The organism is Paenibacillus sp. FSL H8-0261 (assembly GCF_045040645.1).
GTDB lineage: Bacteria > Bacillota > Bacilli > Paenibacillales > Paenibacillaceae > Paenibacillus_AQ.
This window is the reverse complement of the sequence record NZ_CP150297.1, coordinates 807,401-865,071: the sequence shown is the minus strand read 5'-3', so window position 1 is coordinate 865,071 and position 57,671 is coordinate 807,401. Positions and strand designations below refer to the sequence as shown.

The window sequence follows — 57,671 nt, the reverse complement described above, 5'->3', positions numbered from 1 at the left end:
CGTTTCTAAAATTCGGGGATAAATTATATCAATAAGAAAATCAATTCGTTCATACTCCATGTCAGATGCAAAAAAATCAATATCATCAAGCAATAAGTATTTGATTTCAGCTTTTATCTTTTTATAGTTTTTTTTCTTGAAGTTAGCATATGTCTTAGGAAAAACCCCTTCAAATTCTGTGAGAGTTAGCCAATGTTCAGCAAACCTGGAACGTCTATAATAGTCGTCTAATATTAATTCTTCATTTAAATCAATATGTAACAAAAGTACACTCTTAATTAAATCGGGAAATTCAATCATATCACCATAACTAAATGGATAGTCTTCATCATGAAGTCTATTACATAAATACTGAATCTTGCCCTTCATAAACTCTTTCATTCTGCTATTTTTCTCAACCTCAAAGTTAAACATAATATCATTTAGTTTTCTGACAATACAGTCATCTGGCTTTGTATATACAGATGATTTATTCTCAAAGAGATCCTTATCGAAATAAGAATACTTTAAAGTATCAAATTCAGTAATAATCTTATCTGTAAGCATATTTTCCAGCTTAGGTGTTAAATTTATTTTCTCTTGAATAAAGATATCGTCTTCAGAGTCATCTTCAATGCTGCGCTCCGAAACCGTCGCTTTAAACATAAACAGAAGTTGATTTAAAAATGGGCATCCTTGGATCAATATTTGGCCAAAGAACTCTACAGTATCAGATAGATATAAATATAAGAAATCTTTAATCGATGGATTTTGAAATTTAACCAAAATAATTGCTGTACCATTATCCCGATAGGTTTTAATCATTGTTTTCTCTAATTGGGCAATAATACTTTCGAATTCTAAATTTTTAATAGAAGTATTACTTTCATTCATGACATTTAAACAAGAGTAATAAGAATTCTTTAAATCACACAATCTCATAGGTTGCGAAGATAAAAACAAAATAAGCGCAGCTAATTGTGCCCCAGGGGTTTGCTGCATAAAAACACTCTTCCAGAAAGATAACGGCTCATCTAAGTATTGTTTAAAGGCATTATAGAACTCTGTGGGAGAATTATCTTCGATAAGATTCATTCCATGGTTTAGAAAATCATTAATAACTCTTGGTCTATAATTATTATGATTAATAATCTGTTCATAATGATTAGCGATAATCTCGACATAATCCCATTCAAGTTGGGAGAAATAAAGATGGTTAAATAAAATTTTAGCTTTAATTACCTCGGAGTAATCTTCCATTTGAAGCATACATTTTCCGATATCAAATGTTCTATTAAGCTGTTCATCATGATACTCTACTAAGCCTTGCTGAAGTACATATTCACGTGACGTCAATATCAAAATTTTATTCTTTGATCTAGAAACAAGTTCAATAAACTTCATCATGTGCTTTTCTTCGTTATGCGGGAGCTTCTCATCTTTAAATACATTTCCCCAAAAATCATCAAAAAAGAAAACCTGTTTTTCCTTCTCTTTGAACATTTCAAGCGCATTTCTTACCGTGTCCGCATAAATGAATTCACTATACCCCATATGTTGTAAATAATACGCCGCTAGACAACGTGCCAGTGTCGTTTTCCCAATACCAGGCTCTCCAGAAATTAATATATATCTGAACTTTTCTAACATTCTTAGTGCTCGTCCAAAACTAGGATTTTGAACAAAAACCTTCACCGTTTCCTTTATTTGATCAAGTTCAAATTTTGAATTAACTAAGTTAGCTCGATGAACAATTCCTTCAATAACTGAAGTTAGAACACCAGTACTACTAATCCACAATTTATAGTGGGTTTGTTCAACACTGTGATAACGCTCATTTCCAAGTAGGTGATTCAAATCATTTCTGTCGATAATATCATCCCGAGTTTTTATTAAACCTTCAAAAAGATCAATGATTTCACTTCGTTGATCTTTTCCAAGCTCAAATGAGACTACAAGAATGTAACGAGTCGGATTTAAAACCTTGGCCTTTTGCTTTTCTTGATACTTTAAGACACTTCGAAGTTGTTTATAGTTGTTCTGATAGCACTTTACCTGAACAATTATATTTTTTTCTCCTTCACAATAATTGAGATCGATCCCCCCATCTTTTCCTCGACCTGAAATTTTAAAGGCCACCTGCTCTTTTATTTCTAATATGTCTCTAGCCAATTCCTCAAACTCACGTGGAGATAAGCAGTTATGAAAATCATAATTTGGCATGCTTCCAGCCACCTTTATATAAATTAATTAACTCTCCAAAGAAGATCTTTACTTCATAGCGTAGACTACATTCCATAGATATTAAAATATGGAATGTGAATAAACTGAGATCATTAAAGTTAATTCTAAGCTCTGTTTGTCCAATGGATCTCTTTTAAAAATCATAAGCCCTCCTCTTTCACCTGTTCTTATTCCATCCGAACTTTATTCTCTATACTGCAATCTATCCCCTTTAAAAAACTAGAATTTCCCATATAGTTTCGCTAATCAAAAATAAAGGTAACCCTGAAGCTGGTTGTTCAACCATCTCCAAGATTACCCGTAGTACTACTAACTCTATTCATTCTTTTTTTGTATAAACACATACGTACTCTCATCCGACAGCTCATCAGCAAAGCTGAAATCAAACCCGTCGAAGCCTTTGATATCCTCCACACAGGTGATTTGCCGCTCAGCCATGAAGCGTACCATTTCACCTCTGGCCATCTTGACCAGGGTCGCTCTCTCAACGATCTTACCGCCGATTTCCTGCCCGAATACACAGCTAATCATTCGAACGTTTCCGCCAACATACGGGGAGATGCACTTGCTGTATTCCTTAGAGGCCAGATTCAGAATGATGTCACTCTCCGAAAATAGCTGATCTGCAAGCTTCCTGTTCCAGAACTCATAGATAGACTTGAAACCTGGTCCGCTAAGCTTAGCCTGCATCTCCAGCCTGTACGGAACAACGCCGTCAAATGGCCGGACGATTCCATAGAACCCGGACAATATCCGTAAATGCTGCTGAAGATATTCCAGCTCCTCCATTTGAAGTACCCCTGGTGCCATGTACTGGTACTGGATACCCTCATAGGAAAAGATAGCGGGTGTAAGATTCCGGGTTACATCCATATCCCGAATTCGCTCCACATTCAGCGTGGCGATGGCATCATTGCATTTCCATAGCGATTTGGCTTCTTCATAATTCAACTTTTGTAATAAGGCCAGAAGAGTCTGCGACTCGCTTATGAATTGCGGCATCTGGCGGCAATCCATAAAATCCGTATCCATCTTCATCTTCTTGGCAGGCGATATAATGATTCTCATGTTGCTCCCTTTTCTCTTTTCTTACCCCCGCGGGGAATTTAAATGTAATCTTATCCTATCACACTTAATCTTCGTAGGCTTGGGGCAAGTTCATGAAATTTGTTCACTGTCGCCCACTTTGCCCGCTAACTCCTCCATCTGTACCTTGGTTGCCGTTTCTTCTTGTCCCACCATTCATGCCGGGAGAGCTCCCTCCATCTTTACCCCGGCCACCGTTAAAGCCCTGTCCCCCGTTCACCCTTGAACCAGAATCTGTACTTGATATCTTCTGAGCGGTGATGGCGTCACAGGAGACGAGCACCATGGAACAACTAAGCACTACTATGAGCAAAGCGAGATATCGCTTGATCCGCATCTTTGAACCCCCTCTTTCCGAGCAAAAATGGTCAACGTGGAAAATATCTTTTTAACATATACTCATATATATCTTTAAAACCCATGTAGGATAACACGATCAGCAGCGGATATACCGGATAAATATACCGGGACTTAATCTCCCATAGTAGATAGAAACCGATAAAGCCCAGCACCACAAGAATCACAGAGGTTTCCTCATACCTTTTGGCTCTTATTCCACCGATTAAGCGAACGAGTATAAAAACATACATCAGGAAATTCAGAACATACAGCAACCACAGCAGCCCGCTTCGGTAGCTCGAATCCCCCTTAAATAGCTCCGTAGCAGCATTAGTGTAGCTATAACGGTCCATGACAAAGCCCATTCTTCCACCGTTACTGGATGATCCATCATTCCCAAGTCCATATCGTTCCATCTGGTATGTTCCTTCTGTCCAGGTCCAAACGATTTTTTTATAATACATTTTCACTACGTCGCTTAGGCTCGCCTCGGAGAGTTTATGGCTGATTTCCTCTTTAAATAGCTGCGTACTTTCTGCCTTATTATAATTAGCATCCTGCTGATAGATCGTATAGCTCTGCCAGTTATCCCAGAATCCAAACGTCTCCAGATTGATCCCCATATTCAGCCACATATAGACCGGTGCGGAATTTTCGTTAATCGGTTCATCTACGACATTCGTCGCCTGCAGCACAGCATTTTGCGCCCAACCTGGAACATTAAACAATAAAGCCGTAATAAACAAGGCGCTTAGAGCCTTTTTCACCTCGATCGCACGCATGTTGAACAAAAGACTGACTACCACAGCAATCAGAAAAATAACACCGATACTTCGGAAATAGTTGCCGACTGCCAGGAAGATGGCTGCGAAGACAATATCCTTTAAGGACTTTCTTTTGATAAATTTCACGGCAAAATATAAAGCACTTGTCAGAAAGGCAGTCGCGATCACATCGTTATAAATTAAATTACTCATAAACAAAGAAGGAATATAGGTAGCGGCAAACACGAGAATGCCATAATCATGATCCTCAGACTTACCCTTGAGCTCTTTATACAGCAGGTAAATCATTAACGAGGTTAAGAGTGTGAATAGAATATTGAATATTTTGATTACCAGATAATTATCCGGAAATAACTGTAGCAACGTCTTTAAGTACACAACAATCGAGAAATTAAACGGGAACATATGCAGATAACCCGTCGTGTCAAAAGATGAATAATCATTCCTGTACAGCATATCGAGTGCCAGTGAAAGCACCGTCTGCGAATCATCCGTCGGCAAGCGAGGAAATAGAAAAATGATCACGATCTGAATGGCAAAAGAACATAGCAATATGGCTGGAATGACGATTTTCCAACTGTACTGATTAAGCTTCAGGCATATTTTATACAAAATAACGCTTAACGCCAGCACCACCACAATCCCTAGAATGAAAAAGCCGAGCTGTTGCTTCTCCAAAACTGGCGTGTCCCCATATACGAAATAATTATATTTCGCTCGGATAAAAAAGGAGGAAGCGATAAACAGTCCTATGAAGCATGCAAGTATGAGATACAATGTTTTTTGAATTGCCCTTACCATGGAAACCCTCCTTTTCACAGTAGAAGTCTATACAAGCACATCCCCCGATTCATAAAAAGCATTATAAACACCCAAACTGAATATTGAATGAAAGCAGCGAACAAACGTAAATAGACCGCCTCCCTCGCAAAGGGTTGCGGTCTGTATTGTAATTCTTTTTAAGATGAAGTTCATTTAAACCCTTGGAAATCCAAATCTTTCAGGAAGCGATTACTTCCTAGTATGCTCTTTACCCTCTTCGATACATTAGGTCCTTTAGGTGTACTACCTCGTCTATTCAGTAAGATCCATCTTAGACAAGCCCATGCTTCCAACACCTCAAGCTCTTCCTGCTCCATAAAATTCTCCAATAGATAAGCAGAACGGAACATATCAGCGTAACGCTCGGAGATGTGGACTTTCAGCAGAATAAGTGACCATGCAAAATCATATCTAGGGTCTCCCAACTGGCCGTTCGTCCAATCGATGACGGTAAATCGCTGTTGTTCCTCTACTATATTTCCTAAATGAAAATCTCCATGAATGATACGATCTTGTCTCATTGGAGTTTGCTCCACTAGAGAAATCACAGCTTGATTAAGGTCTGTATGCTCTCTCACTTCAGGAAAAAAGTAGTCGATGAAATCGTACTTAGGTAGTTGTATATGTTCCAGCTCAGCGATATCTATTTGATGAATTCTGGCTAAAATGCTCGCGAGCTCCTTCATTGTCTTATTATTCACTTTATGAATTGGCGTTCCGTCAAAGCTTGTTAACAACACCTTATTCCCATCCGGATTGATTCCCCAACCCACTGGTTTAGAGACGGCTACCCCTCGTTCGGACAGGACTTCCAATAAACGGTATTGAAACTGAACATCTGGTTTGGAGCTCTTACTCCATGTTTTCAAGACATAGCTTTCCTGATCTAGATTGATCTTTAGAACCTCAGCTTCAAAGCCATCATCCATCGGATGCGTGGTTAAGCTGGCTTCATGATAGAGTAGCTCATCCATGATTTCATGGTGTTCAAGCCAGTTTACATTAGTTATAGGGGTTCTCAAGAGCAATTCTTCCTTTCGGGTGATTGTATATATCCAATTATTCTTGTGGAATGCCAGCTACGATCTCAATGCCACCATCCCATTCTATAACACCGATTTCCATAAAACCCTCCTACTATTCTAAATTATTCCTTTTCTGATCGTAGACATAGTAACATAGAAGGTAAAATATTGAAATGAAGTATACAATAACAAAAAGCTCTGTAGAAACTCTACAGAGCACTGTCAGCTTGAATCTAACTTTTCTACCTATGTCACTGAATAAAATGCTAATCCGATACTTGAAAAGATAAGCAACAGTATGGTAATAAAAACCGCAGATCCTATATACTTATTCTTTCTAGACTTACCCGTAATTGATATTCCTCTTTTTCCAATAAGAGAATATAAAATGAATCCCAATATGGGAGTGGTCGCAATCATTAAGAATACCCAAATCCAAGGATTTATTCCTCGATACAAACAATCATTGTAGAGCCATAGACATGATAACGTTATAGTCAATAAAGCAAATACAACTACTAATACAACTAATGGAATCATAACGTTCTCCCTCCTTTCCTATTTGATTTAGAATTCACATGTCCCAAAAAAGAAATGGATACAGTTTGCATAACGAAAGCCCGCGCAATGGCGACTCTTTGCTCCCCCCTATTTCACTTTTCTTTTGTACTTTGGAATATTCATGCCCTTGATAACCTACATTGAAATCATAAACCAATATTTTTTTGTTTTTTGGTGCTCGTTGTAATCCGCACAATACTCGTTGTAATCTGCAAACAAGCATAAATGCCTTCGGCGTCCTTGTAAGGACGATAAGCGTTTAAGCGAGAAATATAAGACATAAAGTATGGTGCGAAACTTATACTTTCTTATAGTTGAGCATTTTGCATAATTCATATTTTGATTCAGAGTCATGGTCAGGCCACAGCAAAATCTCAGTATTGTGAAAGCTGAGATATAACTGGGCAGACGGGCAGAATTTCGGTGAACCTGAAATTTTTAAGCGGCGTTTTGGACTCTTTGCTTCGCTATGGCAAGTGCAGAAGCAAGTAACACAATCGCATTCAGATATTGGTGGGCCGTCACTTTTTCAATACCCCAAACATGTAGCTGGTCTGCGGTTAAATAGGTCTTCATTCGAGAATTGTAGCGTTCCACACTCGTTCGTTTATTGTAAAGTTCCTTCCAACCGCGGCTTTCTCGATGTGGTAGCGCATAGCGCCTGAGATCCATTTGACTGTTGATTTTGACCACCATTCCATAATTGGAGGACGAACAAGCGGCCATGCCTAAAGGACAATTCACTTGACCTGTCGCATGTGGACAACGGAATTTCAAGTGTGCCTTCTCCTGTCCCCAATACGTCATCGGAAAGCCCATCGAACCACAGGGCGTGCCTTTGCGGGTGATCCCCGCTGGCGGTTCCTTTTCATTTCTGGGATTCAGCGGAATAATGGCTTGTGCCTTGACGTTCCGGGCCGCCTCGTAGTTTTTCATTTGGTCATAGCCCGCATCCAGCATGAAGAATTTTGCTTTGAATTTCGCAGCGGTAAGCGTCATGAGCGCAGGCCCTTCGTCTCCGTCGTTCACATGGGCAGGCGTTACCTTGAGCGCCATCGGAAGTTCACTCTTCGCATCGACGGCCAGATGCAGCTTATAGCCAAACCACTTGACTTTGTTGCCAAACGTATCGAGTTTGACTCCCCAGTTGGCATTGCCGGTGAGTTCGCTTTTTCGCTTAGGTTCTTTTTTCTCGTAGGCGTGAATGGCTGCGCTGTCGATGGCGACATGAGATCCGTCGATGATTCCAGCTTCTTGGCACTGAGCCACGAGATCCTCAAACAACCGCTGCGCAATGCCTTTATGAGTCAAATCGGCAAACACACGGCTTTAGGTAGCAATCGAGGGCGCCGATCGATCCAGCCGAAGTCCACACTGGTAACGGAAACGGAGGTCAAATTCCAGCCTGCGTTGTAAGCCTGTAAACGTATCGATATTCTCCAAGGGAGCCGCGAGTAACGCACGAAGAATGCCTTGACGACAGTGCCCATCCGCTCCTCGGGGTGAGGGGTTTCTCAATTCTATCGCGTAAGGTCGCAGGTCCAGTGTGCTGAAAAAGATAGGTAGTCGTTCTTTGGATTCGATTTTTTGGAGCTCTTCAAAGGAAAATAGACTTTCTTGGAGAATATACAAAGGGGGCTTCCTCCTCTTGAGTGTTTTGGTGTCGTTACCAAAAAACTTCTCCAAGTTGGGGTGAAGTCCTTTTTTATACCCAAAATTCCTTTGTGTAACAAGGACTTAGATTAATGCAAAATGCTCAGTTAAGTAAGAGAACATAATGCAAACAAAGCCGTTGTTAGTTCATTAAAAAAATTATTAACTAAAGACGATAGGTGAATTGTAATTTATATACATTAATAATTTTTATTTACTAATAATGAGACTTTTTAGATCAAGATGCGTCTAATTTATGATTTTTAATTTACAAAGTATTCCAAGATGGGATTCGTTGCATTGAGGATGGTTACATTTGCAAGGGGTATTGGAGGAATAAAAATATAGTAAAAACCTCTAATATACATAAATAGAGAGAAGAGTTGAGGTGTAAAATCATGAATATCAAAAAACTAACGTTAGTCGCTGTATTGGCTGTATCACAGTCTGCCGCAGCAATACCGGCTTTTGCTGAATCAGTTAATGTCCCCAATAGTAATGCGGAAGCTGTAATAACAGCAAGCACTACTGTTTTGGATATAAATCCCGAGGCGACGGATCCACTGCCACCATTGCAAAGTTCGGTTTCAGGGGGAGTAACATCACCCACACCCACACCTACACCAACTCCTGGTGAGAGTACAAACCCTATTGCATTGCCATCAGCTACACCACTGCCTAGTGCTACGCCTATAGCGACTACACTGCCGACTACAACAGATGTAATTAGTGCGGGAGCTAGCAATCAACTTGTACTTATGATGAACAGTAACAAAATGTACCAGAATGGCGTTCAATATTTGGCTAATCAACCAATGGCCGTGAAGAACGGCGTTTCCTACGTTTCGATCAGAGCTATGGTTGAACGTGTAGGCGTAAATTTCTATTACGATTATAAAACGAAAGAGACCATTGTTACCAAAGGCACCGATGTTATGCGCTTTAAGACGGATAGCAAGATATATTCAGTAAACGGGAAAAATGTGACGATGAAAGGCCCCGCTTATCAATTCAAAGGTACCTTCATGATTCCACTTACGTCAATCACAGGGGCGCTTGGAATTCCTTATAGCGTTGATAATTTGCAAAAACGAGTAATTCTTTCGCTGAATATGAAACCTATAGCTTCATTTTCTGTACCTGATAGTGTGTATGCAGGTGATAAGGTTAATTTTGTGACGTCTAGCGCTTCACCGAATGGTACAGCCATTGTGAAAGATAGGTGGATAGGTAAGCAGGACACTTATGATACACCAGGACAATACGTAGTATCTTACTACGTTCTGGATGCGAATGGACAGTGGAGTGATCCTTACTCTAAAACAATTATGGTTCTTAAACCAAACACACCACCAATTGCTAGTTTCACTACTGACAAGGATTCTTACAAAATGGGTGAACTGATCACTTATATAGATCAGAGTAGTGACCCAGATGGAGATGCAATTGTTGAAACAAATTGGTCGAATAAAGCAGAAGCTTTTTTCACACCTGGTCTAGCGATAGTATCTATTTCAGTAAAAGACTCACACGGTGCAATCAGCAATTATGAGAAAATCATTAATATTACGGATGAAACTTTGTACAGTAAGGAAGATTTCTATAGATTGTTAGCTTCTCCAGGCAGTGCATTTGATATTGACGGAACCAATGTTCCAAACTGGCAGAAGGTAGCTTACACTCTATCTTCCGAGCCATATACCCTAATTCGCGCCAACAGTCCAGAAACCGTAAATACTGAAGGAATCACTTACAAGGAAACATCGTTTGGTGGAACTCGTTTCTTAGTTCACCATAAGAATAATACGAATTTTAAAATGATGGCGTACGTGATAGCTAAGAACAACAATCTATACCCCACGACGATCACAACTGAGTATTTAGGAGTTGGAGGCCCACATACCTTTCCAGAAGCTACAGGGAAATTATCAGTTCAGCGATACTGGGCTTCCATGCAAACCAGACTAAACTATACGACAACTGTTCTGCAAGCTGGGCAAAGTGTAGCGATTCTCACAGAACTGAACAAACAAGCTATGAAACCAGGAGAAATCATGTCACTACAAGCAGATGTATTTAGTGATTATCCTATTGAATATAACGTAATAATGATTGACGCGACCAAAGACCCGCTAACTACACTTCCTACACTACCTATATTAGATCGTGATGGAGTGCATAACCGAGGAACTTATGCTGATTCTACACGTATCATGACCGTCACGGATGAAGTAGGAAGAACACCTGCAAGACTTGTTATAGGTGATAATTCAAGTGATTTAAATTTAATTGGTACGGACCCTATGTCAGGAACTGATGCATCCAATGCAGGCAATTTCGGCGTACTTTACAAAATCAAATTTGAACATGTTGCACCAAATTCACTAATTACATTCAACCCGCGTGGCGGTAATTATATGGGACCTGTAATGGTCAATGGGGAAATCATCCAAATGCCAAGTAACGGAAGTCTTACCAATTCAAACCTGAATAGTGTAGTTTATCGTAGTGGTGAGTTTGGTGGTTCCGTTGAGATTTACTTTACTGCAGCCTCAGGTAGTAACTTGCCAGTTAATTTCCTGATCACACCGCAACCACCTAAGAAATAGTGTTACAAAAAAACCAAACCCAAGAATCATTAGCTGACACTTTATTCATAGCATTAATTCTCAGGCCGTATTTTCATATGAAAATACGGTTTTTTATGCTTATACATTTCTTTAATGAAATCAGACGCAATGATGCGAGATATGTGGAGACAAAGGTGCCTTTAGAATGGATTCGTTAGAAGAAGACCTTGTGTGATGTTTGCTACGGTTTATCATCTGTAAAAAATAGAAGAAATAAAATAGTTGATTGAAATTAGAAGCATATTATTTAACAAGAACCAATCCATTAAGGGTTGGTTTTTTTGCTATTTTTTAGAAAGATCTATGTTTCAGCCCATCTCCAGGCCCATTAATATACAACAATACTCTACCAATTCCCCGTAAACCTCAAAAATTGAACATTGGAATCGGTGTTTAGAGTTTAATGCGGTCTATGAGTTTATAAATCATCAAGTTTTGAAAAATAAGTGGTTAAATTAGTTTCCTGAATAAGATGTACTTAATGAAGAAATCAGAAAAGTTTGAGATTACTTGTGAAGAACTATAATTACGGAACACAACAAACGCTGATTCTTTTCGTCCAGTTCCATACTAGTCTGTCAGACTACAACTTACTTTCTCAGTACTTTATTTTCTTATGACACAATGACAAATCGATTAAATACAAGCTTCCCCGTGTAGACACTCATTTAAATTAAACTCTCAACCCTATTCAAAATATCAAAATAATCCTTTTTTCCAATATTATGATATAAATATATTTACACATTCATCAAAATATAGTATTATTTACTCGTATATACCAAATATAGGGAGGTAATCCAAATGATTAAAGCTAAGAAGTTGCTTATTTCTTCGTTTTCGATGATGACTTTGCTTTTAGCTCCAGTCCAATCAATTTTTGCAGATCAAGCTGTTAGTCCTACCTCGCCAGAAGAAGTTATTAGTACCATTGTTCCAACTGAAGAAGCTGTTAGCAGCAGTTCTCCTTCATTGGAATCCCAGCTATTACTCTATGATTCTGCAGTTCAACGTGGGTCAGTCAGTTACTACATTTCTGGTTACTCGACAGATATATATTTAAATGGGACAGCTAAGGTCGATATTTATCCGACATCTCCTGGCAATTATTCTGTTTCTGTTTTTAACTCGAGCGGAAGTCTTGTAGATTTCCGTGATCACGGTTGGTTAACATCAAATAACCAAACGGGCGCATATTTTTACGGATTATATGGATATCATACATTTCAAGTAAACGGAGCCTCTGGATCATTTACGGTAACATGGCCATAATAGAAAATTGCTGAACTAATGTTTTAATACTTTCAAGCCATTTTTATAGATATTCGCATAACGCCTTTATTCTTACAGAATAATTGTTTATTGTTGTCGCGATAGACGAATGCTCATTTATGTTTATTCATAAGCATATATGAGCATTTCTATTTTTAAGATCAAATCTGATTTTAGTTGCTAATTTAGTATAGGAATCTATTTACCTTAAATGATCTCATAACATTCATAAGTAAGTTAAATATTTTTGAGGTGATATGCCTTCCCAGCCTCGTCCAATAAAATTGATATTAAGGAGATTACATATGAGAGCGTTTACTATTAAGTCATTTACTATTGCAACTATTCTATTAATGACATTTCAAGGAGTTGCCACAGCAAATAATTATGACGCTTCAAAGGAAGTTGCTGTTTCATTAGAAGATGCCGAGAAAGTTGTAGAAACATTTATTCAAACTTACAGTTTTCCAGAATCAATAGCACAAATAACTTCAATAACTCCAATGTATGATATCAACGATGTGCTAATTGCTTATTATTATAAGTTTAATGAGCAATATGTTTTGGTATCAGCGAATAAGGAGTACTCTCCGGTCTTAGCGGCAAGTAAAGGAGGTAGTTTGGAAATTGCAGAACTGAATTCAAGCGGTAAACTATATTATTTAGGCGGCTTATCAGCAGCTCAAGCGTTAGACTCTGAAGAAATTATTAATAGTGATGAAGATGCGAAATTAAAAGCTTCTTCTATTCGCGATGAGGGTCTCGCTAAAAATCCTAATGCAGATGCATCGTGGAATCATTATCTAAATAATTCAGCTGCTAAATTAGAAGTATCATTGACTCAAAAGAAATTGACTATGACCACTTTTAATCAATATGGCGCTGGAGTTACCAACCAACCCTCTGCGTGTGGCCCAACCACCATGGCAGCTATCTCTGAGTATTGGAGGGCTTATAGAGGGTTCAGTTTAATTCCTTCGACGTATGTTTACGGCTCTGCAGCAAATACAATAAACCATTTCTATAATGAACACGGCGGTACTGTTATTGGTATGTGGGTCGATCAAATGAAAGCAGGTTTAGTTTTACACAATGGAGATTTTTACGGTTCAGCATCTGCCTCAACGATAACAAGCTACGCCAGTTACCGAACCGAAATTAATAATAACCGTCCGGTGGCCATGAAATTTGATAAAAAGTTTACTTTCTTTGAACCAGACCAAGACTATGCGTATCCTTATCATTGGACCGTAGGAAAGGGCTATGCCTATAATAGTTTTGATAGCATGGTCATCGTAAATGATAATACAGGCGATTCTGATCACCAAGAACATTTCATTGACTTCCCTACTAATCAACCTATTCTTTCATTAGTAGCGTTTTCTATGTAACAATTTTCTAGGAAAATACTTATACACGCATATATAGGGGGATCAAATGACTAAGAGAAAAATAATTATATTAATTTTGGTCATGTTACTCCTAATCATTTCTATTGTAGTGGTCTATTTCAGTTTTACTGAACAGGCTAGTGAAAGTAGAGCAAAAGAATATGGTATTCAATATATACATGAAGAATATTCTGTTAAGGAGAATTTGAAGGTATTGAGTACTTGCAATCCTTTCTTTGGAAACGGGGGGTATCACCTAGTTCTCCAAGATACACAAGCAAATCGCTATTATATTATTGTAATTCTTGGTTCAGAGAACAATTTAATTTCCGTTGATGATCTTACTCAAAGTGTTTGGCGAGGAGAATCCGAGTTTCCTTGCGAATATTGATATATCCTTCATCACAATTATTTAATTCAGTCATAACAGCACACTCCTGTAGATCAGTAAAGTGCAGAAATTGACTTAATCAATAACGTACATTGTATATGAGCGAAATTCCATTCAACTATGAATGAGATTTCGCTTTTTTTGGACCACTTCACTTTTCCTATCTCATTTGTGTTTCTCACTAATTAAGAAAGTTGAGACATTTATTAAAAGAAAAAAGCACTAAAATCCTTATACTTTTAAGCCGTAAAAAGTAAGCAGGAATGTAAGACAATCATTATTGGAGCAGTTTTAAAAATCTCTGTTTTATTTGTTTCGGATATGTTATTCAATCATTAGTCCGGATGGGTGTCAAAAGAAAATTGTAGTAACGTAAATAGAGAATGGTTAGTTCAATATATGAGCGAATCTCCTCTATTTTTTTGTTTGAGCATTTTGCATAATTCATATTTCGAATCAGAGTCATGGTCAGGCCACAGCAAAATCTCAGTATTGTGAAAGCTGAGATATAACTGGGCAGACGGGAAGAATTTCGGTGAACCTGAAATTTTTAAGCGGCGTTTTGGACTCGTTGCTTCGCTATGGCAAGTGCAGAAGCAAGTAACACAATCGCATTCAGATATTGGTGGGTCGTCACTTTTTTAATACCCCAAACATGTGGCTGGTCTGCGGTTAAATAGGTCTTCATTCGAGAATTGCAGCGTTCCACACTCGTTAGTTTATTGTAAAGTTCCTTCCAACCGCGGCTTTCTCGATGTGGTAGCGCATAGCGCCTGAGATCCGTTTGACTGTTGATTTTGACCACCATTCCATAATTGGAGGACGAACAAGCGGCCATGCCTAAAGGACAATTCACTTGACCTGTCGCATGTGGACAACGGAATTTCAAGTGTGCCTTCTCCTGTCCCCAATACGTCATCGGAAAGCCCATCGAACCACAGGGCGTGCCTTTGCGGGTGATCCCCGCTGGCGGTTCCTTTTCATTTCTGGGATTCAGCGGAATAATGGCTTGTGCCTTGACGTTCCGGGCCGCCTCGTAGTTTTTCATTTGGTCATAGCCCGCATCCAGCATGAAGAATTTTGCTTTGAATTTCGCAGCGGTAAGCGTCATGAGCGCAGGTCCTTCGTCTCCGTCGTTCACATGGGCAGGCGTTACCTTGAGCGCCATCGGAAGTTCACTCTTCGCATCGACGGCCAGATGCAGCTTATAGCCAAACCACTTGACTTTGTTGCCAAACGTATCGAGTTTGACTCCCCAGTTGGCATTGCCGGTGAGTTCGCTTTTTCGCTTAGGTTCTTTTTTCTCGTAGGCGTGAATGGCTGCGCTGTCGATGGCGTCATGAGATCCGTCGATGATTCCAGCTTCTTGGCACTGAGCCACGAGATCCTCAAACAACCGCTGCGCAATGCCTTTATGAGTCAAATCGGTAAACACACGGCTTAAGGTAGCAATCGAGGGCGCCGATCGATCCATCCGAAGTCCACACTGGTAACGGAAACGGAGGTCAAATTCCAGCCTGCGTTGTAAGCCAGTAAACGTATCGATATTCTCCAAGGGAGCCGCGAGTAACGCACGAAGAATGCCTTGACGACAGTGCCCATCCGCTCCGCGGGGTGAGGGGTTTCTCAATTCTATCGCGTAAGGTCGCAGGTCCAGTGTGCTGAAAAAGATAGGTAGTCGTTCTTTAGATTCGATTTTTTGAAGCTCTTCAAAGGAAAATAGACTTTCTCGGAGAATATACAAAGGGGGCTTCCTCCTCTTGAGTGTTTTGGTGTCGTTACCAAAAAACTTCTCCAAGTTGGGGTGAAGTCCTTTTTTATACCCAAAATTCCTTTGTGTAACAAGGACTTTGATTAATGCAAAATGCTCATTTATAAAAAGGCGATTTCTCATTCAATTTTTGAATGGAAAGTCGCCTTTTTGTTGTCTTACGGAATTGGTAGAACTACGATTGAATTAAAATAGCCCTCATCGTACGAAAAGTCTGAGTATCCTTTTAACTTTTTGACTCGTTCATTGATGCTGCTGATTCCAATGCCGTACCTATTTTTCCCTTTTTCAGAAATTAATCGCCCATAGGAGAAATCCACATTCACATGATTCGACGAATTTACAATGATTATGAATAATTTATCCTCACTAAATTTTATTTTGATTTCAATTTCCTTTTTTATTTCTTCTGTTAATCTAAGCACTGCTTCTACTGCATTATCTAAAAGATTCCCTAAAATGGCCGCTAGATCAATGGTATGTTCTATAAATAAGTCGTGAGGAACTTGTAAGTCTAAAGTGCATTCTATATTATACTTCTTGGTTTGTTCTAGTTTACTATTAAGAATGGCATCGATTGGTATACAACCGGTTAATAATCTATATGAGAATACATTGGTTTTCAATAACTCCTGTAATTCCTCTTTTACCTCGTCTGTTTTTTTTCTCTCCAATCCATAGGCTATATTTAATAAAATATTTTTCAGATCATGTTTTAGCTTAGACATTTCCCTTTGGTTCTCTAAGCTCTCTTCGTAATATTTATTTTGTGTTTCCATTATGGAGTACTTATGGATAAGAAAATTCTTCCCTTCTAAACTGTTGTAAATCAGCATGATGCACACATTGACAATTAACAAAAAAATACATGGAACGAATTGATTAATATCTTTATATTGAAAAACCCAATATATACTCAATAAGGATAGACAGGGCACAATGCTTAATAACAAACATTCCTTATTACTTAATCCGATCTCATTATCAGATCTAAAATAGAGTAACAGCTTTGCCGACAACATCACAATTAATAACGATAAAAAGTTCGCACTAAAATATACGACAAGCATAATAAATAACTGGCCTTCAAATTTTTGATCATAATTATATGTAATAATAGACAGAGCCAAGTCTGCAAGTGTAGTGATCAGCGTAAAAAAGATAATGTGGTAGATCTTTCGAGCCATTGATCCGTAGAATGAGTACAATATACAGATACTCAAAAGAACAACAAATAAAAACAACCTGACCATAGGGTTTGTGTCATTAGACAATAATTTTATGATTCCCATAGAGACAAAGGTTATGGAATAAAATTTATACTTTGAAATTCTGAGGTTAAGAAATCCATTGAAATAAATAGAAATAGATGTTACCTGAACTAGTGTATAGAGAATAGCTAGCACCGCAATGCTCATAACCTCAAAATTTCTCAAAAGCCAATCCTCCTTTTTATGAAGTTGTTATAAGCATCTTTAACTACCTTTCTCTGACCTCTACTAATTGCGAAATTTTCTTTATTGGTGAGAATAATCTCGGTTCCCGAAACAATATGTATGTAATTCAAATTTAAAATGGTGCCTTGATTTACTTTTATAAAGGATAATGGATCAAGCATTTCTTCAATCTCTTTTATTGTGCCATAGAATGAAAATTCGTCATCAACGGTTACAACATGTATAATCCTACCTTTCTCAGATGAAATGGATAGAATCGTCTCACTTTTGATTTGATAGTTAAGATTTTGAGTTTTGAAGAATAAGTACTGGTTATTCCTTCTAACCTCATCAATAGCGTGAAGTAACACTTTACTTATTTGCTCTTCTTTTATAGGTTTTAGTATGTATCGAAAAGGTGAAACTTCAAAGCTTTCCATGGTGTAATTATCGTAGCTGGTAACATAAATGATAATCATATTTTTGTCTATTTTTCTAATTTCCCTAGCGACTTCGATTCCATTTAAAAATTCCATTTCAATATCTAAGAATAATATTTGATACTCTTCGTTTCTAGCTTTTAAAGCCTTCAACAATGATTTTCCGGATTCATATATGTCTATATCTAGCTCTATGTTTTGATACAAACCTGCACTATCCATAATAATCTTCTCTAACTTGGAACTATGTAATTGCTCGTCATCACAAATGCAGATTCTAATCATTCCTCTAAACTCCCTTTTTAAATAAACATATTATTTTGAAAATAATACCTTATTAGTAATAATTCAATAAAGAAGATCAGTAGTCCTTGTAAATAAAAAAGACGACCGAAGTCGTCTAGTAAATGCTTATTAATCGATTTCATAGCCAACGGTAAATCTTGAACCGCACAACTCATACCCGATCTGAGTGTATAGCCTAATAGCTTTCTTATTATCACCATGCGTGCCTAATGTAGCGATTGTTTTTCCCTGCTGTTTTAGATAGTCCAGTGCGGTGCAGATGATGTTACGAGCGACACCTTTTTTCTGCCATTCAGGAATGACGAATACATTCTCCGTTGCACTTCTCTCGTCCGTGATTCTCCAGGTTGAGGTGTTGCCGATCAATTGATCGCCATGAAACGCGCAGAAATTAACGATTTCGGGTGATCCCTGCATCCATCCTAAGTGATTTAAGCTCCAAGCCACACCGTCAAAGGAAGCAAGTTCAGCTTGACGATATTGTTCCTGAGCTTCACTATTGTTCAGTGCAGTTGGCTTCACCAGAACACCTTTTGGTAAAGGATTCTCAGGAATCTCTCTACTCAGGTCAAATTTAAACACGACAATCGTATCGCAAATCGTAAATCCGCGTGCTAGACAGAAGCTCAGCTCTTCGAGATTATCTGTGTCGAGATATTGAGCCATGATAATGCGCTTCTCTTGATACCCAGCTTTAATTTCTCTAGATCGTCCGATCAATACTTCGATCAGCGCAGCTTTGATACCTTCATCCTCGGCGTTCTCTGCAAATATAATTTCGTAATTAAGATATCGTTTGAAGTTTGGGTCTTCATCATGCCCAGCTGCATGAAAGGTATCATGCTCCATCAGATGAGCAACGGCCAGAACCTCTCCGTCGCCACTTACTGCACAGAACATATTTCGCTTATCCAGATCTCCATGGTACAGATATAGCATTTTTAGAACAAAGTCCATGCTTTCAATTTGCTCCGCATCTTCATCCTTCGGATTTTGGATTACAAAGTCCCTCATGAATAAACATCGTCTCCAATCTTTTATGGCGCTGCAAATCATTTCTTAGTTAAATAATGGATGAGGCAGGCTATGCTCAGCAAGGGAGAGTTTAGTTATAGTCATTGTTGCATTCAACACCAAGCATGATCTAAATTCTAGACGTCTAACCCGCTTTACCTTATAAAACTCAAAAAATAGAACCGATCAATTTGGTGACACAGCAAAAAAGCTCAAGCATCGGGGGTTAGCCGTGGCTTGAGCTTTTTGTTCAATATTATTAATCCCCAATCATTCTAATCATCGTATCAAAAGGATCTAATTCCAGGGTTTGCTGTCCATATTCCGTATGAATCGTAGTGCTTTGAAGCTGTTCGCTATTGTTAATGACCACGAGTATTTTGCTTTCCGGATAATAAGCACACTCTGTATATAAGTTGTCCGTAATGTACTTGGTCTCCGTGAACTCATTACCCGCAAAACGAATCAAATTCAGCAGCAATCTTGTATTCTCAAAGCTGAAGGTGAAAGAAGGCAGGTAGATCCCCTTTCCTTTACCGAAAGCATGGGTGGACAGTGTTATTAGACCATCCGTTTCATTCACAACCGCTGCTGCTCCATCGGTAAGATAAATGTTATTTTTGGGTGTTATGCTAGCCCCAATAGGCACTAAACCAAGCTCATCCTTCACTTCATATGTCCATTTTCCATGCGCTACTCTGGAGCCTGTATCCTCATCTACACCGAGCACATGTGCCATTTTGAAAAAGCTGTCATACCCTTCAAGCGCTGAAGGCTGATTCACGCCTATAAAAGTACCACCTTCATACACCCACTTTGTCAGTAAGTCCACACACTTGTTGTCCCTCCAGCGTTCTCCACCACTCCATGCTGAACCAGCCGATCCGGCATTGATCACTACATCACAATCTTTTAAAATTCCCTGACGGATATCCTCAAAATCAATGAACTGTACTTCAATCGGCAATCCGGATAAAGCCTCGTTAATATGAATCAAATCATGCATATACGTTTCATGGAAATGCCCGGACAAGGTCCACGATCTCAATTTGCCCCAAGCGTGCAGAATGGCCACCTTCGTCTTGATATGATACGGTTTGCCTTTATGATGCAACTCTTTAATTTCTCTGAATTCACCCGCAATCTTTGCGATATAATCACAAAAATCCGGATAAGGCTCTACAAGATGCAAATATCCGCCCAATCCAATTCGATCTATAGGCTCTCTGAGCAGAGCACGCCGAATATTGATCCAATATTTTTTGGCATCTAGTGTAGGGTTCCCTCCCTCCATAAAGGTAGGCAGTCCACCTAAACCAACCGGAAATAGGTAGGGATGCAGCCGAATCTCATGGGTAGCTACTTTTACACCTGAACACATTCTTGCCTCGAACCCTGAGAACACACATTTAATCATTCCGTCAAAGCCAAACTCCTCGAAACGATCATTGTAAGGCTCCATGCCAACCCAACTATCATCATAGAAGACATATGCCAGCTTGTCGTACCCATGCACAATATCAATTAATTTCTTACTAAATTCGATGACAAAATCATTGATAAATGCCATCCAGTCCAGCTTGCGCTGCTGCGGCGGGATATGACTGACACGATATTTTCCACCATTCACAAAATCCTCGGCCGTGAGCGAATACCCATATTTTTGAGCAAACAGATCAAGCGCTCTTGAGCTTACCGTAAAATCATATGAACCCCAGTCCGAGAACAAATGGCGATTGCGCTCATTGCTGCCCCAGATCCAGGCGAAATTATAAAATAGGGACGTAAACCGAACCACCGTTGTTTCCTTATGCTTACGGCACCAATCTTCAAGGAAGTGGAGCAAATACTTTTGCGTTTCAACATAGATGGGATCAATCTGCATTAGATGTTCTTTTTCCCAGTGATTCGTGGTGTGATTGTACATGGAGATCTCTTCCCAAATCCGGTAGACCATGAAGCTGACCGTATATTTATGCCAAGGCGCAATTCCAGTAATGACTACATTTCCTGATTCCCGTTCATAATTCCACTGTTCTTTTGGAACCTCTTCACCAGTAGTTCGGTCAAAAACCTGCCAGTACTTAAACGCCTCTTTGGAATCATTCACTCGGAATTGTTCAGCGAAAAAGTCCTCCATCAAATAAATGGATAAATAATCTTCGACCGCTACCTTCGGATTAGTAATTAAAAAGCTCTGCTGTAGCTTATCAGGGTTTTGAGATGCCCATTCGTTATGATCTCTGATGATACAGATTGTAGAATAAATGCCGTATCCTGCGTTGATAATCTCATCGGACAACTGTGTACCGTCACTGTCACGGATGACATCGGCACCCCACCGTTCAGCTAACTCTAAGGTCAGTGCCTCATAACCGGATTCGCCCGGTAGTGTAAAGGCCCCCGTTGTTTGCTTGGACAACTTGGATCCCTCCTATTTGAGCATATCGGACAGAAAAGAGAGTGCTAAGCCTTGACCCCATCCTTGAATCCAGTCTTTTGGAATATTGCGATAGCCTTCCCGGTCCTTCATAACCGCTGTTCCGCCCGATACTCCCAGTACACGTCCATCCTCGCTGATATTGCTTAGGATACCCTTCAGCGCCTTTTGCACATATTTGGTATGCAACGGATTGCCGTTATTGATCATTGCAGCCGCTATCCCGCAAGAGGCAGATACTTCTTCATAAGATTCTTCGTCATCAAGCACTGTCCGCCACAGGCCGTTCTCCGTTTGCACAAGCTTGAGTGCCGCCAATTGATCGCGCAGCGAACACTCCACGTCCATACACGCCGGATACAAATACCATTCTTTCAAAAGCTTTTTGACTTGCGACATGGTATATGCGCCCCAAGCATTTGCTCTGCCCCAATATAGTCCGGACATATGATCCTGCTTCACATTATTGTAGCCATGGTACCAGAGGCCGCTGCTAGGGTCTTGCAGGTATTTGATATGCCAGTAATATTGATTCAGGGCATCCTGGATCATTTCCTGATCGTTTAATTTACTTCCTACGCGTAGCAGAAAAAACGCCGCCATAAACAATGTATCTGCCCATGCCTGCTCTGGAAAATCATTCGAAATAGAAACGGTATGCTGCAGCACATGATCTCCGAATCTGAGCGCATGGTTCTGCAGATAATCCACCTTGCTCATTACAATATCCCAATACTTCTGGTTGCCTGTTTCTTCATATAATGTGATCAGCATATGGCCCATAGCACAGGTGTTTACCGTCCAGTCCGGCAGGCCCAGCTCGATATATTCATCTGCCCACTGGACAAGCATATCCAAATACTCTGTATTACCTGTCGTTTTATAAGCTCTGGATACCCCATAATAAGCCACACCACAAGGCCAGTCCCATGTTAAATCCATCGTCATTGTTTTTCTAACGACTTTGTCGATGACGCTTAGAATCTCTTCTCTGTCATAAGTTAATTGAAGCATCTTGATTCTCCTCTCTTTCGCACACACCCCCATTGGCGCTGAGAGCTGTCCGTCATATGTAAACGCTTTACTAACTCTATTGTAAGGAGTAAAATGGTCTGATTCTAAGCATATTCATAACTAAACTGTGCAATTTCAACCATTAACTAGTGGTTCTTATATTTCGGGATTGGCCGTGACTACAGAGAATGTTTGGACTTCCGGCCGCTGTTGTCTGCAGATTTCTTGATTTTATACCGCTCTTCGCGGTGGAAATCTGCAGACAAAGGCGGACGCTAACGCTCCTACAGTTCCAAACTTCTCCTCCGCCACTTTTTTCCCAAATTGTATAATATCAAATTCTTTTTATATAGTTGAATTTGATATAACGTTAACCTATAATCTACTCAACCTACGTAATAAGAATGGGAGTATTGAGAATATGCCCAGAAAAAAGAAGCCCGTCATTGAATACCGCCACTACAGCTTGCCGATAAACTTCCCTATTTTACTGCTAAGCGGTGAACGTTGGAAGATTTCCGATATCAAAAGTGAGCATCTCCATTTTCATAACCATCTAGAGATTGGCATTTGTCATTCGGATAGCGGCATCATGGAGATCAAAGGTGAATCCGTACCCTTTAAAGCCGGAGATGTGACCTTCATCCCTAGGTATCTTCCTCATACCACGTATAGTTCGCCAAATGAGGCCAGTCTTTGGTCTTATATCTTTTTTTCGCCAGAGGAGCTCTTTCAGCATTCATTCAAAAGCGCTTATAGTGACTTCGAGCCAAATTTGTGGGCGATCAAGGGAATGAATTGTATTTTGAACAAGGAGGAACATCCCAAGGTTTATACCCTTGCGACATCGGTCGTAGAGGAATTGAAGCACAAAAATCCTTACTATCAGGAAAGCGCCTACGGCTTATTATTATCCCTTTATATAGAACTGCTTAGAATCCATTCCCGGAATGAACCTTTGGCAGAGCAAGAAATAGAGCATAACCTGAAAGGTGATTTTGTCATCTCTCCGGTTCTGGAGTACATCACCAAAAACTATATGACACCTATCACCATTGATGATCTGGCTGATCTGTGCCATCTAAGCACCACTCATTTTCGCAGAAAATTCCATGAGATCATGGGGACCGCACCTCTCGATTTCCTAAACAGTACCCGCATTGAAGAGGCCTGCAAGCAGTTAAAAAGCACGGATGCTTCCATCCTCTCCATCTCTGAACAAGTCGGTTTTCAGTCCATTTCCAGCTTCAACCGATGTTTCTCCAAGCTTATGGGCGAATCTCCCAAACAATGGCGTAAAGGCGCACATTCCGAAGCCCAATCTGCAAAAGCATCTATATTGGAGTTTAAGGGGTGGGTATAGGGAAAGGGAGTCCCTGTTTACTTCATTTCACAAAATCTACTTAACACATGAATGATTTGCTCCTTGCTCATAGGGGCGTCGTGCCCTGGGATATACGTAGTGAATGAAAGATTTTTTAAAAACTCAACATATTCCTTCATTTTTATGGGATCAATTTTACCTTCTCCATGATAATAATCTCCACTATGTGCATCACCTGCAAATAAAACCTCTGCTTCTTTAACATATACAACACAAGAGTCTGCTTCATGCGGCCCTCCTACCTTGAGGATTTGGCAAGTGATGCCCCCTAAATCCAATGTTAAAGAATCCTCGAAAATAATCGATCCTGTGCTGACCAAGATCTTATCGAACGTATCATATTCTTTTTTCATACAGTTATAGGCGAATTCTATTTCTTCTTTTGTCTCTAAACGTTTTACAACGGACTCTTCATCCCATTTCCACGCTTTCAATCGCTTTAGTACCTCATTCGTTGCTGAAGATACTATGGTTTCCCCCTCAAAAGCATGCATACCAAAGGTATGATCCCAATGCCAGTGCGTAATCAAAGCATATTTGGGACGTGGTAGATTGTGATCATCCAAACCCGTTATAAAGGCATCAAAATGCGATTTTGAATTGCCACAATCAATCATAATTGAAAAGTTCTCACCTACAACATATCCCAAAACAGGTCTGTCTGTTTCCCTAACATTTTCTAAGTAATAAATAGATTCATTTATTTTTTTCAGTTCCATAAGATTGTTTTCTCTCCTTTAGAATAACGGGTCATTTTGTAATTTAATAATGGATCCGCAAGACTTATTGAGCAAGGGAGAGTTTAGTTTTAGGTGTTCTCACCAAGAGCATAGTCAATCTTACTCAAAAAAAATCAAAAGGGAGTCCTCCGGTAGCCACTTTTTATGACTATCGGGAGACTCCCTCAATGAAGTATCTGTTATAAGATTATTTAAATTTCTTTACAGTCGTCGATTTAACTTGAAATGCTCCATTTTTGTAAGCAAGAACAGCGGTTTCTTCGCCTTTAATTACGGAAGTAGCTTCACCATGAATCGTTCTTTTTGCTACAATCTCATAGACTCCGTTTTTATCTACATCAGTGACTTTCATTGAGTTGTAGAGCGAGCGTTTGCCATTCACTTTCACGTACTCATTAAGAAGAACTTTCACACCACTATCTTTGAAGGATACTACGTAAGCATTAGTGCTGCCGTTGTTACCGCCAGAGTATACAGTAATCATCACATCTTTAGATTTATCTCCGTTGAAATCTCCAACGAAGTTAATTTTTGGCTGGTAACCCGTGAAGCCTTTGAGATTACTGTTAATCACTTTTTTAGTTTTTCCTTCTAGAACGACGATGTTGATATCTGTAACCAGTCCACCATTTGCGGCATCCTTGTTACCAATCAGTAAGACATTATCCGAAACACCATTACCAGTTACATCCACTTGTTGTTTCGCTAGCAAAATCGTTTTTGCTGTTGTTGTAATCCCCTTAAGCTCAAAGCGTTTGCCAACGGTGAAATCACTTGTTGTAGTTGATGGTGTAGTCGCTGGTTTGCTATCGGACTTAATGGTTTCTGTACCCACAACCTTGAAGGCACCGTCTTTGAAAGTAAATGTTGTTTTTTCCTCGCCTAGAACTATAGCTTCAGCGTCACCGCGAATTTTTCTAGTTCCCACCAGATCATATACACCATCTTTATTAAGATCTACTTGCTCTAAAGTGTTGAAAAATGCTGGTTTACCATCCACAACAGGTTTTACACTCAAAAGTGGTTGTACCTTATCACCTGTGAAAGACAATATGTAAGCATCTGTTGTACCATTGTTACCACCGGAGAATGCTGTAAACATTACATCATTTGCTTTGTCCCCGTTGAAATCACCAATCCATTGAATTTCTGGTTTAAAGCCATCGAAACCGCTGATTTTTGCATCCTTCAATGTATTTGTTTTGCCATCGACAACAACCAGGTTGATATTGCTTACATAACCAAGTTCATCTGCTTTGTCACCGATCAGATAGATTTTATCTTGGACACCGTCTTTATTAACATCGTTAACTTGTTTTCTGATAAGAACAGTCTTATCTGTTGTGTTAACACCTTGCAATGCGAAAGGTTGGCCAACAGTCAGTTCTCCAAGTGCAGGTTGTTTAAATGGATCTTCTTTAGTAGTTTCTGTTTTGCTAACTTGGAATTCGCCGTTTTTGTACGCAAACCATACTTTTTCATAGCCTGTTACCACTGAAGTAGCTTCACCATGGAGGATTCTGATTCCAAGCAGTTCGTTCACGCCATCATTTTCCACATCGACTGCTTCTAATGTTCTGAATAATGCCCGTTCGCCTTTCACCTTCAAATCCCCGCCCAGAATAATAGAAGGGGTATCATTCTTGAAAGTTACGATTCTAGCATTGGTAGAACCTTGGTTGCCACCGGAGTACGCAGTAATCATCACATCAAGTGCATGGTCATTATTGAAATCACTTACATAGCTGATTTTCGCGTTCAAACCACCAAAGTCTTTAATCCCTGCGTTTAACACTTTGTTTGTTTTGCCGTTTACAACGATGAGATTAATGTTGTCGAAATCAGGAGATTCATTTTTGTCGCCAATGAGATATAAAGTGTCTTTCACGCCATCCAAATCAAGATCAACCGTGCTTGTTGCTATCAATACTGTATTGGCGTTCGTCTTAACACCAGCTAGTGTAAACTTTTGTCCTACTTGATTAGTGGATGGTGCTACGGTTGAACTGGTTGTTGTTGCGACAGGATTGGCCATTGCTTGAGATGAGAAAGATGCGACTGCTGCTACACATAATGCAACGGATAATGTTTTTTTAATTTTCATTGTGTTTCCTCCGATGGTTTATAAAGGTTGGTGTCGAATACAATCTCATTATATTCCTAGAAACATAGGACAGAGTGACGGTAAGGTAACATTATCCTATTAAAATAAAACAATAACTAAATAAAATATCCAAATCAGAGGAACTTCAAGAACTAAATAATGCCAATTTCTTTCGGGGATAGCGGTCGAAAAATCAATAGAAACGCTTTCATTGGCTATACCATGGGATTTGAACAACCCTACTTTTTTTTAATAGTTTGATAACAATTCTGTAAAATCAGTTTGATTCAAATGACGCGCAAACCTATTCAAAGGCTACAACGCTTGGAACTCCTCCAACAAGACTACCTCTTCTCCTTGTTCTTGTCTGATTCTAATATTTTCTTTTCCCCAAGAACACATAACGTCAACGATCTTATTGGCTGTAACGCCATATTCCGTAAGGCTATATTCGACTTTTGGCGGCATCTGCTGGTATACGAATCTTTTGACAAGTCCATCTCTCTCAAGTTCACGAAGCTGCTGGATCAGAACCTTTTGTGAGATGCCCTGAATATTGCGCTGCAATTCACTTGTTCTTTTGGCATCGGACATCAATAAGCAGATGATCAAAGCTTTCCACTTTCCGCCGATGATTTCTAGTGTTGCCTCTATCCCTAGATTATATTGTTTCATAGAAAACACCTCGTTCATACGGATCTATTTAAACTTACCCAAAACTTCATTTTTGCATATATTTTTTCGTGAGTCTAGTACGTACTTCAAAGTAACCATCTTACTTTATTGTGTGTATTTTCTTTTAATAAAACCTGCAAGATAATGATGATATTCATAAAAATAAGGCACAGCATTTTGAAGAAATACGCTTAATATAGGCCTGGAATGGAGATTCATTATGAAAACACTGGTGATTGTGGCACATCCCAACCTTGAGAATTCGAGGGTCAATCAACGCTGGAAAGAAGAGCTACTGCAATATCCAAACGATATTACCATTCATGAGATTTATAAAGAGTATCCTGACTGGAATATTGATGTTCCTAGAGAGCAAAATCTAATGGAAGCCTATGACCATGTGATCTTTCAATTCCCTTTGTATTGGTATAGTTATCCGCCTCTACTGAAAAAATGGTTTGACGATGTGCTCGCTTACGGATGGGCTTATGGATCAAACGGCGACAAGCTTAACGGGAAAAAGTTAGGGCTTGCTATATCCATCGGCGATAAAAAAGAAAATTATCAACCTGAGGGCTCTGTTTCTTTTACCGTAGACGAAGTTATTGCGCCATTTAAAGCCAGTGCCAAACATGTAGGTGCAGACGCACTACCATACCTTGCTGTCTTTGGAGCTTCATTTCAAGCCAGCGATGAAGAAATTAATACTAGTGCAAAAGAATATATCAATTATATCTTTAAGTACCATATTTGATACAAAAAGGGCTATCCCAAGTCTTGATCAAAGACTTTAGGGATAGCCCATAACGTTGGCGAAGCAGTCTAAAGCGTTTCTGTAGTGAGTGTAAATCCTTCGATCACAGCATCTTCGTCAACCTCAATCAAAATGCAGCGTCTACCTTGATAATTCACTTGCTTCACATATTTCAAATCCTGCGGACTGACCGAAATCGTAGCTACCTTTGTTTCGATCTTTATCGATTTTGTAGTGAATTTCGGCATCACACTACTTGCCTTCATCTCATAGTGCTTGTTGTCTACGATGGTTTCAAACGCACGTTCCACTTTTTCCATCGTCACGTCTTCAACACCGCTTACCTTCAGCACACGTTCTACATCTCTATAGTCGAGTTTAGGAGGTTCTTCTTCATCTTGGTTGGTTTCAATGACCTGGTGGATTTCCTCGTACAGCTGAGCAATGGTGGTCGCGTCAAGTTGTTCGCCCGCCACTTCCTTCACGATGTCTTCGAAAATAGCTCTCTCTTCCAGTGCCGTCACGGATCTTTCGGCGTTCAAGACCTGCTCGATGAAATGCGGATCTGGAAAATTCGATTTTCCCGTACAATACAGAATGCGGTTCACATCGGAATAATTGTCCGTCACGCTTGGGTAAAAGAAACCCTGCTCCGGCGTACTTAACTTGACGATCGGATCTACAATGACATTGTACTTAAATTCCCTTTCCACATAATCAAATAAGAGAGCTTTCCGTTGCTTCTCCGTGGAATTCACGCTGCATAGAATAAACGGATGCGCGAACATTTCGTTTTTCTCACTTTCCTCGGCTTCATCGTTTCTATCTTTGGTCGGGCGGTAATACTGTCCGCGAACAAAAGTGATCACCGTATCACGTTCATAATGAGTATCCGCCATCATTCTGTCCACCAACAGCAGCATCAGGTCCTGCCATTCATCTGGATCTCCTGTCACCAAAGCTTGGTGAAGCATCACCTGCGCTGGTTCCTCCGCTTCCGCCTGAAACTTCAACTCGAACAATTTCTGATCCAGTTCGCCGGTCAAGAGCTTTTTGAAATTGCCCATATACAGCTCCTGCTTCTCTCTGTCCACCATTCCAAACGGCAGGCGCTCCCAATGATAGATCTCATTGCTTTCCTTCATAATATACACGTTGAGAATATCGTAAATACTCATTAAATCGTGATCTAGCTTAAATTGCTTGCGTATATGCGCGACTTCTTTCTTTATCATGATTCGTTAGACAACTCCTAGGAAGATAAATTGGTCTTTTCAGTATAAAGGATAAAAAAAACCTTCGCTAGAAGGGGTTTTTATAGGTTACTTCTTTTCAGTACCGTTCCAAAGCAATAATGCAACGCACTTTACGTCATAATACTAGGCGGTTTAATCAGTTCAGACTCACGAATCGCCTGTGGGCGCGATAGTTTTGACCCTCTACTTATGCAACAATGCTCTCTTGGATCCAAAAATAATAAAACTGATCGCGGCCAAAACCCAGACACCAATACCGCCATAGAGCATCACCAAACCAAAGCCGTGTACAAGTGATGCATGGACGATAGCTCCGGATGCATCCAGTGAGGATAGTTCTGGAAAACCCTGATGGAGAGACGAAGTGTTTCCGGCAGCTGTTTTTTCGGCCAAAGATCGCAATTGTAATGCATCGACAGTCTCAGGGAGAGCCCTCTTCAAATAAGAAAAGATGCCTTCCTGTAAAATGAAGCCCATTACGGCGATGTTGATGGCTAGGCTGATTAATCTGGCACTCATGTCTATGCCGGAAGCCATGCCTGCACGGGTACTAGGTACCGAGCCGGTAGTCGTGTTGGTCACAGGCGTGTTGGTTAATCCCAGCCCAATACCAGCCAACAGAGAGCCGGGGAGCATAGTCAACCAGCTGGCGTGATCGCCGCCGCTGCCATACTTCATCAAAATGAAGCCCAAGCCGATAACGAACAGACCCAATGGGATAACTATGCGCGGCTGATAGCGGAGCGAAAATCGCTCTGCCAGGGGCGGAATTACCAGGGTGGGCAGTGCATAAGCCAGAACAGACAACCCGGCGGTTACGATGCCGTAACCAAGCCCGCTCTGGAAATAAATCGGAAGATAGATCATGAATGGCCAAAAACTGAAATTCATTCCGATGGAGCCAAGGAGAGCACCAGAAAAATTACGTATCTTGAATACGGAAAAGTCGAACATTGGATGGGCACTGTGCTTCTCCGCAAATAGAAATACAATGAAACTTATTGCCACTGCAACAAAGGTGCTGATGGATGCTGTACCGGTAAAGCCAAGTTCCGACCCTTGTGTGATAAAATAGACCAGGCCAAAAACCGTCAACGAAAGCGTGACGATGCCGATGATGTCCAGCTTTTTCGCCTGTGGATCGCTGGACTCCTCCACGCCGCTAAAGACAAGGATCAAAGTAAAAATGGTCAGTGGGACATGGACCAGAAAAACCCAATGCCAGTTCAATACAGCCACGATCATACCGCCAATGATAGGTCCAAAACCGAGACCGATACCGAACACGATCCCCCATGTGCTAAAGGCTTTACTGCGTACTTCTCCTTCTTGAAACCGATGTGAAAGAATGGCTATCTGGCAAATCTGCATCGCGCCAGCACCCACGCCTTGAAGAAACCGGCTGACGATCAGAACCGATGTGCTTTGCGCCAAGCCACAAATCAAAGATGTAATACCGAACAAGATGAGGCTGATAATAAAAATACGCCTCCTTCCATACCGGTCAGCCAGCGTTCCAACAGCCATCAGAACTGTCGCACAGGCAATGGTGTAGGCGTTCATAATCCATTGCATATCCTTGAGGTTGCCGTGCAATACCTTTTCCAGGGTAGGCAGTATCACAGGCACACTGGAAATTTCGAGGCCAAACATCAATGCGGACAAACATATAGCAGCTAATGTGATTATATTTTTGCGGGAGTGGGAGAGGCTCATTGGGAGTTTCCTCCAGACTCATCAATACGTGCCTGTAAATCTTCTGTACCTACCTTATTTAAATCAAATTTTCTCAATGGTAGCCATCCTCTCTAACTTTTCAAGTGTAGATCATCATTTTGGTGAGAGTCATATTATATAATGTAAATTATTCATTTTACATATTATAATCAATCCATTATGATGATTTAACAAAGTAATTAAAGGAGTTTTAATGAATTACCTTAAATCTAAAGGAGGGCATCCAAAGTGGATCATGTAGACAAACAAATTCTCTTCTTTCTTCAAAATCAAGCGAGGATTTCAATGACAGAACTGGGGAAATGCGTAGGTCTGTCCCAACCTGCTGTAACGGAACGAGTTAGAAGAATGGAAGAGAAAGGAATCATTGAGGAATATCGCACCATCATCTCCCCTGAAAAAATCGGAAAAAATGCGGCAGCCTATATGTTGTTTCGGACTAGAGACTGCCTGGCATTTCTTGATTTCGTCCATGCATCTCCCCAAGTTGCCGAGTGCCACCGTATAAGTGGAGAACACAGCTATTTATTAAAAGTAGTGACCGAATCTACACATGCTCTTGAAGAGTTTGGCAATCAATGTGATAAGTATGGAACCTATACGATCCTGATTGTTATGTCTTCACCGATAGATCATAGATTTCTCATTCATTCTCTCGAAGAAGCATCTAAAGTTGACTAATGCCAAGCAGAAGGGCACCGAGTTTGCAGAGAAGTAGCTTTATTAAGAGCGTCTTACAATAAGAAGGAATATATGTTTAGTTAGAAAAAAAAACCGACATCTCTGTCGTTTTGAGGAATACGTATGGTGGCACTTAGCGGATCGAATCGCTGACCTTCCTTTTTTTACTACTCATTTATCGCATGCTCTAATGCATAGTCTTCAAGCGGAATATCTACCTGTTGATCCATGGCTAGCTTGGCTAGCTGCTCACCAAGAAAGGGTCCCATCGTTAATCCGGATGAACCTAGTCCATTAGCAACAATTAGTTTATTCCATCCTTGAACCCTGCCCAACACGGGCAGAAAATCTGCTGTAAATGGACGGAACCCTACTCTTATCTCATTTAGGCTACAATCCGCAAGACCGGAAGCCGTTTGAAGACCTTTATTTAATATTTCTTGCATTCCTCCTGCGGTTACAGCAGTATCATAACCTACTACATCATTTTCGTGAGTAGCACCTACTACGATATTTTGATCCGCAAATGCAAGGATATATTGATCTGTAGGCGGCATTACCACAGGCCATTGCTCTGTACTCGCTTGTTGAGCAAGCTTCAAGTGCATAATTTGAGCCTTCTGATAACGCACCTGGAGCATGATCCCAAGCGGATGTAGCAAAGCGTTAGACCAGGCCCCCGCACACACAATGACTTCATCCGCTGTGAATGTCTGTTTTCCTACGCTAACCCCTTTAATTTCATGATCATCATGCTCAAGAATAGCATCTCCCTCAATCATCTGCGCACCGTTACGCTGTGCCGCCCTTAGCAAAGCATCACGTAATTCACGTCCGTCCACTCTTGCTGCACCCGATACATGCAGCGCATGATAACCTTCCGACAATAATGGAAACTTCTCTTGCGCTTCAAGATCCGTCAGCATCGTAAGTTCCCCTATTTCAGGGGCGTCCTCTCTGCGAAGCTCCGCTCTTTCTTTCATCGCGAGTAACTTTTTCAGATCATCATGGATACATATCGCTCCAACTTTTGCGTATCCAGTCTCGGTTTCTCCTGCCTCTTCCAACTCTTGAATAAGCGCTGGATAAAAGCTTGCTCCCGCTTTAGCAAGACGATACCATGCTTTGTTTCTGCGTTGAGACAACCATGGACAAATAATTCCTGCTGCTGCATCCGTTGCTTGTCCAACATCTTTACGATCTATTATTATGACTTCAGCACCTAACTTGCTTAACTGATAAGCTGCTGAAGCCCCTAATATCCCTGCACCAATTACAATAACCTTGTTCATGTCCTAAGTCCTTTCAGTTATTCACTTTTAATTAATATATTAACACATCCACTATATTTCAATGTAACAACCCGAATGATGATTCATTCACAACTTACCAGTTATATCTTAAATTTGACATTTCTAATGAATTATCGTACTATAAATCTCACTCAGTTAAAAGTACTTTAATTAGAGTACTAAAATAAAAGTGTTGTTCAGAAGAAAGAAGGTATACAGTTGAAGTTTTCACAGTTTTTGAAGTCCAAAGGGGCCATTGGTTCTATTTTTATGGGTGTGTTCTATGCCATTGCGATGCTTGGTATTTTCTTACCAGGGTATACAGCACTTCCAGGGAACATGGATGATTTAAAAATTGCTATTGTCAATGATGATGCAGGTCAATATGGGGCTCAGATTTCGAGTCAGTTCTCGGAGAGTTTACCATTCAAAACGATAAAAACCGATGTATCGAATAAAAAAGCGATGGATGAATTAGAACATAATAAGTTAGCTCTAGTTGTCCATATTCCAGAAGAATTTTCTGCCAACGTCCAAAGCGGTAAGGTATCCGCAAGTATTGATTTCACAGTCAACGAAGCTTCTGCCACCATGGTATCTTCAGCCATGTCTTCCGTTGTAGGAGAAATTAACAAACAATTAAGCGCGAACTTCTCAGAGCAAACCGCAAAAGGTGTGTTAATGAACTTTAACGTACCAGAAGAACAAGCCACCGCAATGGCTACACAAATTGAAAATAGTTATGTCGGGAATTATGTTGTCATCAATGATGTTCCGGACGGCATGCACAACAACATGTTACCTATGTTCTTAACTATGGCTGGTTATGTTGGGGCAATGATTGCCTCCATGCAATTAGTTGCTTCTTTTAAAGCGAACCGCGGGAAAGCAAGCAAGACAAAACTGTTTATGTTCGTTCAATTCACAGCTTTATTAATCGCTGTATTATCAACAGTCGTTGCTTTAGCCATTGCATTCTCTATTGCAGATGTAGACCTATCCTTACTGTTACCAGTTGCTGCTCAGCAAATTCTAATGTATATGGCTGCATTTAACGTATGTGCGATTATGGTCTTCCTAGTTGGCGAAGGCGGTATGGTCTTAAATATTCCAATCCTGCTCATGCAAACCATCGCCAATGGTGCTACCATGCCTCGTGATATGATGTATACACCATACGATTGGTTCGGCCGCATCACACCGATGTATTATTCTGTACAAGCTTATTTGGCACAAATGTTTGGTTCCATCAGTCCAGCACCCTTCTTATGGGGATTAGCAGGCGTATTTGCCGGGGCTATGATGATTAACATTGTAATCGTCCGGTTTGTTCATAAACCTGTACCTCTGACTAAAGAAGCTATACTGCCCGTTGAAGTTAAAAATACAGCTGAAATAACCGCCTAGGTTTGGTAAGATAGAGTTTAGCCAACAATTAGGAGTGGGTTCTGTGATGTCAATTCAAATTTATATCTTAAGTAAGTTAATGGATGAAAATAATTATCCTTATAAATTAAAAAAAGAACTATCCACCCCTATTCCTTTTGATAAATTGCTCAATCTATCTGAAAGCAAGCTATATTATCACTTTGAATCTCTTTCGAAACAGGGCTTAGTTGAACAGGTAGAGATTATCAAAGAAGAACATCGCCCAGACAAACAGGTGTTTTCCATTACTGATAAAGGGCGTAAAGAACTCCCGCTCAAAATTTATAAGGTAATAGAAAATGCAGAATCTATTTCAGAGATGATTGTCGCTCTTGTGAATCTTCGTTTTGTAGAGACTGATAAAGTGATCCCTATTATCGAGAAGAAAATTGAACAGTCACTGATAAGAAAAGATCAATTAAATCAAATTTACCATCAAATAGATGTAGTTAGCTCCACTCGTGAAGTCGTAGATTTCATGGAAAGCTACTACGTTTCTCAACTAGAGCAATCTATTCACTGGTGGAAAGATCTTTTAGAAAAACTGAAAACGAAAACGATATAAAAAAGAATGCCTTGGATTATAGCATAATCAAGGCATTCTTTTTTTATATCCAGCACCAATCGCAAAGCTTTTTTCAATTATTCACTTTTAATCAATAAATATAAAAAGTATGGGGCACCGATTAAAGCCACGATTACTCCTGCTGGTATTTCAGTATTGGCTACTACCATTTTACCAAGTGCATCTGCAATAACAACTAATCCTCCACCTATTAATAGGCATGCGGGAATCATTATTTTATGACCACGAAAGAGTCGTCGAACTAAATGTGGAACCACTAAACCTACAAATCCAATACTCCCACTAACGGCAACCGCTGGTGCCGCCAATAATACACTACACACTAAAAACCAAACGCGATATTTATTTAAAGACACCCCTAAACTAATTACTACTGGGTCATTAAGCCTTAGCACATCCAATATTAGATGGTTCCGAATTAATAAAGGTACAATAATAAGTAACCAAGGTAGCATAGCATATACGTGTTTCCAATTACTATTCCCAATGTTTCCTGCCAGCCACACCTTGATCATTTGATATTGCGAAGGATCTAGTACGAAGGTTAGCACAATTAAACATGCACTAATCGCAGCCGCAATAGCAATACCTGTGTAAATTAATCGTATGGGAATAATGCCCTGATTGCGATCATAGGAAAGCAAAAATAACAGGGCCACAACAATAAAACCGCCCAATAGGGCATAGAATGGCTGAACATAAGTATGTAGACCGGTAGAGCTATTTTGTAACAGCAAAAATAACATCATGGATAATCCAGCTCCAGCATTTATCCCGAGTATGCCTGGGTCTGCTAAGGCCTTTCGACTTATGGCTTGTAGCAGCATTCCTGCTATCGCCAACGCGCCACCCACTAGAAACCCCAATATCATACGAGGAATACGAAACTGAAAAAGTACAAGCTCCTGCCTCGGTGTTCCATTTCCTAATAGGGTCTGCCATAACTCTTGTAAGCTTAAGCTGCTTTGACCAGTAGATACACTATATATAAAGCCTAGCAGTAAAATGATTGCTATGATTATAAATTCCCATCGCAGCTTCACTATAGTTCCCGCCTTTCTTTACGTGCCAAATACAGAAAGAACGGAACTCCAATAACTGCAATTACAGCACCTACAGGTATTTCATAAGGGGCATTTACGATCCGTGCCACTAAATCAGCAAGCACAACAAGGATTGCCCCCAGAACTGCCGATAATGGAATAATATAACGATAATCTACACCCACTATGTAACGTACCAAGTGTGGAGCGATTAAGCCAACAAAGCTTACAGATCCAGCCAAAGCACATGAAATCCCAGCTAACATAAAGGCGGATAATAGTGAGAGATTTTTGATAAGCTTAATATTAACGCCTAGACCTTCCGCTGTCTCATCCCCTACAGATAATATTGTAATCGACTTTGAAATTACGATAGCAAGTAATAGAGCAAGGAGCATCCAAGGCAACATTTGCTGTAAATGAGCCATGCTAATGCCACTTAAACCTCCTCCATACCAAAAAGCCACCTGCTGTGCCACTGAAAAAAAGATACTTATTCCTTCACTTAAGGCAGTTAGCATAGCAGATATGGCGGCACCCGCTAGTACGAGTCGAATAGGTGTCATTCCTCGTTTACTTAATAATCCAACACTAAAGACTAAACCCGCTCCCAATCCTGCACCTAGAATACAGAGCCAAAGTGTGCCCGTAAATGTAAGCGTCGGCAGGAAAACCATAGCAATAACTAGCGTGACACCTGCTCCAGCATTTAACCCAAGAATCCCCGAATCCGCTAAAGGATTGCGACTAATTCCTTGAATAATCGCTCCACTTACTGCAAATCCAGCACCCGTTGCCATAGCGGCAAGAACCCGGGGCAAACGAATGGATTGAATCACCTGGTGAGTAGAAGCCTTATCATCAAAAGCAATGATCGACATGAATACATCTGCAAAGGGTATTTTTTTCGCGCCAAGGGCCATAGCAAGCACTAATACGCCTATTAATAGGAGGAGCATGAGGATTAGCAATAATAAAAAGGAAAGCTTTTTTTCTCCTGTTAGAGAAGATTTCTGAACATTTGCGGCCAATGTTTCCAACCCTTTCCCTTCACTTTACAAAAAGAGCCAGCCAAGGGCCAGCTCAGATGCAAACGAATATGATTTCTAACGCAAGTCAGAGGATGTGGTAAGCAAAAATTTGACGGCTCGACTAATCGCACCCGAGATTACGCTCACATGCTCCTCTTCCTCAAGCAATGCCCAGCTTACTTCGAAGCTTGGAATGTGTAAGGCCATCATGCTGTTACATAAATCCAAGCTATCCTTGACCATATAATCCAGCTCTTCTCCACCGGCAATCATAAGCGTTTTAGGTAAATGACTTAAAGTATTGCTGTGTAAATCAGCTTTAAAATTCTCATACTCATTTAATAATGCGTAATCATTCCACCAGATGGAAGCACTGCTTGCAATATAATGCGAAAACAAGGTAGGTTGTGTAAACAAGGTATGCAGAACAAATAATCCGCCAAAGGAATGACCATACAATGCTTGCTTCTGCTTATTGATAACGAACCGCTGGGCAATGACTGGCATTAACTCTTTTTCAAAAAAAGCTAGCAGCTCATCTGCCCCACCAAATTCTGGCCAAGGCTCCCCGTTGGGACGTTTCGGTAAATTCGCAAGCTCGGCTGGCATAGTTAAATCATAGGTTCGACGCACTGTATCGAATGCCTCACCCCCAGGATAACCAATGCCAACAACAATCGCGGGTGGATATCCTTTAGGCTTACGCGTCAGCAATCGAGTGATTTCAGCTGCAGTTTCAAAAAGCCCATTACCATCTAGCACATAGATGACGCCGTAGCCATCTTTTGTAGGCTCATCTAAAGGTTTGGCAATAAAGATTTCATAGTCCTTATGATTAGCTTCACTCGTAATCAGCATCGTTTCATAGTTTGGTTTTACGTACGGTTTGATGATCATGGCTTCAGGAACGTCACGATATCGTCCATCGTTTTTTGATAAGCAATTAATCCGCTGGATCTCCAGTGATCACCATCCACCTCGAACACTTTACCTGCTTGGACTGCAGGCAGCGCATTCCATAAAGGACTAGCTTTAATGTCTGCCAGGAAGGCATCTCCGAGACCATCATTATCATTAATAAAGATGTAATCAGCATCTAAATCAGACAGCATTTCCAGCGAAATATCCGCAGACATCTCACCTTCTACAAGAGTACTTTGAGCAAAACCTAGCTCACTCAGCACATATCCCCCGTAATGGAAGTTACCCACTAAAAAGATCTTACGGGCATTCGCGTTAATATAAATCGCTTTTTTACCGGCAGAAACGCTAGCTAGCTGTGCTTTAGTCTCTTCTAGCTTTGTATTATAAGCAGCAATAGCTTCTGTTGCTTTATCCTCTAATCCTAGCAATTTCGCAATCGTTTCTGTTGCTTCCACTACGTTACCAAGTGCATTCTTAAACACGTAAGTTGGAGCAATTTGCGAGTAGTTTTCATAAACACCATTTTGTGCATAAAAAGCAGTTGGGAATATAATTAATTCCGGCTCCAAATCCACTACAGATTCTGGAGAGGGAATACCATTAGCGAAGCTGATTTCTTCTACACCACTTAACGTATCCTGTAGATATTGCTGCGGTCTTTCACCCGTGGACCATTGCGCTACCGGGGTTACACCAAGCGTTACTAAGTAGTCCTCTAGACCAGGCGCATACACTTTTTGTACAGTTCCGGGAATGTTTACTGTATTGCCTACATGGTCAGTTACTACAAACGCTTCTCTAGCCGCTACTTCCGTTTCTTTTACAGCTGGTTCCTCCGTTGCGCTCGCTTCGCTAGTTGTTGCTGGAGTATCTTTTGCTTGCTGATTCGCTGCATTATTACTGCCGCAAGCTGTTAGTAGAATGGATAATAAACCAACCATTACAACATAACTTATTATCTTTGTATTAAACCCCTTCATGATTGACCTTCCCTCTTTCCTATTTTCTCAATAATAATCATTCTCAGTATTGAGTGTATAAGAGATAGGGCTCATTGACCATGTAACATCTTATGATTCCTCATGTACATTTTCAAGGTATCATCATCACAGCAACTTCTTCTAGCATCCGCTTTAAAGCTACAGGCGAATATTCGAACCAAGGATCTGAATGAATGACATAGATTTGTTGCTGTTTAATAGCCTCTAACTGTTTGAATCCAGCGTCTCTCTGCAAATGATGCCATGTTGCGCGTGACTCATCATCGGGGCATATAATCGTAAACAGCTTATCTACCTCCAACTTACCTAGCTCATCAAGAGTAATCTCGGTATTATATAGACCAGGCTGCTCATAACTAGATACCGCTCCCAAATCCTGAAACAAAAGATGCTCGATGCCTGTATTGCAATAAGCAAAGATTTGCTGCTGATAAATACGTATAACTAGAACTTTAGGCGGTGTAGAGGTCCACCCTAACTTGCGACGAACGTCTTCCAATCTTGCCCTATACTGCGTGATCCATTGTTTCGCTTCTTCTTGTTTATTTAATCGGGCAGCAAGTTCAGTTAACGCTATTAAGCAATCTTGTTTATCATCCAACCAATAGATTGGAAAATGATCCTCTATCTGTTTTACCAGCTCTGACGACAAATCTTTGGGAGAAATAAGCAGATCGATTGGCAAATGCAATAGCTCATTGGGGCTGCAATAATTTTTGTTTTGGGTCAAGGTTACCTTATGCTCGATTTCTTGCGACCATAAATTATAGTAGTACGGTGTCCATTTTGCACTTAAGGGTGCAGCAAACGGAACTACTCCTGCCGCATGTAAATACCCCATCATGTTCCCAGTTACAACACCGATATTTGATTTTTGCTGGCTGGAATACATCGTTGGGGATATCCCTTCGACCTTTTTGAACACTCGGCTAAAATAAAACTCATCACTATATCCAACAGCCTCTGCTATAAACTTCAAGCGAACGTCTTCCTTTTGCAATAATTGTTTAGCCTTTTGAATCCGCAGCTGGGTAACAAACTCCATTGGACTTTGTATATATTCCTGTTTGAACGCTGAGGAAAAATAACTGGAACTAAGACCAGTAAGATCTGCTAAATGAGCCAAAGATAAGGGCTTCGTGAAATTCTTTTCTATGTATTTTCTAACCTCACTTAAATCTGTCTTTTGAGATTGTTTTTGCATTCTGTCACCTCTTTACTGCTTGGATGAATTTTATTAAAATCACTGATTGATAATTATTCTCAATTATACTTTTGTTTTGGGAAGCTAGCAATGGTTGGAAGTATATAGCCTCGTAAAAAAAAAGACGCTCAGGGGAATCCCCTCGCGTCTTCTTTGTGTGTATCTATGGGCATTTCTACCCTAAGTAGACCATCTTATTTTGAATCAACAACCGGAACGGAAGCTGGAGCTGCAACTACTCCTTCATTCTTCTGTAAATTCTCTTTCACTTCTTCAGTCCCTAAGGACTGTACAGGAGCACCGATGCTGAAACTGTCGATGATCTTCCCAAGTGTGGCTTTGTCAAAGTCTTCTTGGGCATACAGTTCAACGGTAAAGCCATCTTTTTCCCAAATCACAATTCCATTTGCAAAATAAACCTTAGTCCCGTTAATTACTTCTGTCTTCACTTCTTCCGTAGTACTGATCCCATTGTCGCCGCCCTTGGAGATTAGGAAATTAACAGCTTTATCCCCAGAGTTATACTGCACTTCAACCATGCTGGTCCCCTGAAGAACAACATTCACAAACTTATAGTCTGCCATCCAGGTTGGTGCCGGGAAGTTCATTCCAAGCTCTGCACGTGCTTCATCCAGGGTCAACTTGGGTGCAACCGGCAATTCAATGGCAACATTCTCCCCGCCTTTCCCCTCTTCAGATGGAGTCATTGACTGTGCAGCCGAAGGGATTTCCTTATCGTATTGCGTGATTTCGAGATTTCCTACTTCAAACTTTGCCATGATCGATTGGAACATATCCTGTGCATAGGAGGTTGCAGAGAATGCGCCACCCAAACAAATTACTGCACTACCAATCACTATTGCATTTCTCCAGCTACTTTTTTTCATCGTTATCCCGTCCTTTTTCTCTGATTTGAGTTCAAGAGCTCCATGATCCAGCTTGTATACTAAACGGTTATAAATTCTTTCTTTGGCGGTAGTGTTATCCTGTTCGACATTCTCAAGCAGCTCTATGGTTTTGCTGAATTTTGTGAGATCATCATTTTTCTTATTCATGGTTGAATCCTCCTGCTTTTAAGGAAATATGCAGTTTCTTCAGACTTCTATGCAATACGACACCAATATTGGACTCACTGACGCCCATGATCTGTGCGACTTCGGAATTTTTCAGCCCAGCCCCATATTTCATTGCAATGATATTACGTTCCTTCTCACGCAGCTTGGAGAGCGCCTTAAACAGTGCTTGATTATTATCCTCACGAATCGCCAATTCCTCCGGAGACGGCTTGGGAAATATGAGCTCCAGCAAAGAATCTAGTGAGGTGTAGCTTCTTTTCTTCTGCCCCCGGAAGTAATCCGTCACAGCGTTCCTTACAATGGCAAACAGCCAAACCTCAAAATTCGATTTTTCTTCTGAAAAGCTGTAATACTTACACATCACCGTCTCAAACACCTGACTGCAAATGTCCTCTGACACGTGGTGGTTATTAATACGATAACTAATATATTTGTAAACACGTTTGTAGTACTTATCGTACATCCGGGTAAATTCCTCTTTTGACATCATGGCACCACGTGATCTTTCGATATTCTTGTAACGGTCCGCAGTACCTTGGATAACTTCCATCTTCACCCTCCTTCCACCTCACCTTCATCGAAAAGCTAAACAAATTGCGCAATTTGTTGTGAAGAAACTTACATAAGTTAATACGTAGAAAAGCCCAAACCATTAACAAATGTTTTGATAATTGTGGGATTAAGAAACCATCATACAACTTATAGTTCACCAAATGGAGACGGAGGACCTTTTTCAGCGATCGTTCATGGGGTTAATAATCACAACACAAAAAAACGCCACCCCGAAAGGCTGCGTTAATGTTAATCCCTTACTTACTGCTCCCCTAGCTTAATTAATTATTTTTGCAGGTGCAAGCTTTAGTAATTCTACATTTAGGCGTTGCTCTGCTTCCTCATCAATACGATAACCATCTGCTTCTAACCGTTCTATTTGCCGATCTAAGAAATAAACCGTATTAAAAATCTCAGTAGCACCCAGCACGGATAATACAGGTTTCAATGCATATTCAATAGCTAGAAGATGACCTAACGAACCCCCAATAGCAATAGGTACAATTCGCTTATCAACCAGCGCTTTTTGCGGAAGGAGATCTAAATAGGTTTTTAAAATCCCCGTATAGGAAGCTTTATAGATAGGCGTTAATATGGCAACAATATCTGCTTCTTCCACTAGCGCATTAGCCTCTAGAATCTCCTCGCTGGCAAAATTGGCCGTAAGCAAATCAACTGCAGGTAGCTCATGGACATAGATCGAATGATGCCCAATCCCCTCTTGCTCTAAAAATCTTCCAACCTGCTGATGGATAGCAGTCAACCGGGACTTTCTAGTATTTCCCCCATTAATAATGACTGCTTTGCTCATTACACATTCCCTCCTGTGCTCGCACCGGTTAGTGCTTTTTCAAGTGTCGGTACAACAGGTACAGATAGTCCTAAATTTCCTCGAAGCGTGTTACTGTCATATTCAGTACGGAATAAGCCTCTACGCTGTAATTCAGGAATCACTAATTCAACAATATCATTAAAGCCCTCTGGGAAATGGGGAGGCATCACATTAAATCCATCTGCCCCTTCATTTAAGAACCATTCTTCTAATTGATCTACGATTTGTTCAGGTGTTCCAACGATTTCCCGGTGTCCGCGTGCTCCAGCGATCCGTTCATAAATTGCACGTATGGATTGCAGATTTTCACGTTTGGCAATATCACGAATAATGTTGTAGCGGATACGCGGATTGGTCTCATCTTCAATGGAACTGAATTCTGGAAGTGGTTCATCGACGTCATACCCAGACAAATCAATGTTGGTGAAAGCTGACAAATACGATAATCCTACCTCAGGCAAAATGTAGCTGTTTAATTGCTGCTGTTTCAACAAAGCTTCTTCCTCAGTTTTCGCTACAGTAATAAACACACCGGGCATGATCTTCAAGTCCTCCGGCTTACGTCCATATTTAGCCAACCGACCCTTTACATCCCGATAAAAGGTTTGCGCTTCTTCAAGGGTTTGCCATGCTGTAAAAATAACTTCCGCGGTCTTCGCCGCCAGTTCTTTTCCAGATTCAGACGACCCGGCTTGAACTATCACTGGATGTCCTTGTGGTGTTGTGGATGAGTCAAGTGAACCTTGCACTTTAAACCAGGCTCCTTCATGGTCAACGGGATGTACCTTGTCTACATTTAAATACCGGCCTTGTTCCTTATCGATGACTAGCGCCTCAGACTCAATGGATAACCAGAGCTGTTTGACAACCTCCACAAATTCCTCTGCACGTTCATAGCGGGATGCATGCTGCAAATGTTTATCCTTACCAAACAGGAGAGCTTCCCCCTCATTAGCTGATGTTACTACATTCCAGGCGGCACGCCCCTTAGACAAATGATCAATGGCTGCGAATTTACGCGCTACATGGTATGGATCGTTATAGGTAGTCGTCAAAGTAGCTGTTAACCCAATATTCTTAGTTACCGCTGCGAGTGCCGAAATAATAATAACGGGGTCTAGCTTCAATGATGATTGTGCATTTCCCGAAAGCTTTTGACCCAATACATCTGCAAAAAACACCATGTCGAACTTACCACGCTCAGCCGTTTGTGCAATCTCCGTTAAATACTCCAAATCAAATGCCCGACTTGCCCCTGAAGAAGGATGACGCCAGCTTGCTACATGATGACCAGGTAGATTAATGAATGCCCCGAGTTTCATTTGTTTTTTTGTCATGCTAATCACTCCTATTGTTTATTTTTCAACTTATATAGAAAATTATTTAGCAAAAGGATTAAATTCGTTCGTATATAACTCTTCCGGTTTCACTTGGCCTTCCTTTAGCTCCCCATTTGCCACAAGCCAATCAATCCAAACATCGTATTCCGATGGTGTGATCACACCGCCTTTTTCAGAGATGCCCGTACTCTTCCAAAACTTAAGATTATCTGTGGTTTCCTTGCGTTCACGCTTATTAATAATTTCCTCGAATCGTTTAATTACTTCCTCCCTAGGTGTCGTTCGGGCCCATTCAATCGCCTTAGCCACTCCATCTACAAATTGCCTGACGGTATTAGGATTATCCTTGATATACTGATCTGTGAAAAAGTAATCACCCGCAGTAAACTCTGTCCCAAACACATCAATATCCTTGAAAATTTCTGCGACCCCTCCTGTTGTTAAAGCCCGATCCCGGGCAATCCCGCTTAACATAACCACATCGATCTGATGATTTCGCAGAATCTGTTCTGCACTAGAACTTGGGACTGTAACCAAGGTTACTTGTTCAATTTCTTTTTCGGTCAAGTTGCCTTGGCGTAAATAATCTTTAATGACGAATTCCGAATGGGCACCGAGAATATTCACCCCTACCTTTTTACCAATAAAATCTTTAGCCGACTTTATAGCTCCCCCCTCGAGGGCATATGCACCTACATACGTATTTTTATCACTGCCATAGGAGCCAATGACCGACTTTATTTTTACGTTCTTGGCGTAAGATTTAATAATGGCTCCATTGAATGCTGCACCAAAGTCAATTTGTTTCGTCGCGGTTAATTGAATACTTTCTGGACCACCCACGCTGTCACCAATAGACTCTAACTTCAGATCTCCTAAGTAGCCTAAATCGGCAGCTAGCTCTGGGAAAGAGACACTTCCAGGGGCAGACTGATATTGCAGAATCTGATCTTCTCCACTTTTCGCGGAGGACTTACCTTCTGAGCAGCCAGATAAAATACCACTAACCAAGCCTACAAGTATAAGCAGTGCTACTGTTTTGTTCATCTCGCTTCTCCTTTTCCAAATGAATTCTATTTTTCTGAGCTACAGTTCCAAACTTCCCCTCCGCCACTCTTCCTTTTTAGATTGTTTTAAGTTCAATCAATATATAATTAATTCAATTTGTTTAGTTGGTATTATTCCTAAAAAATATCATTTCAAAATCATCCTTCTATTCATTCACCGGTTGCTTCCATTTAGAAAATTTACGCTCGAGTAAGGTCAAGCCTTGGTTGATTAGCAAGCCCAATAAGGCAATGGTTAATATACCGGCGTACATTTGAGGGATTTGGAAGTTATATTGAGAATAAGTGATTAAATAGCCTAAGCCTTCTTTTGCCCCTACCATTTCTGCAGCAATCAATACTAATATCGCCCCTGTTCCTGCCATCCGAATACCTGTAAAAATAGTTGGCACGGATGCCGGCAAAATCACCTTTAGAAATAACTTAAACGACTTAATATTCATGGATTTGGCCGCTTTTATAAGCAAGGGATCAACGTTACCTACAGCAGCAATCGTATTTAGAAGAATAGGCCATGTGCAAGCAAATAGGACGATCGTAATCTTGGAGGTTTCACCAATCCCTAGCAGCAGCATAAATACCGGAAGTAAAGCGAGCGCAGCCGTATTTCGGAACAACTCCAACACTGGATTTAACAACTCCCTAGCTAATGGATACCAGCCAATCAGTAATCCTAACGGGATCGCAATTATTACCGCTAACGCAAATCCACTGAACGAGCGAATGATACTCGCTAAGAAATGAGTGAATAGCTCACCTGAAGCTATCAAATTCCATAAGGCGGTGATTACCTCAGAAATAGGTGGGAAAAATGCTGCGTCAACTAAGCCCGCCCGTGGTGCGATTTCCCATAGTAAGAACAATAAGACTAAAACAATAGACTGTTTAAACACCTTAAGTACGCCGGAAAAAGAAACAGGATTTCGTTTCTTAAGCTGTAACGTTGAATGAGCAGTCTTTACCGATTCGATGGGAATACCCTCCTTTATCAACTAAATATACGCACCTCTGTATTCAGGTTCATGCAAATAACCCCACACCTCATGCCGAGCCTTCACAAAATCAGGATGTGAGCGAATATCCGCATCTTCCAATCGTGATTTTAGCGGAATATTTACAATCTTCCTCACCGTCCCGGGTCCTGGTGTCAGGACGACTACTCGCTCCCCAAGATAAACGGCCTCATCAATACCATGCGTAATAAAAATTATGGTTTTTTGGGTCTTCTGCCAAATTCGTAAAAGCTCACTTTGCAGTGATTCTCTTGTTTGGGCATCCAGTGCGGCAAAAGGCTCATCCATTAACAAGACGTCTGGGTTAAAGGCAAGACTTCTGGCAATGGCTACACGCTGCTTCATCCCCCCGGAAAGCTCATGAGGATAACGATCTCCGAAATCACTAAGCCCAACTAATGAAAGAAAATGCCTAACCTGCTCTCTACGTTCGTGCTTTGGGATTCCCTTTGCTTCTAAGCCAAATTCAATATTGCTGCGCGCAGTCTTCCACGGAAATAAAGCATACTGCTGAAACACAATGCCCCGATCAAGCCCTGGACCTGTTATGGGGTGACCATCTATTAAAATGCGACCTTGTGTTGGTGATGATAAACCGCTGATCAAATCAAGCAAAGTTGATTTACCACACCCGCTTGGACCTACTATCGTTATAAACTCACCTTTTTTTACGGAAAAATCCAACTCTTTTACCGCTGTAAATTGCCCTGTTGCCTCCTTTTGCTTGGAATCTCGGACACTGAAGGTTTTGGTGACACTCTCAAACCTGATTTTTTCAGAAGCAGCCATGGACTTCACCTCTTTTAGTTATTATTCGGATAAGTAAACAAAAAGGCTCAGGTGACAACGACTAGCGTTTGTCCCCTGAGCCTCTGGTTGAACCAGTCAGCATATTCCGTTTTAAACATTTGAATACTTAAATTTAAGTATTTGTAATTTGTATTAATCTGATGGGATTACTATATTTTAATCCGGTGGGATTGTCAACAATAAATTCAACTATACTTAATTAAACCCAATATTGGCATATTTATTCAACGAATGAAATGCTGCATGATGAATGGTGCTACGGACGAAGCTGTAAGCAAGCTGAACAATGTAATTGCATAGTCGTTCAAAATATGCGCGATACTAGATGCCCAAATATTCTTAGTCTTCATATAAGCCCCTGTAAGAACAAGACGTACAAGGCCAATACCTACAAGTGCTTGTACGAGATTCCAATGATAGGTTGGTAGGTGAATGGCTCCGAAGATCACTGCTGTAACAAGAAATGCAATCCAGATTCCCGCTCTGCGAGAAAGCTTGAAATTCACCACACACAATTGCAATATAAACAGGAATGGTAAAATGGTTAACAATTCTTCACCAACAAGTTGAATCCCCATTTTGACAAACATCAATACTTTACCAAGAGAATCAAGTTCTGCAAAGACATTAACTACCGCATCAGCTACAGTATTAACTTTTACTACATAGACTAGAATGAGACCGACAATCGGAGTAGCAATTATATTAAAGATAAAGAACAGCACACCCCACTTAACATCATTCTTTGTAATTTTACGAAACAGGTGATTCGCATGACCCTTAGATGCCCAAATGAATGCAACAAGCGGAATTCCCGTGAACAATATAGGTGCTAAATATTCGTTAACTTTCAATGGGATAAACGGTATTCGAGTGGTCAACGCGATAAATCCCAATACAATCGCTACCATTACAACGAGCCATTTCATAACAGGAATTTGTACAGGTAATTCATTGTAAAACGGGTAATCTAAATTTTCTTTTGCTTTTTTCATGGGTTTTCTTCCTCCAAATATCGTACTAAACTCTTGATACCCATAAGTTAAACCACTTATATGAACCTAATGTGAACTGGATGAATATACAGAAACTTTTCAGAAAAAAACCAAAAAAAATGCCAATCTCCATTAGGAGTGGCACTTATCTATTCCATTTGATATTCCTTATTTGCCTGTCGCTTTTCGTTCGCCAAGCAAAGAGTTTAATTGCTCCAACAAATCCCCGCCACCCGTAAAAGATATGGATCCGATTTTCTCGCATATTCTCTCGAGGAATTCCAGCTCTTTCAGTCGGAACAGCGTCTGATTCTCATCCATTAGCTTTGCGGTGTTAAGCAAGCTTCGGGTTGAGGCCGTTTCTTCACGACGAGTAATTAGATTTGCCTGTGCTCTTTTCTCCGCAAGCAGAACGGTGTTAATTATATCTCTCATTTCCCCTGGCAAAACGACATCCTTAACCCCAGCACTCAGGAAATCTACTCCGAACTCTTCACCCTTCTCACGTAAACGGGATAGGACGAACGACGCAACGTCCTCTTTTCGTTTCAGAAGATCATCCAATTTGAGCGTTCCGACATATTCCCGCAGCATAAGCTGAAGCTGGATATGGATTTGCTCGTCAAATGACTTCATTTCCAGAGCACGTAATGGCGTTACGATCTTGTACTGACAAACGAAGTTAAGCCGCAGCGAAACTTTGTCTTCAGTCATGATCTCTTGGCCGATGAGATCCATTTGTTGTTGTCTTAAATCAATCGTCTTTACCACAGTCGAAACTGGACCTCTCCAGAAGTGGTACTTGCCAGGAGGAAGTTCTCGTTGTAATACATGATCATAAAACAGAAATCCAGACTCGTAGCTCGCAATTTCGTAGGACTGCACATTTGCTGTTAGCTTCGCTATAATTGCGCGGTTTACCTCGACAGGCAATTCGGGTTGTCTGATATCTGCATGGAAAAAGGTGTGTTCTTTAAGTATATTCCAGAATGCGTAGACACCAGGCTTAAGTAATTGAACAAATTGCCCGTCCTCATAGTACAGAATATACTCATGATCTTGTACACGTACGATATCGAGCTCACGCACGAGATCTTCATCATGAAGGAATAACTTCATATCTTTTCCTTCCACATTAAACGGTTTAGCGATATTCAACACCACAACGGTGGATTTTGACCACATTGAAAAGTGATAGCTCCCCGGCATCAGTTTTTTCACATAACTTCCTTTATGAAATAGCAAACCACGTTCGTCAGCTTGAATCGTTACTTTGTTCAACATAATGTTTCCCCCTAATTAGTTCGACCATTGGTCTTAGAATCCCACTGAAGTTCTGGCGGAATCTCGTTTTAGCTAAGCGATTTATCTGTTGTTCTCATGGATATTCTCACACTTTAATCTAAGAGAACTTCCTGAAATTTCGCACAAGCGGTATCCACGGATTGCAAAGCCTTACTTCAGTGCACTAAAGCTAGCTGCAAGGGATTCTAGCCTTTGGTCTTTTCTTCAATTTTTCGCTCGATTTAAAGTCGAGTGCTCTACCAGAATCGCGTCCAAGGCAATTGGGGAATCGAACCCTAATAAGGGATTCTTACCGATCCGATCGTACAGGATACCGTAACATAGCATGCACGGCACTGCGGGATACATCGATATCCGCGCCTCGTTACGACCGTCCAAATAAGAACCAATGTATGATGAAACGCCATTTGGCGTTTACCATCTTGCTAAATGCTGCCTTACAGGTTCTATAATCGCTCATTTCAGCCTTAACGAACATGGTGAAAGTATTACGACTGCATATAAACTTTTCCATTACACCCAAATCCCTCCCCTGTTACAATGGAAGAAGATGCTTCATTTGAACGGAGGATACCTTTGGCTAAGGAAAGCTTTGATAAAGAAATACAGTTTCTGCGAATGCTGGTGCTTACGAGCGGGGCATTCAGCAGACAACAGTTCGCAGACAGATTGGGGATTTCCGTTCACACCTTTGATAAAACGATCCGACGACTCAAACAAGTAGCTAGCTCCACGCACCAGCACTTGGCGGATGAACAGAGCAGGGAATTTTCCGAGACCTTTCGCCTCAGATATTATGACTCCACCGATCCATTACTCTTATTTCTATTCCGCGCCAAATCCGTAAAGGAATCTGAAAGCCAGCGAGTCTCGCTGCTTCTAGGTGCAATGAATGGACAAGCCTTGACTGCGAAGGATTTATTGGAGATGTGCTGCAGCAGTCTGCCTTCTGATCTACCTTTACCTGACGAAAAGACCATTCGCTCGGATCTCAAATACTTGGAGGAGGTCGGAGTCATTACAAGAGAGCCGGGATCTCGCCCGTACCGGTATCGAATCCAAGACGACTTGATTCGAAGCTTATTGGATGAAGAGCTTATCGATTTATATGATTTTGTAGATGTGATGGCGAACACTCAAGTCCCTTCCGTTCAAGGATATTTACTGCGTGATGGATTAAAAAAACATCTTCTCCGCAATCAAGTTGAGCGGCATGCCGTTGAACCATTTTTATATAAATATCACTATTACTCGAGGATTTTAGATGAGGCGCATCTGTTTACACTTCTTCATGCCATGCGCCATCGCCGCAAAGTCAGGTTTCTATATTTCTCACCGAAGTCTGAGAAAAGCTACGCATCCAAAAACACCAATCCCCTGTTTGAACGTGAACCAGAGGGCAAAGCTGAAAAGGTGGTTCCACTTAAAATTGTGTACGATCATCAATATGGAAGATGGTATTTGCTCTCATATGATAGACAGGGTATTCGGAAATACCGGATGGAAGGAATTACGCAAATCGAAGAAGCTGAACCTGTGGATGAGATCTGGTACGACGAAAAGAATAAAGAACTTGCCGAGAAGATTAAGTACAGCTGGTTGATAGATACTGGCCGGCCGGTGACCGTACGTGTCCGGTTTTTTAATCCGGGAGGTTCGGAACCGAACTTCATCAAGGAACGGGTACTCTTGCAGGGACAATGGGGGGAAATTGTGTTTGAGGATGAACATTCGTTTATTTATGAAATCATCGTAAACGGGGTGACTGAAATTAAGCCATGGCTGCGTAGCTTCGGTTCTAGCTGTGAGGTTCTGGAGCCCGCTTCGTTTCGCCGGGAAATAATTGCAGAATGGAAGGAGATCCAAGCTTACTATGAATCTGTTTGAGAAAATATTCAATCACCAGATCATTTCCCGATTGGAGGATTCCGGTACTTTCATGATCACTACGCACGAACGGGCCTGGCTGAAGACGATGCTGGAGCATCCCTCGGCAGCTAATGCTTTCACTGCGGATACTATGGACAAGCTACGTACTGCCCTTGAGTCGGAACAGGGGATGGATATTTCCAATCATTTGATTGAAAAAGCCCGTACGCTAGAAAAACAGGTCTACCACCCTCTTCTGCGATCTTTGCGCCGGCATATCATGAATAAAACGGGGATTCTTATCACCTACGCGATTAAGGGCGACCGTATTAATAAGGATCAGTTGGGGTTTCCGTATAAGCTGGAATACTCCATGGTCAAAAGAGAATGGTATTTGCTCTGGTATCACACTCGGCATCACTCCTTGATGAGTACCCGGCTAAAGAAGATCCAGTCCGTCACATCAGAACCAATCGAACCCTCAGCTGCAGAGAACATTCTAAGGAAGATCGGAAAAACGCTTGAATCACGTAAAACCGAAGTCATCATTGAAATTGTCCGCGTTTATAACGCAGAGCTATCCCGTATTCTATACGCCTTCTCCAGCTTTGAAAAAAATGTTGAGTATGATACGGAGAAGGATACCTATCGAGTCAGAGTTTCTCTGCTTGGGGATGAGCTCGAGTATTTACTTTCCAAGATACGTTTTCTGGGAAAGCGGGTTTGGGTGGTCGAAGGCGATTATTTGAAAAAGCGGATGCTTGAATCATCGTCAAAAGCTTTAGAGCGTTATGGAATCATACCCACCGATGAAGAACTATCTTCGTAATCTGAGATAAATAAGAGTCATGTAGTTAGCAATCTATGCCTACATGACTCTTTTGAATTACCTTTTAATATTACTGCTATGAAATCATCAACATAATCTTTTGCCATCTCATAACTCAGTTTCCCGACTCCACCAAGAAGAGCATCACACAATGACTCCTCGTTAGGATATTCTTCATAGAAAATGTTATCTTCGTATGATTTTAACATTGCAGGATAAGCCTCTGTTTGTACTCCAATAATATGGATAGCTGGGTTAATCGCTTTAGCCGCAACCGCGATTCCAGTAATAAGGCCTCCACCACCTATTGGGACTACTATGGTATCAATATCTTTATTCTGTTCCCCAATTTCAATTGCAACGGTCCCTTGCCCTCCATAGATTTCTAGATCACTATAGTATGCGTCAATATAGGTTAAGCCGCGTTCACTAATATACTTCATACCTAATGAATGAGCCTCATCATAATTTTTACCTAATTGCATTACATCGGCTCCGAAATACTTGATTTTATCTATCTTACTTATGGGAGTACCCAGTGGCACAATTACATTTTTTATTCCTAGGATTGATGCTGCATAGCTTACGGAGCTTCCAAAGCGCAGCTTGTGGCGGTTTGGATTCGGATCTTATAAAGAGAGAAAATAGAGTTTTCAGCATAAGAGAACCTTATATGATCTAGATTTACAATATGTATGATTATTCAACAATATGGGAACTATCCCTTTATTCAGATTATGAGTGGAAGTTTGCCCACTTTTTGAATGAATAGCATCGGAAAAACAAGAATTTCAAACATATACAAGAAAAAAGACTGTCGCATGTACAGTCCGAAAATAAAGTATGCGTTTATCCACTTTGGTTCCGATACCTATGTATTTTCCGGCAGCTATAGGGCATGCCTTAGTCCGAGAGAGCTGAAGGAACAGTAAAGGCATTTGCAAGCTGCATGCCATCCTTTAGTCCTTGTAGATATAGACGTTCATAAAGAACGGCTTGCTTCGATTGAAGCTTATCCTCCCAGTGCTCTAACTCTGGCATACGTGCAATGTCCATGGAGTCAAACAACGCTTGAAAAGCTTTGCGCTCTTCTTCAAAAACATGCCTAGGCTCGGATTGATGTTCAATCTGTGCGGTCACCTCATCCAATCGACCTTGAATTGTCTGTAGAAACCATACCGGAAAGCCCATCACATCTCCTCCAAGACAAAAGTTCAAACGAAAAGACGCTGTATGTCCAACTTTTTCTTGATACATCCGATTAATGAGTTCGTCCATCTTACGGCTCTGGGCCTGAACCGCTTCATTACTGCTTAACGGAATTCCCTGCTCCAGTGATTTCTGTCCGAGTTCATTCAGCTTGCGCTTTTCCTCCTCATATTTGTACTTCAAATGTTGCATTGCACCCCCACCTTCTTGGTAAAGCTATGTCTGTAGACATTTTCATTTACACTGATTATGAATAGTTTTTATTTCCTTTGTGTACGTATAACTATTTTAAAGTAAATCTATTAGTGCCACTCAAGAATGGGATAAAAATACACGTTAGCAAGAACAATAAGTTTCTGATTGTTACGCATATGAGTACCATACTTGGGAATATTATACGGTACGCTTATACGTATAGTCAAGATTTAAACTCAGAAGCGAGGAGATTCTAGTGGGAAAGAGAGTTATCGTGAAAATATCTCAGTTGACGAAAAAGCATGGTATCTCTCTACGAGAGTTGTCAAGAATATCCGATGTTAGACATGCTGCATTGAGCGAATTAGCCAACAATAAAAGAGAAGGTATTAACTTTAATCATATTATTAGAATAGCAGAGTCATTAGAGATTACCGATATTCGAGAGATTATTGATTTAGTTGACACTGGAGATACAAATTGACCAGTAATACTGCAAGTAATCTCATGGTCAACTTTCTAGGAATTAAATATCAAGTTAAAAATCAATAAAAAAACGAGGATACCTGATTCTAATACGTCAGATGATATTCTCGCTTTTTCGTCTTCAATCATTTACTTCAATCTTTTTTATCTGTATTTCATTCTTCCGCTCCATCAGTATTATGATTCAACCCGATCTACTACTACATTTTTTACAGCATCGCTCACCAACACAGCCACTCTCCACATGGGATGAATATCCGGTGTGAACAACTTTATACGATGAATCTCCAACAAAGTTTGATATATGTCCGCTTACGAGATAGCGACTCTTTTGAAGCTGATTTACCTGATGCATTTACCGATCTTGGCTCTCCACAAACACTACCTTCTCACCCTTTATGAGTTCAGCGATAGAATAGTATCGTGCACCAGAGTTATTAATCTGCGGCTTGGGTAGATGCTTCAAATGAATTACGCCTTTACTACAAAGATTATAAAAACGATACTCTTCTCCCGGATGATTAAATCCATATCCACCATTTATACGATTTGATATGTATTCTTTAATTCTAGTAGCAAAATCTATCTGTACACCTTCTAATAAAGCGTTGAGAGAAGGAGACAAAGGATCGAAAACAACAATCTCATCAATTTTATATAGAAACTCCATTTCTCCACCACCACTAGATCTGAAAGTTATATATATTGGAGTTTTATATGAAAAACCCTTCGCAGTATGTGGGCACGCATGAATAAAGTAATTTTTCGTTAACTCATACGTCTTACCCGCAGCAACCGATAGAACTTCAACCTCGTAGTACTTCATTCCTTTTCTCACCCTTTTAATAAAATCTATAAATTCTGTTGCAACTGTTACATCCTCACCTCTTCTTTTCTCTTGACTAATTACATCATTTATTAATTCTAAAATGTCTGTCCAAGTAAGACTGACAAATCCAGTTTCAGGTGGATGAAGCACTCTATACTTTGTTAAAGTTACACCTACCTTAGGCACATTAGCATCGAGCGGAAAATTTGTTGGATCAAGATACGACTCCAGCTGCCTTGTGATATCCTTTTGCAGTACAGAAGCACTTACGCTCTTGGCTTCAATTATTATAACTAGTTTTTTAGTGTTTCCTTGAAACAAAGACAAGGTAATATCGCGTCTTATTTTCTTTTCTCCAGCTGATAACATTTCTGCGTCTACCTGGACAAAATCGATTCCCTGCTTAAATTCTGGATACTTATATTTAGTCAGACGATTAATTTCTTTTAAAAACAGCTGTATCAAGTTAGGATATCTTGAAAATAGGTATGAGAGTCCTTTGGTCTGCTTCGTCTCTGTGTCCCCATGTATCAAATCAAAAAAGGTTGAATGGTAATCCGTATTTCCTTCATGATAAAGACGTAGCATAGTTTTCATTATCGATTCTCCCATACATGATAAATAGGTTTCGTATTCACTAGATGCTATCATTCATTCGATGAATAGTCTGTCAGAAATCTTTCATAATATCCCTCAGTAGCCCAAATCCCCAAAACTATAATAGAATAGAGTTATAACGCATAATTGATTTCATAAATACTAAACTGCATAACCGGAGGGAACTTATGAAGAAACATATCTACGTAGTCGGAGCTGTCATCATCGAGAATAATAAGATCCTCTGTGCACAGCGCGGGGCTACTAAAGCACTAGCTTACAAGTGGGAATTCCCTGGTGGCAAAATCGAAGAAGGCGAAACGCCACAGGCTGCGCTTAAACGCGAAATTAACGAAGAAATGAACTGCGTGATTGAAATTGGTGAAGAGATTGAGACTACCGTGCATGAGTATGATTTTGGCTTTGTGCATCTGACTACTTTCTATTGCCACCTACTAAGCGGGACGCCTACCTTAACTGAACATGTTGCAATCCAGTGGTTATCTGCGCATGAACTGATGTCACTAGATTGGGCGCCTGCTGATATTCCTGCTGTACACAATATTCAGAAGAAGCTGACAATATAACATGGACAATCCTATTCAACATTTAAAAAGCACATTAAATTGGGCGTTTATTGACCATCAACAGGACTCTTTGGATCAATACAAGCCTAGGCTTCTAGTCAATAATAAAGAGACCAGCGATTTTGTTCTTACTCCTTTGCTCGAAGAACTGGATCGCTGCCAGTCCTTTATTTTTTCCGTTGCTTTTATTACAGAGAGTGGACTAGCCACCTTGAAGTCGCATTTGGCTGATCTAAAAATGCGCGGGATAACAGGCAAAATCCTAACCTCAAATTATCTGAACTTCAATCAACCCAAAATCTATAAAGAGCTACTAAAAATCACAAATGTTAGCGTGCGCTTGACGGATCTAAGTGGATTTCATGCCAAAGGATACGTTTTTGAGCATGAAGATCATTCCACAATCATTATGGGAAGCTCCAACCTGACCGCTGCTGCATTAAAAGCCAACTATGAATGGAATGTGAAGCTAACCTCTTTTAAGCACGGGGGTCTACTGGGGCAGTTTCATAATGAATTCGAAAAAGTATGGGAAACTGCTGTCCCACTGACGGATAGATGGATCGAAGCTTATCAAGTTCTCTATGATGGGGTTCAAAAAGCAAACCGTAACCATCAATTGACGCTACCCTTGATTCCTGAAGCGATCCCGCAAACTGTTTTTAGTACAATTTCACCCAATAAAATGCAGCTAAGTGCACTAAAGAATTTGCAAGCTCTTCGCAGCACCGGAGCACATCGAGGATTGGTTATTTCGGCAACAGGAACAGGAAAAACCTATCTCTCTGCTTTTGACGCAAAGAACTTCGCACCAAGTCGAATGCTATTTATTGCACATCGAGAACAAATTTTGCACAAGGCTATGACTGATTATCAACGAATTATGGGGGGAAAAGATAGCGACTACGGTATTTTATCCGGTAACAGTAGAGATACAAATGCGAAATACCTTTTTGCCACCATCCAGACGATTTCTAAAGAATTAACTTTAGCAAATTTTGATCCTAAGGTATTTGACTACATATTGATTGACGAAGTCCACAAAGCTGGAGCCAATTCTTATCTTAAAGTTATTGAGCATTTTAAACCAAAATTCCTGCTTGGCATGACTGCAACTCCAGAACGAACGGATGACTTTAATATCTACGAGTTATTCGACTATAATATTGCCTACGAGATTCGTCTGCAGGAAGCTTTGGAAGAAGATATGCTGTGTCCATTTCACTATTTTGGCGTCACTGACTTTGAATACAACGACCGAATGATCGACGATACAACGATGCTCTCTCAATTGGTTACGAACGAAAGGGTTTCTTACCTAATCGAGAAAATGGAATATTACGGACACTCCGGCGAAACGGTAAAAGGATTAATCTTTTGTAGTCGTAAAGAAGAAACCTTAGAGCTATCCCGCATGTTAAATGCAAGGGGTTATCGCACAAAGGCATTAACAGGAGATGACTCTCAGGAAGTCCGTATGCAGTGTGTAACAGATCTTGAAGCGGGAAAACTCGACTATATTCTAACGGTAGACATTTTTAACGAAGGTATCGATATTCCTTGTATTAACCAGGTCGTAATGCTGCGTCAAACCCAATCTAGCATTGTATTTGTTCAGCAGTTAGGACGCGGTCTTCGTAA

The 57,671-nt window shown here is 40.5% G+C and carries 50 protein-coding genes and 1 pseudogene (2 of these 51 running past the window's edge); 14 read left to right on the top strand and 37 right to left on the bottom strand.

What is annotated here, in order from left to right; translation table 11 throughout:
* The 7 genes and pseudogenes from MHI27_RS03790 to MHI27_RS03760 form a co-directional block, all read right to left on the bottom strand.
* A protein-coding gene (locus MHI27_RS03790; RefSeq protein WP_405175631.1) for a restriction endonuclease crosses the window boundary here: on the bottom strand, nucleotides 1-2,202 show its 5' portion. 1,320 nt of this gene lie to the left of the window's left edge; only the first 2,202 of its 3,522 coding nucleotides appear in the window; its start codon is at nucleotides 2,200-2,202; its stop codon lies beyond the left edge, outside the window.
* Between the two features lie 336 nt (nucleotides 2,203-2,538).
* Entirely contained in the window at nucleotides 2,539-3,291 is a 753-nt protein-coding gene (gene yaaA / locus MHI27_RS03785; protein WP_341147066.1) for a peroxide stress protein YaaA, read from the bottom strand.
* A gap of 103 nt (nucleotides 3,292-3,394) precedes the next feature.
* Complete coding sequence (locus MHI27_RS03780) at nucleotides 3,395-3,646, bottom strand: hypothetical protein (RefSeq protein ID WP_341127175.1); 252 nt, start codon at nucleotides 3,644-3,646, stop codon at nucleotides 3,395-3,397.
* 31 nt (nucleotides 3,647-3,677) lie between these two features.
* The gene (locus tag MHI27_RS03775) at nucleotides 3,678-5,234 is read right to left on the bottom strand and encodes a glycosyltransferase family 39 protein (RefSeq protein WP_405175630.1); all 1,557 of its coding nucleotides are present in this window, start codon (nucleotides 5,232-5,234) and stop codon (nucleotides 3,678-3,680) included.
* Between the two features lie 170 nt (nucleotides 5,235-5,404).
* Nucleotides 5,405-6,277 (bottom strand): aminoglycoside phosphotransferase family protein, encoded by an 873-nt coding sequence (locus tag MHI27_RS03770; RefSeq protein ID WP_405175629.1) that lies wholly within the window; start codon nucleotides 6,275-6,277, stop codon nucleotides 5,405-5,407.
* A 249-nt stretch (nucleotides 6,278-6,526) separates the two neighbouring features.
* Nucleotides 6,527-6,820, bottom strand: a complete 294-nt coding sequence (locus tag MHI27_RS03765; protein WP_042184881.1) for a hypothetical protein — start codon at nucleotides 6,818-6,820, stop codon at nucleotides 6,527-6,529.
* Nucleotides 6,821-7,279: 459 nt separating this feature from the next.
* A pseudogene (locus MHI27_RS03760) lies at nucleotides 7,280-8,473 on the bottom strand (transposase).
* Nucleotides 8,474-8,892: 419 nt separating this feature from the next.
* On the opposite strand from MHI27_RS03760, the gene MHI27_RS03755 reads away from it, so the two are divergent.
* The 4 genes from MHI27_RS03755 to MHI27_RS03740 all read left to right on the top strand — a co-directional run bounded on the left by MHI27_RS03755 (nucleotide 8,893) and on the right by MHI27_RS03740 (nucleotide 14,178).
* Complete coding sequence (locus MHI27_RS03755) at nucleotides 8,893-11,103, top strand: stalk domain-containing protein (protein ID WP_405175628.1); 2,211 nt, start codon at nucleotides 8,893-8,895, stop codon at nucleotides 11,101-11,103.
* A gap of 825 nt (nucleotides 11,104-11,928) precedes the next feature.
* Nucleotides 11,929-12,396 carry a hypothetical protein gene (locus MHI27_RS03750; protein ID WP_405175627.1) on the top strand — a complete coding sequence of 156 codons (468 nt, stop codon included), beginning with the start codon at nucleotides 11,929-11,931 and terminating at the stop codon, nucleotides 12,394-12,396.
* A gap of 305 nt (nucleotides 12,397-12,701) precedes the next feature.
* Nucleotides 12,702-13,787, top strand: coding sequence for a C39 family peptidase (locus MHI27_RS03745; protein ID WP_405175626.1), 1,086 nt, complete (start codon nucleotides 12,702-12,704; stop codon nucleotides 13,785-13,787).
* A gap of 46 nt (nucleotides 13,788-13,833) precedes the next feature.
* Entirely contained in the window at nucleotides 13,834-14,178 is a 345-nt protein-coding gene (locus MHI27_RS03740; RefSeq protein ID WP_405175625.1) for a hypothetical protein, read from the top strand.
* A 550-nt stretch (nucleotides 14,179-14,728) separates the two neighbouring features.
* Here MHI27_RS03740 and MHI27_RS03735 read toward each other — a convergent pair.
* The 6 genes from MHI27_RS03735 to MHI27_RS03710 form a co-directional block, all read right to left on the bottom strand.
* Nucleotides 14,729-15,922 carry a transposase gene (locus tag MHI27_RS03735; protein ID WP_405175624.1) on the bottom strand — a complete coding sequence of 398 codons (1,194 nt, stop codon included), beginning with the start codon at nucleotides 15,920-15,922 and terminating at the stop codon, nucleotides 14,729-14,731.
* Between the two features lie 185 nt (nucleotides 15,923-16,107).
* Entirely contained in the window at nucleotides 16,108-17,385 is a 1,278-nt protein-coding gene (locus MHI27_RS03730) for a sensor histidine kinase (protein WP_405175623.1), read from the bottom strand.
* Entirely contained in the window at nucleotides 17,382-18,110 is a 729-nt protein-coding gene (locus MHI27_RS03725) for a LytR/AlgR family response regulator transcription factor (RefSeq protein ID WP_405175622.1), read from the bottom strand. Before MHI27_RS03725 ends, MHI27_RS03730 begins: the two co-directional genes overlap by 4 nt.
* A 129-nt stretch (nucleotides 18,111-18,239) precedes the next feature.
* Nucleotides 18,240-19,145, bottom strand: coding sequence for a GNAT family N-acetyltransferase (locus tag MHI27_RS03720; RefSeq protein WP_405175621.1), 906 nt, complete (start codon nucleotides 19,143-19,145; stop codon nucleotides 18,240-18,242).
* Nucleotides 19,146-19,404: 259 nt separating this feature from the next.
* Entirely contained in the window at nucleotides 19,405-21,567 is a 2,163-nt protein-coding gene (gene gnpA / locus MHI27_RS03715) for a 1,3-beta-galactosyl-N-acetylhexosamine phosphorylase (RefSeq protein WP_405175620.1), read from the bottom strand.
* A gap of 12 nt (nucleotides 21,568-21,579) precedes the next feature.
* Nucleotides 21,580-22,599: a glycoside hydrolase family 88 protein gene (locus tag MHI27_RS03710; RefSeq protein WP_341147057.1), complete on the bottom strand. Its 1,020-nt coding sequence runs from the start codon at nucleotides 22,597-22,599 to the stop codon at nucleotides 21,580-21,582.
* A 421-nt stretch (nucleotides 22,600-23,020) separates the two neighbouring features.
* On the opposite strand from MHI27_RS03710, the gene MHI27_RS03705 reads away from it, so the two are divergent.
* Nucleotides 23,021-23,962 carry an AraC family transcriptional regulator gene (locus tag MHI27_RS03705; protein ID WP_405175619.1) on the top strand — a complete coding sequence of 314 codons (942 nt, stop codon included), beginning with the start codon at nucleotides 23,021-23,023 and terminating at the stop codon, nucleotides 23,960-23,962.
* A 17-nt stretch (nucleotides 23,963-23,979) separates the two neighbouring features.
* Here MHI27_RS03705 and MHI27_RS03700 read toward each other — a convergent pair whose 3' ends face one another.
* The 3 genes from MHI27_RS03700 to MHI27_RS03690 form a co-directional block, all read right to left on the bottom strand.
* Nucleotides 23,980-24,702, bottom strand: coding sequence for an MBL fold metallo-hydrolase (locus MHI27_RS03700; RefSeq protein WP_405175618.1), 723 nt, complete (start codon nucleotides 24,700-24,702; stop codon nucleotides 23,980-23,982).
* A gap of 208 nt (nucleotides 24,703-24,910) precedes the next feature.
* The gene (locus MHI27_RS03695) at nucleotides 24,911-26,827 is read right to left on the bottom strand and encodes a hypothetical protein (protein ID WP_405175617.1); all 1,917 of its coding nucleotides are present in this window, start codon (nucleotides 26,825-26,827) and stop codon (nucleotides 24,911-24,913) included.
* Between the two features lie 315 nt (nucleotides 26,828-27,142).
* Complete coding sequence (locus MHI27_RS03690; RefSeq protein WP_339244827.1) at nucleotides 27,143-27,502, bottom strand: helix-turn-helix domain-containing protein; 360 nt, start codon at nucleotides 27,500-27,502, stop codon at nucleotides 27,143-27,145.
* Nucleotides 27,503-27,722: 220 nt separating this feature from the next.
* Here MHI27_RS03690 and MHI27_RS03685 point away from each other — a divergent pair, with 220 nt between their 5' ends.
* On the top strand, nucleotides 27,723-28,256 hold the full coding sequence (locus MHI27_RS03685) for an NAD(P)H-dependent oxidoreductase (RefSeq protein WP_405175616.1): 534 nt from the start codon (nucleotides 27,723-27,725) through the stop codon (nucleotides 28,254-28,256).
* A 68-nt stretch (nucleotides 28,257-28,324) separates the two neighbouring features.
* Here the strand turns inward: MHI27_RS03685 and MHI27_RS03680 are convergent, their stop codons facing one another.
* Nucleotides 28,325-29,491: a DUF4317 domain-containing protein gene (locus tag MHI27_RS03680; RefSeq protein WP_341126250.1), complete on the bottom strand. Its 1,167-nt coding sequence runs from the start codon at nucleotides 29,489-29,491 to the stop codon at nucleotides 28,325-28,327.
* A gap of 204 nt (nucleotides 29,492-29,695) precedes the next feature.
* Complete coding sequence (locus MHI27_RS03675; RefSeq protein WP_405175615.1) at nucleotides 29,696-31,228, bottom strand: MFS transporter; 1,533 nt, start codon at nucleotides 31,226-31,228, stop codon at nucleotides 29,696-29,698.
* Between the two features lie 249 nt (nucleotides 31,229-31,477).
* Here MHI27_RS03675 and MHI27_RS03670 point away from each other — a divergent pair, with 249 nt between their 5' ends.
* On the top strand, nucleotides 31,478-31,930 hold the full coding sequence (locus MHI27_RS03670; RefSeq protein WP_405175614.1) for an Lrp/AsnC family transcriptional regulator: 453 nt from the start codon (nucleotides 31,478-31,480) through the stop codon (nucleotides 31,928-31,930).
* 167 nt (nucleotides 31,931-32,097) lie between these two features.
* On the opposite strand, the gene MHI27_RS03665 is transcribed toward MHI27_RS03670, so the two are convergent.
* Nucleotides 32,098-33,222: an NAD(P)/FAD-dependent oxidoreductase gene (locus MHI27_RS03665; protein ID WP_405175613.1), complete on the bottom strand. Its 1,125-nt coding sequence runs from the start codon at nucleotides 33,220-33,222 to the stop codon at nucleotides 32,098-32,100.
* A gap of 219 nt (nucleotides 33,223-33,441) precedes the next feature.
* On the opposite strand from MHI27_RS03665, the gene MHI27_RS03660 reads away from it, so the two are divergent.
* Together MHI27_RS03660 and MHI27_RS03655 are read left to right on the top strand one after the other, a co-directional pair.
* Nucleotides 33,442-34,629 (top strand): YhgE/Pip domain-containing protein, encoded by a 1,188-nt coding sequence (locus MHI27_RS03660; protein ID WP_405175612.1) that lies wholly within the window; start codon nucleotides 33,442-33,444, stop codon nucleotides 34,627-34,629.
* A 46-nt stretch (nucleotides 34,630-34,675) separates the two neighbouring features.
* Nucleotides 34,676-35,215 (top strand): PadR family transcriptional regulator, encoded by a 540-nt coding sequence (locus MHI27_RS03655; RefSeq protein ID WP_283910204.1) that lies wholly within the window; start codon nucleotides 34,676-34,678, stop codon nucleotides 35,213-35,215.
* Nucleotides 35,216-35,292: 77 nt separating this feature from the next.
* Here the strand turns inward: MHI27_RS03655 and MHI27_RS03650 are convergent, their stop codons facing one another.
* The 15 genes from MHI27_RS03650 to MHI27_RS03580 all read right to left on the bottom strand — a co-directional run bounded on the left by MHI27_RS03650 (nucleotide 35,293) and on the right by MHI27_RS03580 (nucleotide 49,943).
* Nucleotides 35,293-36,279, bottom strand: coding sequence for a FecCD family ABC transporter permease (locus tag MHI27_RS03650; protein WP_405175611.1), 987 nt, complete (start codon nucleotides 36,277-36,279; stop codon nucleotides 35,293-35,295).
* On the bottom strand, nucleotides 36,279-37,319 hold the full coding sequence (locus tag MHI27_RS03645) for a FecCD family ABC transporter permease (protein ID WP_405175610.1): 1,041 nt from the start codon (nucleotides 37,317-37,319) through the stop codon (nucleotides 36,279-36,281). Before MHI27_RS03645 ends, MHI27_RS03650 begins: the two co-directional genes overlap by 1 nt.
* A gap of 66 nt (nucleotides 37,320-37,385) precedes the next feature.
* Nucleotides 37,386-38,207, bottom strand: a complete 822-nt coding sequence (locus tag MHI27_RS03640) for an alpha/beta hydrolase (protein ID WP_405175609.1) — start codon at nucleotides 38,205-38,207, stop codon at nucleotides 37,386-37,388.
* Nucleotides 38,204-39,214 carry an ABC transporter substrate-binding protein gene (locus MHI27_RS03635; protein ID WP_405175608.1) on the bottom strand — a complete coding sequence of 337 codons (1,011 nt, stop codon included), beginning with the start codon at nucleotides 39,212-39,214 and terminating at the stop codon, nucleotides 38,204-38,206. The genes MHI27_RS03640 and MHI27_RS03635 overlap by 4 nt, the downstream gene beginning before the upstream one ends.
* 112 nt (nucleotides 39,215-39,326) lie before the next feature.
* Nucleotides 39,327-40,439, bottom strand: a complete 1,113-nt coding sequence (locus MHI27_RS03630) for a helix-turn-helix domain-containing protein (RefSeq protein ID WP_341126259.1) — start codon at nucleotides 40,437-40,439, stop codon at nucleotides 39,327-39,329.
* A gap of 194 nt (nucleotides 40,440-40,633) precedes the next feature.
* Nucleotides 40,634-41,494, bottom strand: a complete 861-nt coding sequence (locus MHI27_RS03625) for a hypothetical protein (RefSeq protein WP_405175607.1) — start codon at nucleotides 41,492-41,494, stop codon at nucleotides 40,634-40,636.
* On the bottom strand, nucleotides 41,487-42,065 hold the full coding sequence (locus MHI27_RS03620; RefSeq protein ID WP_405175606.1) for a sigma-70 family RNA polymerase sigma factor: 579 nt from the start codon (nucleotides 42,063-42,065) through the stop codon (nucleotides 41,487-41,489). The genes MHI27_RS03625 and MHI27_RS03620 overlap by 8 nt, the downstream gene beginning before the upstream one ends.
* Nucleotides 42,066-42,344: 279 nt before the next feature.
* Entirely contained in the window at nucleotides 42,345-42,878 is a 534-nt protein-coding gene (gene ssuE, locus MHI27_RS03615; RefSeq protein ID WP_341127161.1) for an NADPH-dependent FMN reductase, read from the bottom strand.
* Complete coding sequence (locus MHI27_RS03610; protein WP_405175605.1) at nucleotides 42,878-44,236, bottom strand: LLM class flavin-dependent oxidoreductase; 1,359 nt, start codon at nucleotides 44,234-44,236, stop codon at nucleotides 42,878-42,880. Before MHI27_RS03610 ends, ssuE begins: the two co-directional genes overlap by 1 nt.
* 42 nt (nucleotides 44,237-44,278) lie before the next feature.
* Nucleotides 44,279-45,286: an ABC transporter substrate-binding protein gene (locus MHI27_RS03605; protein ID WP_042184836.1), complete on the bottom strand. Its 1,008-nt coding sequence runs from the start codon at nucleotides 45,284-45,286 to the stop codon at nucleotides 44,279-44,281.
* Between the two features lie 166 nt (nucleotides 45,287-45,452).
* Entirely contained in the window at nucleotides 45,453-46,298 is an 846-nt protein-coding gene (locus MHI27_RS03600) for an ABC transporter permease (protein WP_405175604.1), read from the bottom strand.
* Nucleotides 46,299-47,108, bottom strand: coding sequence for an ABC transporter ATP-binding protein (locus tag MHI27_RS03595; RefSeq protein WP_405175603.1), 810 nt, complete (start codon nucleotides 47,106-47,108; stop codon nucleotides 46,299-46,301).
* Between the two features lie 245 nt (nucleotides 47,109-47,353).
* Nucleotides 47,354-48,124, bottom strand: a complete 771-nt coding sequence (locus MHI27_RS03590; RefSeq protein ID WP_339800343.1) for a type II CAAX endopeptidase family protein — start codon at nucleotides 48,122-48,124, stop codon at nucleotides 47,354-47,356.
* A gap of 168 nt (nucleotides 48,125-48,292) precedes the next feature.
* Nucleotides 48,293-49,408 carry a slipin family protein gene (locus tag MHI27_RS03585; RefSeq protein WP_149647752.1) on the bottom strand — a complete coding sequence of 372 codons (1,116 nt, stop codon included), beginning with the start codon at nucleotides 49,406-49,408 and terminating at the stop codon, nucleotides 48,293-48,295.
* A gap of 385 nt (nucleotides 49,409-49,793) precedes the next feature.
* Nucleotides 49,794-49,943 (bottom strand): hypothetical protein, encoded by a 150-nt coding sequence (locus MHI27_RS03580; protein ID WP_339800334.1) that lies wholly within the window; start codon nucleotides 49,941-49,943, stop codon nucleotides 49,794-49,796.
* A gap of 62 nt (nucleotides 49,944-50,005) precedes the next feature.
* Here MHI27_RS03580 and MHI27_RS03575 point away from each other — a divergent pair, with 62 nt between their 5' ends.
* Nucleotides 50,006-51,316 carry a helix-turn-helix transcriptional regulator gene (locus MHI27_RS03575; RefSeq protein WP_405175602.1) on the top strand — a complete coding sequence of 437 codons (1,311 nt, stop codon included), beginning with the start codon at nucleotides 50,006-50,008 and terminating at the stop codon, nucleotides 51,314-51,316.
* The gene (locus MHI27_RS03570; protein ID WP_405175601.1) at nucleotides 51,303-52,127 is read left to right on the top strand and encodes a WYL domain-containing protein; all 825 of its coding nucleotides are present in this window, start codon (nucleotides 51,303-51,305) and stop codon (nucleotides 52,125-52,127) included. The genes MHI27_RS03575 and MHI27_RS03570 overlap by 14 nt, the downstream gene beginning before the upstream one ends.
* Before the next feature lie 17 nt (nucleotides 52,128-52,144).
* On the opposite strand, the gene MHI27_RS03565 is transcribed toward MHI27_RS03570, so the two are convergent.
* Both MHI27_RS03565 and MHI27_RS03560 read right to left on the bottom strand, forming a co-directional pair.
* Nucleotides 52,145-52,732 carry a pyridoxal-phosphate dependent enzyme gene (locus MHI27_RS03565; RefSeq protein WP_405176690.1) on the bottom strand — a complete coding sequence of 196 codons (588 nt, stop codon included), beginning with the start codon at nucleotides 52,730-52,732 and terminating at the stop codon, nucleotides 52,145-52,147.
* A 298-nt stretch (nucleotides 52,733-53,030) separates the two neighbouring features.
* Complete coding sequence (locus tag MHI27_RS03560; RefSeq protein WP_405175600.1) at nucleotides 53,031-53,528, bottom strand: hypothetical protein; 498 nt, start codon at nucleotides 53,526-53,528, stop codon at nucleotides 53,031-53,033.
* A 259-nt stretch (nucleotides 53,529-53,787) separates the two neighbouring features.
* On the opposite strand from MHI27_RS03560, the gene MHI27_RS03555 reads away from it, so the two are divergent.
* Entirely contained in the window at nucleotides 53,788-54,015 is a 228-nt protein-coding gene (locus tag MHI27_RS03555) for a helix-turn-helix transcriptional regulator (RefSeq protein WP_076120142.1), read from the top strand.
* A gap of 357 nt (nucleotides 54,016-54,372) precedes the next feature.
* Here the strand turns inward: MHI27_RS03555 and MHI27_RS03550 are convergent, their stop codons facing one another.
* Nucleotides 54,373-55,443 carry a hypothetical protein gene (locus MHI27_RS03550; protein WP_405175599.1) on the bottom strand — a complete coding sequence of 357 codons (1,071 nt, stop codon included), beginning with the start codon at nucleotides 55,441-55,443 and terminating at the stop codon, nucleotides 54,373-54,375.
* 188 nt (nucleotides 55,444-55,631) lie between these two features.
* Between MHI27_RS03550 and MHI27_RS03545 the strand changes: the two genes are divergently transcribed.
* Both MHI27_RS03545 and MHI27_RS03540 read left to right on the top strand, forming a co-directional pair.
* Nucleotides 55,632-56,030, top strand: coding sequence for a (deoxy)nucleoside triphosphate pyrophosphohydrolase (locus MHI27_RS03545; RefSeq protein WP_042184825.1), 399 nt, complete (start codon nucleotides 55,632-55,634; stop codon nucleotides 56,028-56,030).
* 1 nt (nucleotide 56,031) lies between these two features.
* Nucleotides 56,032-57,671, top strand: the 5' portion of a protein-coding gene (locus MHI27_RS03540; protein ID WP_405175598.1) for a DUF3427 domain-containing protein. The gene runs 1,252 nt beyond the window's last position; only the first 1,640 of its 2,892 coding nucleotides appear in the window; the start codon lies at nucleotides 56,032-56,034; its stop codon lies beyond the right edge, outside the window.

What these genes read in the sequence shown, in the direction of transcription:
- yaaA (WP_341147066.1), bottom strand. Translation starts at nt 3,291, where the DNA reads ATGAGAATCATTATATCGCCTGCCAAGAAGATGAAGATGGATACGGAT.
- MHI27_RS03780 (WP_341127175.1), bottom strand. Translation starts at nt 3,646, where the DNA reads ATGCGGATCAAGCGATATCTCGCTTTGCTCATAGTAGTGCTTAGTTGT.
- MHI27_RS03775 (WP_405175630.1), bottom strand. Translation starts at nt 5,234, where the DNA reads ATGGTAAGGGCAATTCAAAAAACATTGTATCTCATACTTGCATGCTTC.
- MHI27_RS03765 (WP_042184881.1), bottom strand. Translation starts at nt 6,820, where the DNA reads ATGATTCCATTAGTTGTATTAGTAGTTGTATTTGCTTTATTGACTATA.
- MHI27_RS03755 (WP_405175628.1), top strand. Translation starts at nt 8,893, where the DNA reads ATGAATATCAAAAAACTAACGTTAGTCGCTGTATTGGCTGTATCACAG.
- MHI27_RS03750 (WP_405175627.1), top strand. Translation starts at nt 11,929, where the DNA reads ATGATTAAAGCTAAGAAGTTGCTTATTTCTTCGTTTTCGATGATGACT.
- MHI27_RS03745 (WP_405175626.1), top strand. Translation starts at nt 12,702, where the DNA reads ATGAGAGCGTTTACTATTAAGTCATTTACTATTGCAACTATTCTATTA.
- MHI27_RS03740 (WP_405175625.1), top strand. Translation starts at nt 13,834, where the DNA reads ATGACTAAGAGAAAAATAATTATATTAATTTTGGTCATGTTACTCCTA.
- MHI27_RS03725 (WP_405175622.1), bottom strand. Translation starts at nt 18,110, where the DNA reads ATGATTAGAATCTGCATTTGTGATGACGAGCAATTACATAGTTCCAAG.
- MHI27_RS03720 (WP_405175621.1), bottom strand. Translation starts at nt 19,145, where the DNA reads ATGAGGGACTTTGTAATCCAAAATCCGAAGGATGAAGATGCGGAGCAA.
- MHI27_RS03710 (WP_341147057.1), bottom strand. Translation starts at nt 22,599, where the DNA reads ATGCTTCAATTAACTTATGACAGAGAAGAGATTCTAAGCGTCATCGAC.
- MHI27_RS03705 (WP_405175619.1), top strand. Translation starts at nt 23,021, where the DNA reads ATGCCCAGAAAAAAGAAGCCCGTCATTGAATACCGCCACTACAGCTTG.
- MHI27_RS03700 (WP_405175618.1), bottom strand. Translation starts at nt 24,702, where the DNA reads ATGGAACTGAAAAAAATAAATGAATCTATTTATTACTTAGAAAATGTT.
- MHI27_RS03695 (WP_405175617.1), bottom strand. Translation starts at nt 26,827, where the DNA reads ATGAAAATTAAAAAAACATTATCCGTTGCATTATGTGTAGCAGCAGTC.
- MHI27_RS03690 (WP_339244827.1), bottom strand. Translation starts at nt 27,502, where the DNA reads ATGAAACAATATAATCTAGGGATAGAGGCAACACTAGAAATCATCGGC.
- MHI27_RS03685 (WP_405175616.1), top strand. Translation starts at nt 27,723, where the DNA reads ATGAAAACACTGGTGATTGTGGCACATCCCAACCTTGAGAATTCGAGG.
- MHI27_RS03680 (WP_341126250.1), bottom strand. Translation starts at nt 29,491, where the DNA reads ATGATAAAGAAAGAAGTCGCGCATATACGCAAGCAATTTAAGCTAGAT.
- MHI27_RS03675 (WP_405175615.1), bottom strand. Translation starts at nt 31,228, where the DNA reads ATGAGCCTCTCCCACTCCCGCAAAAATATAATCACATTAGCTGCTATA.
- MHI27_RS03665 (WP_405175613.1), bottom strand. Translation starts at nt 33,222, where the DNA reads ATGAACAAGGTTATTGTAATTGGTGCAGGGATATTAGGGGCTTCAGCA.
- MHI27_RS03655 (WP_283910204.1), top strand. Translation starts at nt 34,676, where the DNA reads ATGTCAATTCAAATTTATATCTTAAGTAAGTTAATGGATGAAAATAAT.
- MHI27_RS03640 (WP_405175609.1), bottom strand. Translation starts at nt 38,207, where the DNA reads ATGATCATCAAACCGTACGTAAAACCAAACTATGAAACGATGCTGATT.
- MHI27_RS03635 (WP_405175608.1), bottom strand. Translation starts at nt 39,214, where the DNA reads ATGAAGGGGTTTAATACAAAGATAATAAGTTATGTTGTAATGGTTGGT.
- MHI27_RS03630 (WP_341126259.1), bottom strand. Translation starts at nt 40,439, where the DNA reads ATGCAAAAACAATCTCAAAAGACAGATTTAAGTGAGGTTAGAAAATAC.
- MHI27_RS03625 (WP_405175607.1), bottom strand. Translation starts at nt 41,494, where the DNA reads ATGAATAAGAAAAATGATGATCTCACAAAATTCAGCAAAACCATAGAG.
- MHI27_RS03620 (WP_405175606.1), bottom strand. Translation starts at nt 42,065, where the DNA reads ATGGAAGTTATCCAAGGTACTGCGGACCGTTACAAGAATATCGAAAGA.
- ssuE (WP_341127161.1), bottom strand. Translation starts at nt 42,878, where the DNA reads ATGAGCAAAGCAGTCATTATTAATGGGGGAAATACTAGAAAGTCCCGG.
- MHI27_RS03610 (WP_405175605.1), bottom strand. Translation starts at nt 44,236, where the DNA reads ATGACAAAAAAACAAATGAAACTCGGGGCATTCATTAATCTACCTGGT.
- MHI27_RS03605 (WP_042184836.1), bottom strand. Translation starts at nt 45,286, where the DNA reads ATGAACAAAACAGTAGCACTGCTTATACTTGTAGGCTTGGTTAGTGGT.
- MHI27_RS03595 (WP_405175603.1), bottom strand. Translation starts at nt 47,108, where the DNA reads ATGGCTGCTTCTGAAAAAATCAGGTTTGAGAGTGTCACCAAAACCTTC.
- MHI27_RS03590 (WP_339800343.1), bottom strand. Translation starts at nt 48,124, where the DNA reads ATGAAAAAAGCAAAAGAAAATTTAGATTACCCGTTTTACAATGAATTA.
- MHI27_RS03585 (WP_149647752.1), bottom strand. Translation starts at nt 49,408, where the DNA reads ATGTTGAACAAAGTAACGATTCAAGCTGACGAACGTGGTTTGCTATTT.
- MHI27_RS03580 (WP_339800334.1), bottom strand. Translation starts at nt 49,943, where the DNA reads ATGGAAAAGTTTATATGCAGTCGTAATACTTTCACCATGTTCGTTAAG.
- MHI27_RS03570 (WP_405175601.1), top strand. Translation starts at nt 51,303, where the DNA reads ATGAATCTGTTTGAGAAAATATTCAATCACCAGATCATTTCCCGATTG.
- MHI27_RS03560 (WP_405175600.1), bottom strand. Translation starts at nt 53,528, where the DNA reads ATGCAACATTTGAAGTACAAATATGAGGAGGAAAAGCGCAAGCTGAAT.
- MHI27_RS03550 (WP_405175599.1), bottom strand. Translation starts at nt 55,443, where the DNA reads ATGAAAACTATGCTACGTCTTTATCATGAAGGAAATACGGATTACCAT.
- MHI27_RS03545 (WP_042184825.1), top strand. Translation starts at nt 55,632, where the DNA reads ATGAAGAAACATATCTACGTAGTCGGAGCTGTCATCATCGAGAATAAT.